Source organism: Streptomyces sp. NBC_00239, from assembly GCF_036194065.1.
Classification (GTDB): domain Bacteria; phylum Actinomycetota; class Actinomycetes; order Streptomycetales; family Streptomycetaceae; genus Streptomyces.
Genome location: NZ_CP108095.1, coordinates 2115799 through 2172562, shown reverse-complemented (window position 1 = coordinate 2172562; position 56764 = coordinate 2115799). Strand labels below are relative to the sequence as shown.

The following is a 56764-nucleotide window of genomic DNA, read 5'->3' as shown; positions in this document are numbered from 1 at the left end:
TCCGGGCCCCAGTCGGCGACGAGGAACTTCAGGCGGGCGCGGGTGCGCAGCCGCCGGTAGCCGTAGTCGCGGAAGATCGAGATGACGCCCGTGTAGAGGTCCGGGACCTCCTCCAGCGGCACCCAGGCGCCGAGCCGCACGCCCAGCTTGGGGTTGGTGGAGAGGCCGCCGCCGACCCAGATGTCGAAGCCGGGGCCGTGCTCGGGGTGGTTGACGCCCACGAAGGCCATGTCGTTGATCTCGTGCGCCACGTCGAGCAGCGGCGAGCCGGAGACGGCGGACTTGAACTTGCGGGGCAGGTTGGAGAAGTCCTTGTTGCCGACGATCCGGCGGTAGATCTCGTCGATGGCGGGGGTGCCGTCGATGATCTCGTCCTCGGCGATGCCGGCGACCGGGGAGCCGAGGATCACGCGCGGGGTGTCGCCGCAGGCCTCGGTGGTCGACAGGCCGACCGCCTCCAGGCGGTTCCAGATCTCCGGGACGTCCTCGATGCGGATCCAGTGGTACTGCACGTTCTGGCGGTCCGTGATGTCGGCGGTGCCGCGGGCGAACTCCTCGGAGATCTCGCCGATCACGCGCAGCTGCTCGGTGGTCAGCCGGCCGCCGTCGATGCGGACGCGGAGCATGAAGAACTCGTCGTCCAGCTCCTCCGGCTCCAGGATCGCGGTCTTGCCGCCGTCGATCCCGGGCTTGCGCTGCGTGTACAGGCCCCACCAGCGCATGCGTCCGCGCAGGTCGTTGGGGTCGATGGAGTCGAAACCGGCCTTGGAGTAGATCGTCTCAATGCGTGTCCGCACATTGAGACCGTCATCGTCCTTCTTGAACTGCTCGTTTCCGTTGAGGGGCGTGAAGTGGCCTACGGCCCACTGGCCTTCGCCGCGGTGACGCGTGGTCTTGCGGCGCGCTGCGGCGGCGGGCTTCTCGGGGGTGGCGGCCATGGCAATACGTCCTTCGGTGGCGGCTCAAGGCAAGGGGCAGGAAGCGGCGGCATGACCCCTGTACTGCGGTGACCTGCGGACATGTGCGGCAGGTGCGGCAAAGCGAGGCCCCCCGGCGGTGTGCGGGGCGGCTCGTGGACTCAGGGGATCGACGCGTCCGCGACGGCGGGGACGGCGAAGGTGCGGCGGGTGCTGGTTCCGTCAGCGCGCCGGACAGATGGCGCTGGCCATGCGGCCGAGGTCGACGTGCCGCCGACTCACCAAGGCAATTCCAGCTCCAGTCATGGCCGAAGCGTGGCATGAGCTTCTTGGAGGAGTCCACTAGTGTCCATTATCCGGACGAAAGCGTCTCGCTCCTTGGGATGGTGTGGTCTGGGTCACCTGCCGCGGCGGGGCCCCGGGGGCGTACGAACGCCCCGGGGCGGCCGGCCCGCGGGGCGGATCAGGCGCCCGGCCAGGGCCCCGGGGTCGCGGGCTGCGCCTTCGGCTCCGTCTCCGTCTTGAAGATCCGGAAGCCGCGCCGCAGGTAGTTGTCCATCGCCGTGGGCCCGTCCCAGCTGCACGTGTGCAGCCACACCCGCTTCGTCGGCTCGCGGTCGGGCCAGCGCTCGGCCAGGTCCCAGGCCCGCTCCACGCCGACCGACAGCAGGTGCCCGCCGATCCGCCGGCCCCGGAAGGCGGGCAGCAGGCCGAAGTACACGATCTCGACCGCACCCTCGGGCTGCGGGTCCAGCTCCACGTACCCCGCCGGGGTGCCCCGGTCGTACGCCACCCACGTCTCCACGCCCGGCCGCTCCAGCACCTCCCGCCACTGGGCGTACGTCAGCCCCAGCCGGTCCGTCCAGTGGATGTCACCGCCCACCGACGCGTACAGGAAGCGGCTGAATTCCGGCGAGGGGACCGCGGCCCGCTCGATGCGGATGTCGCCGTCCGGCACGGCGGCGGGCCGCAGGTCCGCCGGCGAGGTCTGCTCCAGCGACCAGGTGGTGAGATCGGTGTCCATACAGGTCAGGGAATCATGCCTGCCCGCCGCGCCCCAACCGGGCCCGTACGACCGTCGGCGCGTGCGAGTGCCCGAGCAGCGTGTGCGGGTCCCGCGGCCGCCGCACCTCCACCTCCACCCCGTCCGCGAACCGGTACGGGCGGTGCGCCAGCACCCCCGCCAGGTGCCGGCGCACCCGCGAGATCTCGGCCCGCACGGTCACCGTCCGGCTCGGGTCCCCGAACACCTCCTCGGCCAGCTCCGCCGCGCTCCGCCCGCCCGGGTGCTCCGCCAGCAGGAACAGCAGCTCGGCGTGGCGCGGGCTGAGCTCCTGCGTCCAGCTGCCGGCCGCCCCGTACACGGTCGCCGACCAGCCGCGCGGCTCGCCGAGGTCCAGCACCACCCGGCTCACCCCGGACCCGGTGCGCGCCGCGTCGACCCGTATCAGCCAGCCGCCCGGCAGCGGCTCCGCCACGCAGTGCCCCAGGCTCGGCAGCCACACCGGCCCGGCCCCGAACCCGCGGGGCAGCGCCACCCGCTCCACCGGGGCCATCCCGGTCACCGCCGCCGTCCAGCCCTGCGGGTCCACGGCCAGCGCCCGCCCGGACAGCCGGGCCAGCAGCGGCGCCGCCACCGTCCGCAGCCCCTCCAGGGAGGCCAGGTGCCGCAGCCGCAGCTCGCTCTCCGCGAGCCGGGCCACCGACGACACCCACGACAGCGTCGCCGGATGCATGGTGGCCAGCGGCCCGCTCACGTCGATCACCCCGATCAGCCGGCCGTCCCGCGGGTCGTGCACCGGAGCACCCGTGCACGTCCAGTCGTGATGGCTGCTGACGAAGTGCTCCGCCGAGAACACCTGCACCGGCCGCCGGGTCACCAGCGCCGTGCCCACCCCGTTGGTGCCCACCACCCCCTCGCCCCAGTCCGCGCCCACCTCGAAGCCCAGCCGGTCCGCCTTCCGCAGGATCGAGGCGTGCCCCTCCCGCCACAGCAGCCGCCCCTCGGCGTCCGCGACGACCATGATGTGCAGGGACTCGTCCAGGGTGGGCAGCAGCCCCTGGCGCAGCAGCGGCAGCAGCCCGCGCAGCGGCGAGTCCTGCCGGCGCTGCTCGGTCTCCGCCGCCGACAGGGTCCGCGCCCGGGTGTCCCGGTCCGGGTGCACACCGCCCGCCAGCATCCGCTGCCAGGACTCGGCGATCTCGGGGCGCGGCGCGGCCGGTGGCCGCCGGCCCGCCAGGGCCGCCTCCCGGACCCCCTTGAGCAGACGGGCCGCCTGCCGGGCGTCCATGGCCGAAAGCCGTGACAAACCCAGTGTCGTGCTGGTCACCGGAACCTCCCCGAACGAACCGGACGTGCGGTGCGGTGGAACCCCTCCCACCGGCGGGTGCCGCTTCCCGGGCACCCGCGGCGGGGCGGCTGCGCCCCCGGAGGTGCAACGGTATGCAACTCTCGCCAAGTCCCGGTCGCGCGACCGAAACTGTGCGCAACGCCGTTCGACGGCGTTGCGGCTCCTCCTCGGGGCTTCGCGGCGGTGGTGGTGCCGAGTCGGCGCGGCGCCACCACCGTCGGCTCAGGGCCCGGATCCGGGTGCGGCGGTTGGGGCCGTCGTCAGCCCGAGATCCGCGCCCGCTCCACCACGGCGGCCAGATCGAGCGTGTGCGGCAGCGTACCGAAAGCCGCACCCCCGTCACCGCCGAGCCGGGAGGCGCAGAACGCGTCCGCGACCGCCGGCGGGGCCCACCGCACCAGCAGCGAGCCCTGGAGCACCAGCGCCATCCGCTCCACCACCCGCCGGGCCCGCGCCTCGATGCCCTCCAGGTCCGCGAGGTCCGTCAGCAGGTCCTTGACCGCCCCGTCCAGCCGGTGGTCGGCGCCCCGCGCCCGCCCCACCTCCTGCAGGAACGCGTTGAAGGCCATCGGCTCGCGCTGCAGGGCCCGCAGCGCGTCGAGGGCCTGGACGTTGCCCGACCCCTCCCAGATGGAGTTCAGCGGGGACTCGCGCAGCAGCCGGGGCAGCCCGGACTCCTCCACGTAGCCGTTGCCGCCCAGGCACTCCAGCGCCTCCGCCACCATCGGGGTGCACCGCTTGGTCACCCAGTACTTCGCCACCGGCACCGCGAGCCGCAGGAACGCCCGCTCCTGCTCCGTACCGGCATCGTAGGCCGCCGCCAGCCGCAGCATCAGCGTCGTCGCCGCCTCCGACTCCAGCGCCAGGTCGGCCAGTACGTTGCGCATCAGCGGCTTGTCGATCAGTTTGCCGCCGAACGCGCTGCGGTACGAGGCGTGGTGCACGGCCTGCGTCAGCGCCTGCCGCATCAGCGCCGCCGACCCCGCCACGCAGTCCAGCCGGGTCGCGGCCACCATCTCGATGATGGTCCGCACCCCGCGGCCCTCCTCGCCGACCCGGCGCGCCCAGGTGCCGTCGAACTCGACCTCCGCCGACGCGTTCGACCGGTTGCCCAGCTTGTCCTTGAGGCGCTGGATCGCGAAGACGTTGCGGGTGCCGTCCGGCAGCACCCGCGGCACCAGGAAGCACGTCAGCCCGCCGCCGCCCGGGCCACCGTCCGTACCGCTGCCCGAACCGCCCCCGGGTGCCCGGGCCAGGACCAGGAAGCCGTCGGACATCGGCGCCGAGCAGAACCACTTGTGCCCCGTCAGCAGGTACTCGCCGTCGGCGTCCAACGGCGCCGCCGCCGTCGTGTTGGACCGGACGTCGCTGCCGCCCTGCTTCTCCGTCATCCCCATCCCGAACAGCACGCCGGCCTTCCCCGCGGCCGGGGCCAGGCCCGGCTCGTACGTGTGCGAGGTCAGCCGCGGCTCCCACTCCGCGGCCAGCTCCGGGTCGGCGCGCAGGGCCGGCACGGCCGCGTGCGTCATCGACACCGGGCAACCGTGCCCCGCCTCGGCCTGCGACCAGACGAAGAAGCCGGCGGCCCGCCGGACGTGCCCGTACTCGCGCCCCCAGGCGTCGGTGAGCCCCGCGGACACCGCCCGCCCGAGCAGCCGGTGCCAGGCCGGATGGAACTCCACCTCGTCGATCCGGTTCCCGTACCGGTCGTGCGTGCGCAGTTTCGGCGGATTCTCGTTGGCGAGCGCCCCCCACTCCTGCGCCTGCGCGGACCCGGCGGCCCGGCCGAGCTCGCCGAGCTCCAGGCCCGCCTGCGCGCGGAGTTCGGCCGACGCGCCGGAGAGGTGCCGCGCGACACCCTCCACGAGGGCGTGGTCGGAGCCGTAAACGTCGTGACCCGCCAGCGGCGGGGCCTGATTGCTCACTGTGTGGGTGGTGGCTGCCATGCCGATACGGTAAAGACGTGCAGCCAGCAAATGAAACACCCGAGCGTCCTCCGGGGATGCTCCACAGGGCCCGGGCCCTGTACCGCAACGTCTCCAAGCGCAAGATGGCCTGGCTGCTGCTCAAAGACACCGTCAACTCGTGCATCGAGTACCGGATCCTCGGGCTCGCCGCCGAGGCGGCGTTCTTCACCCTGCTGTCGCTGCCGCCGCTCTTCCTCGGCCTGCTCGGCCTGCTCGGCTACGTCGACAACTGGACCGACACCACAACCGTGCAGAGCATCGAGGAGAACATCCTGGGCGCGGTCGGCACGGTCCTGTCCGACCGGGGCGTCAACGACATCGCGCGGCCGCTGCTCGACGACGTGACCCGCCAGGGCCGCCCCGACATCATCTCGCTCGGCTTCGCCTTCGCCCTGTGGTCGGGCTCCCGCGCCGTCAACGTCTTCATCGACACCATCACCGTCATGTACGGACTCGACGGGCATCGCGGCATCGTCAAGACCCGGCTGCTCGCCTTCCTCCTGTACGTGGTCGCGCTGGTGATCGGGGCGGTGGTGCTGCCGCTGATGGTGGTCGGCCCGGACGCGGTGGTACAGATCGTCCCCTGGGGCACCGAAGTCATCGCGGTCCTGTACTGGCCGGTCGTCACCCTGCTGTCCATCGCCTTCCTCACCACCCTCTACCACGTGTCCGTACCGGTGCGTTCGCCGTGGATCGAGGACGTCCCCGGCGCGCTGGTCGCCCTCGGCATGTGGGTGCTGGGCAGCTTCCTGCTGCGCATCTACCTCACCAACACGGTGGAAGGGCCGACCATCTACGGCTCGCTGGCCGCGCCGGTCGCCGTGCTGCTGTGGATCGGCATCTCGGCCTTCGCGGTCCTGGTCGGGGCGGCCGTCAACGCGGCCATCGACCGGGTGTGGCCCTCCGTCGCCACCGCCGCCGCCCGCGAGGCCAACGAGCGCGTGCGCGAGGCCGAGGCCGCCCAGCTGGTCGCCCGGGCGGCCGCCTGGCGGGCCCTGGCCGAGGGCGAGTCGGAGGACGACGAGGACAGCGGCATGCCGTCGGAGTTCCCCGAGCGCTGGTCGAACTTCCTGCCGCCCGACGACTACCAGTCCCGCCTCCGCAAGCACACCGAGCGGCATCCGCACTAGGCGGTAGGGGCGGCGGACCGGGCGCCGGACGGGGCGCCGGACTGGGCGTCGACAGGCGCCGGACGGGGCGTGGACGGCTGTCCGGAAAAAGAAGTGGCACCCGCCCCACCCGCCCCGTAACCTCATCCCCGTACGTCGCCGCGAACGGATCGCGACGCGCTGCCGGAACCAGGAGGTGGACTTCGATGACTGTTGCCACGCAGGGCACTGCCCGCGCTCGAGCCTTCATCCCCACCCCCGTGGTCTCCGGCTGACACCGATCCAGCGACTCTCGCCGCCGGGGCCACCCTTCGAAGGGTCCCCCCTTGTCTTTCCAGACGTCTCCGTCCACCTCCATGTCTTCTTCCGCGACCCCGTTCGCGACTTCCTTCCCTTCCGCCGTCGATGCGGCGCTCGCCCCGTACGGCTGGGACGAGCAGTGGGCCGCCGAGTTCGCCCCGTACGCCGCGCAGGGCCTGGTGCCCGGCCGGGTGGTCCGCGTGGACCGCGGCCAGTGCGACGTGATCACGGCGGACGGCCCGGTGCGCGCCGACACCGCGTTCGTCACCCCGCACGACCCGCTGCGGGTCATCTGCACCGGTGACTGGGCCGCCGTCGAGCCCGCGGGCAACCCCCGCTACGTCAAGGCGTACCTGCCCCGCCGGACCGCCTTCGTACGGTCCACCTCCTCGCAGCGCTCCGAGGGCCAGATCCTCGCGGCGAACGTGGACCACGCGATCATCGCCGTCTCCCTGGCCCTCGAACTCGACCTCGGCCGGATCGAACGGTTCCTGGCCCTGGCCTGGGAATCCGGGGCCCAGCCGATCGTCGTCCTGACCAAGGCGGACCTGGTCCCCGACCCGACGGCGCTGTCCTACCTCGTCGAGGACGTCGAGGGCACCGCCCCCGGGGTCCAGGTGCTGTCCGTCTCCTCGCACACCGGCGAGGGCATGGACGTACTCGGCGCCGTGGTCGCCGACGGCACCACCGTGCTCCTCGGCATCTCGGGCGCCGGCAAATCCACCCTGGCGAACGCGCTGCTCGGCACCGAGACCATGGAGGTCCAGGCCACCCGCGACGTCGACGGCAAGGGCCGCCACACCACCACCACCCGCAACCTGCTGGTGCTGCCCGGCGGGGGAGTCCTCATCGACACCCCCGGCCTGCGCGGGGTCGGCCTGTGGGACGCGGAGGCCGGGGTCGGCCAGGTGTTCTCCGAGATCGAGGAGTACGCCGGCCGGTGCCGCTTCCACGACTGCGCGCACGAGAGCGAGCCCGGGTGCGCGGTGCTCGCCGCCCTCGACAGCGGTGAGCTGCCCGAACGCCGGCTGGAGAGCTACCGCAAGCTGCTGCGGGAGAACCAGCGCATCGTGGCCAAGACGGATGCCCGGCTGCGGGCCGAGATCCGCCGCGACTGGCGGATGAAATCCGCCGTGGGCCGAGCCAACCACGCCGCCAAGCGGGGCTCCCAGTCCTGACCCGCCCCCCGTCCCGCCGCCCTCACCCCGCCTCCGCACCGGCCGCTCCGGCGCGGAGGCGGGCGCGGCGCCGCACCCCCTCAGCCCCTCCGGCGCATACACCCACAGCCCCTCCGGCGCTTGAGGAGCGGGTCCGGGCCGAGCCCGGCAACCCCGCGCACCCTTCAGCCCCTCCGGCGCTTGAGGAGCGGGCTCGCGCGGAGCCCGGCAACCCCGCACACCCTTCAGCCCCTCCGGCGTTTGAGGAGCGGGCTCGCGCGGAGCCCGGCGACCCCGCGCACCCTTCAGCCCCTCCGGCGTTTGAGGAGCGGGTCCGGGCGGAGCCCGGTGCCCGGCGTCAGCCGGGTTGTCTTGGGGCTCCGCCCCAGGCCCCGCGCCTCAAACGCCGGCGAGGCTGGAATTGCCGCACGCAACGTCGGCGAGGCCGGGGGGTGTGGGCCTCAGGCCCACAGGACCGCACCCAGCCACGCCCCGGCCACCACGAGGCAGGCGAACAGTTCCACCAGCACGCTCGTGCCCACCGCCCGCATCACCGTCCGGGTAGAGGCCGCGGCCTCGCCACGGCTGCCCAGCCGCAGCCGCTCGCACAGGTAGATGCCGCCCACGAAACCGGGTACGGAGCCCAGCACCGGCACCAGGACGAAGCCCAGCAGCGCCCCGGCGCCCGCGAACACCACCATGCGGCGGGTCACGCCGGTCCCGCGCAGGCGGCGGGGCGGCAGGAGCCACTTCACCACCTGGACCACCAGCAGCAGGCCCGTCGCCGCCACGAGCAGCACCCAGGCCGTGCCGGTCTTCTCGTGCAGGGACCACCACAGGAGGGCTGCCCAGACCAGCCAGGTTCCCGGTACGCCGGGTACGAGGACGCCGACCACCCCGAGCAGCATGACCAGCCCCACCAGGAATTGCTGAGGCAGATCCATCTGCCCAGCCTGACCCAGCCCAAGGCCCCCCGCTAGCGGGCGCCCCACCCCCTGGCCGGCGCCGCGGGCGGGCCAGGGTCAGCCTCGCCGGCGTTCGAGGCGCGGGGTTCGGGGCGGAGCCCCAAGAGCAACCCGGCTCCGCCGGGCACCGGGCTCCGCCCGGACCCGCGCCTCAAACGCCGGAGAGGCTGAATGGGCGCCGGGCTTGTCAGCGGGCCACCCAGCCGCGTTCGTACGCGTGCCAGCCCAGCTGGAGCCGGGTCGTGACGCCGGTCAGTTCCATGAGGCCCTTCACGCGCCGCTGCACAGTCCGCAGCCCCAGATCCAAGTGCTTGGCCGCACTCGCGTCCGTCATCCCCGCCAGCAGCAGCGACAGGATCTCCAGATCCGTGGCGTCCGGCGTGGTCGGGTCCTCCGCGACCGACCCGCCCGCACCCAGCCGCAACGGCAGCGCCTCCCGCCACACCGCCTCGAACAGCCCCATCAGCGACTCCAGCAGACCACTCGCGTGCACCACCAGCGCCGCCGGCTCCGCGTGCGCGCCGCGCGCGGTCAGCGGCACCATCGCCAGGCTGCGGTCCGCGATCACCAGCTTGGTCGGCACCCGCCCGGTGACCCGTACCCGCTCACCCCGCGTCAGCGCCGTCGACGCCTCCGTGAGCCCGCTCGGCAGCGACAGCACCTCCCGCTCGATCACCACCCGGTACTCCACCCCCCGGTCCGCGGCCCGCTCCTCCGCCTCGTTGTCCATCCCGGACACCACCTGCGGCCGCCCGCTGACCAGCGCGCACACTTCCTCCGCCGCCCCCAGCTGGAGCTGCACGAACCGGTGCGCGACCGCGCTCGCCCCGGTCACCACCTCCACCAGGTCGTGCACAGCCGGCTCCGACGCCTCCGCCCGGTACTCCTCGGCCAGCAGCGCCGCGGCCAGCTCCGCCTGCTCCAGCTCGTGCCGCTGCTGGGTCAGCAGCGCCCCCAGCGCCACGCCCGGCGGCGCCGCCACCCACCGGCCCGGCCGCGCCGAGGACTGCGCGGCCAGCCCCTGCCGCTCCAGGTGCCGCAGCGCCCGCTCGGTCTGCGGCACCGGCAGCGTCAGCCGGTGCGCCAGATCGGGCACCTCCGCCGCGCCGAGCGCCACCAGCGCCCGGTAGGCGGATTCCTGCCCCTCGTCCAGCCCTATCGCACCCAACACCCGGCCCACCCCACTTCCCACGTCAGACCCGTTCCCCGGCGGACGCGCCACCCTTCCCTGGCGGGAAACGGCCACGGCGCAAACCCGCCTCGGGACATCATCACCGCACCCCCCGCCTCTCTGCCAAGGTCGTGCCACCGCAGCACCAACATCCGCCGGCCAGAGGCCATTTACGCGGCGGCTTTGCCGTGCAATGCAGCAGTTGGCCGGAATTCACCTGGGGAGAGCGATGCGCCCGATATCGCGTACGGCACTGGGAGCGGCGACAGCCGCCGTCCTCGCCGTCACCGCCGTAGCTCCGTCGGCGGCACAGCCGCACGACGGGGAGTCGGGGAAGAGACCACTCGTCGGCAGCGAGGCGGCCGGAAAGAGCCCCGCCGCCCCCGTCACCGTGACCCTCGTCACCGGTGACCGGATCCTGGTCTCCACCGACGCGGCGGGCCGCACCGCCGCCACCGCGATGCCCCGCGAGGACGGCTCCCAGCCGCTCGTGCAGACCCGCCGCTCCGGCAAGGACCTGTACGTGTACCCGCAGGGCGCCACCGAGGCCCTCGCCGCCGGAAAGGTCGACGAGGAGCTCTTCAACGTCACCGGCCTCATCCGGCAGGGCTACGACGACGCCCGCGCCAAGAAGCTGCCGCTGATCGCCGTCTACGAAGGCGCCGCCGACCTCGCCCGCAGCGCGCCCGCCGCCCCCCGCGGCTCCGAGCGCGCCCTGGTCCTGCCGTCCATCGGCGGCGTCGCCCTCGCCGCCGACAAGACCCGGGCCGCCGACTTCTGGTCCGACGTCACCCGCCCCCGCTCGCGGGCCGCCGGACAGCTGAAGAAGCTGTGGCTGGACGGCAAGGTGCAGGCCAGCCTGGAACGCTCCACCAAGCAGGTGAACGCCACCGCCGCCTGGGCCGCCGGCTACGACGGCAAGGGCACCAAGGTCGCCGTCCTCGACACCGGCAGCGACCTCGGCCACCCCGACCTCAAGGGCCGGATCGCCGCCGCCGAGAACTTCACCGACTCCGACACCGCCGAGGACCGCCAGGGCCACGGCACCCACACCATCTCCACCGTCGGCGGCTCCGGCGCCGCGAGCGGCGGCGCCAAGAAGGGCGTCGCCCCCGGCGCGCAGCTCCTCAGCGGCAAGGTGCTCAACGACTACGGCTACGGCCAGGACTCCTGGATCATCGCCGGCATGGAATGGGCCGTCGCCCAGCACGCCGACGTCGTCTCCATGAGCCTGGGCAACCCCTCCGAGACCGACTGCACCGACCCGATGAGCGCCGCCGCCGAGAAGCTCGCGAGCGGCAGCGGCACCCTCTTCGTCATCGCCGCCGGCAACTCCGGCCCCGGCCTGCGCACCGTCTCCTCGCCGGGCTGCGCCCCCAGCGTCCTGACCGTCGGCGCCGTCGACCGCGACGACTCCACCGCGAGCTTCTCCAGTCGCGGCCCCGCCGGCCTCGCCCACACCCTCAAGCCCGAGATCGCCGCGCCCGGCGTCGGCATCTCGGCCGCCGCCGCGGGCGGCCGGGGCGTCTACGCGTACCAGTCGATGTCCGGCACCTCGATGGCCGCCCCGCACGTCGCGGGCGCCGCCGCCGTCGTCAAGCAGCGCCACCCCGACTGGACGCCCGCCCGGGTCAAGGCGGCCCTCGTCGGCTCCGCGAAGACCACCGTCCCCGGTGACGTCCGCGAGACCGGCGGCGGCCGCCTCGACGTGAAGGCCGCGATCGACACCACCGTCACCGGCGCCCCCGCCGTCCAGGGCGGCACCCACCACTGGCCGCAGGACCGCAGCGACCGCACCACCGTCGAGGTCCCGTACACCAACCACGGCACCCGGCCGGTCACCCTGCGCCTCGCCGTCTCGAAGGTCACCGGCAACGACGGCTCGGCCGTCCGCAGCCAGGTCGCCCGCCTCGGCCGCGGCGCCGTGACCGTGCCGGCCGGCGCCACCGTCAAGGTGCCCCTCGCCCTCGACCCCGCCGCGCACCTGACCCGCGCCCAGTACGGCGACGTCACCGGCCGGGTGCTGGCCACCGCCGACGGCGTACGCGTCTCCACCCCGTTCGCCCTCTACGTCGAGCCCGAGACCGTCACCCTGCGCGTCAAGCTGATCGACCGCGCGGGCAAGCCGGCCTCCGGCCCCTCCTCCCTCGACGTCATCGGCACCGACGACGCCGGCGGCGAGCGCCGCTACAACGAGGGCCACGCCGACCAGCTCTACCGGGTCCGCCCCGGCGCGTACTTCCTGTCGGCCTTCGTCGCCACCCCCGACGCGGGCGAGGGCGCCGAACTCATCGACTCCCTCAGCTACCTCGGCCGCCCGCAGGTCGAGGTCCGCAAGGACACCACGGTCGTCCTCGACGCCCGCACGGCGGCCCGCCTGAAGATCGCCGCGGACCGCCCGACCGAGGCCCGCTCCACCACCCTCTCCTTCGCCCGCAGCTGGGACGACGCCTGGCTGCACGCCGGCACCGCCATGGGCGGCCGCACCATCCGCGGCTACTACGCCTCTGTCGAAGGCCGCCCCGCCGACGGCGACTTCGAGTTCGGCAGCTACTGGCGGGCCGGCGCGCCCCTGATCTCCGAACTGAAGCTGGCCGGCGGCCCCGTCCTGCACCCGATGACGGCCTCCCTCGGCAGCGACAACCTCGACGGCACCGGCAGCGCCCCGCTCGTCGACGCCAAGTCCGGCAGCCCCGAGGAGCTCGCCGCGGCCGGCGCCAAGGGCGCCGTGGTCCTCGTCAAGGCCGAGGACGGCTCGCTGTCGCAGGTGGCCCGCGACGCACAGGCCGCCGGCGCCAAGGCCGTCCTCGCGCACCGCGACGCCCCCGGCCGCTGGACCGGCTTCACCGGCTACGCGGGCGGCTCCCTGCCCGCCCTCACCATCGAGCGCACCGAGGCGCAGGCCGTCCTCGCCCGGCTCGCCGCAGGCAAGGCGACCATCGCCTGGAAGGCCACCGCGAACAGCCCGTACGTCTACAACCTCGCCCAGACCGAGCAGGGTTCCGTCCGCGGCGACCGCACCTACCGGGTCCGCGACCGCGACCTCGGCACGGTCCGCGCCGGATACGGCTCCATGGGCGTCACCGCCGACTTCATCGACCTGGTCGGCGCCTACCGCCCGCTCGGCAACGCGGTCTACTTCGGCAGCATCGAGACCGTTACCGCCCCGGGCAGGCGCACCGAGTACTACACCGCCGGTGACACCGCCTGGGACCACACCCTCTCCTCCAGCTTCCCCTGGGGCGAGTTCATGGTCGACCGGCAGCGCACCTACACCAAGGGGCAGCAACGATCCGAGCGCTGGTACGACGGGGTCGTCGCCCCGGTCGCCCCGCGCGACACCGCCGGCGAGCGGGTGCTCGCCGCCGAACGGCAGGGCAACCTCATCGGCTTCGCCTCCGCGATGTGGGGCGACAGCGGCCACTACGCCCAGCCGGGCAGCTTCGGCGACATCGGCAGCCTCGTCCTCAAGCGGGGCGGCGAGACGATCGGCGAGAGCTGGTACCCGTCCGGTGTCTTCGAGGTGCCCGCCGAACGCGGCACGTACGAACTCACCCAGAGCATCGAGAAGATCGGTGCCCCGGCCCGGGTCTGGCAGCGCTCCACCGCCGTGCAGACCTCGTGGACCTTCACCTCGCAGCTCGACGAGTCGGCGTACTCCACCCCGCTGCCGATCCTCTTCCCCGGCTACGCCCTTCCCGAGGACGGCCTCAAGACCCTCGCGGCCGCCGACGGACAGGTCATCGGACTGAGCGTCAGCGGACACGCGGGCTACACCCCCGGTTCGATCACGTCCGCCAGGCTTTCGTACTCGTACGACGGTGAGAACTGGACCGAGGCGAAGGTGGCCCGACGCGACGGCCGGTGGACCGCGGTCGTCGACCACGCGGGAGCCGCCGGCAAGCAGGTCTCGCTGAAGGCCGAACTGACCGACCGAAACGGCGCCTCCGTCACCCAGACGGTCCAGCGCGCGTACGACGTGCGCTAGGCATCACGCCGAGCGCACCATCCGACCGGTCCGCCGGGCGACCTTCCCGTGGGGGGTGGGGCCGCCCGGCGGATCTCTTTTTTCGCAATGACCCGTTTTCACCCGCCCCTCGCGGCCGACAATAAGGGCATGAGTCAGCAGGCGGACGCGGGCGACTGGTGGCAGCGCCTCTACGAGGAACCGGCGCCGGACGGACCCCGGGACCCGGGGCCCCCGAAGGCAGCAGAACCCGACACGGTGGACACCCGCTTCGCCGCGGCGGCCCGGCTCGTCACCCCGGCACCCCCGGCACCCCCGGCACCCCCGGACCCCCTCCCGGCGCCCCCCGGCTTCCCCGACCCGCTCCCGGTACCGCCGGACCCGCCCCCGGACCTCCCGGACCCGCCGACCCTCCCGGGCCCGGGCGCCCCCGTACCGCCCCCGCCGCCCGACACGGCTCCGCCGCCCCCGCCCGCGGCTCCGCCGCCCCCCGACCAGGCCGCCCCCGTCCCGGGCACGCCGGCGGGGAAGCCGTACCCGGCCCCGTACGCGGCGACCTCCCGTGATGCGGCGCCGCCCCGGGACGCGCTCGCGGCGTCGCCGTACGCGCCCCCGTACGCCGCCGCGCCGCCCCGGCCGCCGACCCCCTACCCGACCCTGCCGGACCAGCCCCCGGCCGCCCAGCCGGCCCGGCCCACCGCGGCCCGGGTCCCGGCCCCGGCCGTACCGCCCCGCCCCGCCACCGCACCCGCCGACGCGCCCACCCCCGCGCCGGACGCGACCGCGGTCCCCGGCCCGTTCCCCCAGGCCCCCGCGGGCCCCGCCCCGGGCGGGTCCCCGGCCTCAGGCCAGGCGTCCCGGCCCGGCCCGTCCTCCGAGGACGCTCCCGGACTCCCGGGCGCGGGAGCGGCGCCGGTGTCCGGAGCGGCGCCGGCGGCGGCGTCCGGGCCGGCCACCGCCACCTCCGCGGGCCCCGACGCGCAGCCGCTGATCCCCGCCCAGCAGGGCGGTCCGCAGGGCGGCGCGGGCGGGTCCGGCGTGGACGGCACGGGCTTCGCGTTCGGCGACGTCACCGTCCCGCCGCCACCGGCGGTCCCGGCCGCCCCCGCCCAGCCGCCCGCCGCGTTGCCCGCCCAGCGCGACCGGTACGCCGTACGGCACCTGGGGGAGCGCCCGCCCACCTACGAGGGCGTGCCGGGGGCGCTGCCCCACGCCGACGCCGCCGACCTCGGCGCCCTGGTCCCGGACACCGTCCTCGAAGGCGCCCGGCACGGGACGTACACGCTGCGCGCCGCGTCCGTACGCGGCGACTCCGCCCGCTACCGCGGCGAGCACCGCCGGGACTTCCTGCTCACCGCCCGGTTCGGCACCGGCGACGACGCGCTGGTGCTGGTCGCCGCGGCCGGCGGCGACCGGGCCGCCGAGGGCGCCCGTGAGGCCGACGCCGAACTGTGCCGCTGGATCGCCGGAGCCGTCGGCCGCAGCCAGGCGCGGCTGGGTGCGGACATCCGGGCCGGCCGCCGCGACGACCTGCGCTCCGGCCTCCAGCGCCTCACCGACCGCGGTTACGGGCGGCTGCGCGCCGACGCCGCCCCGCCGCCCGCCGGGCTGCGCTGCCTGCTGCTGCCCATCGACCCGGAGTGCCGGACCAGGGTCGCCTTCGGTACCGGCGAGGGCGGGCTGTTCCGGCTCCGGGACGGCGCCTGGCAGGACCTGGAGAGCCGGCCCGCGGGCGAGGGCGGCTTCCGCTTCCGCGCCTCGGTGGCCCGGCCCGGCGACGCCCTGCTGCTGTGCACCGGGGGACTGGCCGCGCCGATGCGCGAGGAGCCGGACCTCCCCGCCGAACTCGCCGCCCGCTGGGGCCCGGCCGCCCAGGTGCCGCCCGGCCTGGCCGCCTTCCTCGCGGACACCACCCTCCGGCTCAAGGGCTATGCCGACGACCGCACCGCGGCGGCCGTCTGGGAGGCGTAGCGCGGGCGCCGCCCGGCCGGGCCCCCGGGCGAGGCGACCCCGCCGCCCGCCGGGTCCAGGGCGCCGGGAGCCGCCGGCGCGCCCGCCGGACCCGCGGCCCCGGGAGGCGCGAGGGCGCGGACCGTGCGTGGATGGAAGGCGCATCCCGCGCGGGACCGCGCGGGCGACCGACCCGCACCGGAAGGGCGCCGTCCATGGCCAAGCAGAACGTGGCGGAGCAGTTCGTCGACATCCTCGTGCGCGCGGGCGTACGCAGGCTGTACGGGGTCGTCGGCGACAGCCTCAACCCCGTCGTCGACGCCATCCGCCGCACCGGCGGCATGGAGTGGATCCAGGTCCGGCACGAGGAGACGGCCGCCTTCGCGGCCGGCGCCGAAGCCCAGATCACCGGGAAGCTCGCGGCGTGCGCCGGCTCCTGCGGCCCCGGCAACCTGCACCTGATCAACGGGCTCTACGACGCGCACCGCTCGATGGCCCCCGTCCTCGCCCTGGCCTCCCACATCCCCTCCAGCGAGATCGGCCTCGGCTACTTCCAGGAGACCCACCCCGACCAGCTGTTCCGCGAGTGCAGCCACTACAGCGAGCTGATCTCCAACCCGCGCCAGATGCCCCGGCTGCTGCGGACCGCCGTCCAGCACGCCATCGGCCGCGGCGGGGTCGCCGTGGTCGCCCTGCCCGGCGACATCGCCTCCCAGCCCGCTCCGGAGAAGACGGAGGAGCACGCGCTCGTCACGGCGAGGCCCTCGGTGCGGCCCGGCGACGGCGAGATCGAGAAACTGGCCCGGATGATCGACGAGGCCGAGCGCGTCACCCTGTTCTGCGGCAGCGGCACGGCCGGTGCGCACGCCGAGGTGATGGAGTTCGCCGCGCGGGTCAAATCCCCGATCGGCCACGCCCTGCGCGGCAAGGAATGGATCCAGTACGACAACCCGTACTAGTGGCACCTGCGCATGTTACGCTCCCGCCCATGACCACGCGGGTACTGGGCGCAAGGCGCCTCAGTCGGGTGACCGACAACTCAACCTCGTTTGACCGTCAGGGTATTGCGATTGAGGCCGTCACAAGGGCGATCGGCGGAACCGTCGTTGACTGGGCAGACGACCCGGACGTCAGCGCCGCCAAGGTGGCTCCGGCGGACCGTCCGGAGCTTGGGAAGTGGCTGGAGAGGCCCGAGGAGTACGACGCAATTGCGTGGTGGCGTCTTGACCGTGCCGTGCGCTCCATGCGCGACATGGCGTGGCTCGCCGGCTGGGCACGGGACCACAAGAAGCGCCTGATCTTCGCAGAGGGCCCCGGAGGTGGGCGCCTGGAGCTGGACATGACGTCGCCCATGTCCGAGCTGATCCTGATGATTCTCGCTTTTGCTGCGCAGATGGAAGTACAGGCGATCCAGGAGCGGACGCAGGGCGCGAGCGAGTACCTGCGCACCGTCGGCAGGTGGAGCGGCGGCCGCATCCCGTTCGGACGCGTACCGGTCCCGCATCCGACAGAGGAAGACGGCTGGTGGCTCGGGGAGCACGACGAATCCGCCGAAATTGTGGAGGGCATGGTGCGCCTCGTCGTCGGCAAGAAGAGCTACGACACCGTTTCTGCGTGGCTGAACGCGGTGCACCCGGGGGCGACGCCGGCGAACCACCGCCGCAAGCTAGCTCATCCGCCCAAGCCCGTGAAGCCGGACGAACGGTGGAACCCGGGAATGGTGAGTGCCTTCCTGCGGCAGTTGTCACTACGCGGCTGGGGAACCCTGAATGGGGAGCCGGTCCGCGACGCAGACGGCGAGCCTGTCAAGATCGGGCCCCCGCTCATCGACGACGTCACGTGGCGTCGCCTACAGGCTGAAATGGACAGCCGCGTAAAGCCTGACGCGGAGCGAAACAAGAGCGACGCTCATCCGCTGCTTGGCATCATCTTCTGCGGCTCCTGCGGTGGAAAGCTGTACCAAGGGTGGATGGCTCCCGGCCCGAACCGAAAGGTCGCCAAACGGCAGTACCGATGTGCTGCGAAGGCGCATGGCCGTGTGTGCACCAAACCCGCGTATGTCTCAGCGGACCCAGTTGACAGGTATGTGGAGGAGAACTTCCTCGCGCGCTTCAACCGAGTAGAACTGGTCGAGGTGATCACCATCCCTGGCGTGGACCACCGTGACGAAATTGCGGAGCTGGAAGCCGACATCAACGTACTCGCCGGCCAGATGGCTAATCTTCGAGGACCGGCCGTCGCAGCGGTAGCCCGCCAAATTCAAGGGCGTTCAGACAAGCTGGAGAGGCTTCAGGCGCAGCCTGTGGTTCCTGCGCGAACGGAGGAGATCCGCACCGGCGTTACCTATGCAGACGCGTGGCTGCGGGCCAAGGAACGCGGTGCCGTCGAAGAGTGCCGCGAAATGCTCAAGGATGTGGGTGTACGTGTAGAGGTGGGGGAGACCTATCGAGGGGCTCGCGACGTCACACGAAGGCTCTCATTTGACCTCGTGACACCCGAACACATCGATCTTGAGCAAAACATGCTGGATGACGCCGAGTACCAAGCGAGACTGTAGGGTAACGAGTTGGTAACGACGCAAGCCTCCCTCGCCCCCTCCGCCGCGTCGAGGGCTTGCGTCCACAACCCTTTCCAGTCCCGTCGCACCCCCGCCTCCGCCCTCTGGGGTCTGGCGCGGGTGGCGTAGCGTCACAAAGGATGGCGTTCCGTCGCTCTGCGTAGCGCAGAACGTCGACCCGGTGCTCAAAGTGCGCTTCTAACCCCCACTTTCCTTTTCTCTCTAACGCGTATAGATAAAAAGGAAAGTGTGTGTTTGTTTGGCACTTCTGGCACCGGCCGCACACCCGCAGCGGGGTGGAGGCGTCAAGATCACCAAACCCTGATCGTGACCCCATAACAGTAGTAGAGGGCAGGACGGCGACCGTCGCGATTGGCGGACGGTCCACTCCCTCTGACGGCCGGCGTCGCTCCTGTGCTCCCCGCACTCTCCTCCGGGTAGAGCACGGTTGAAGCGACGCCGGCTGTTCCATGACTTCTGTCGCATGGCATCTGCGCCACACCGTCCGTGGAGGACGGTCACCGGTTGGAACCCGGGCGACGGAGGATCGCGACGAGACGGAGCGTGCGCACGCTTGCGCGGTAGCTCAGTCAGGAAGAGCAATCGCGGGGGACCTGCGGGTCGGCCCTGCGATGTGTCGCGGGTTCAAATCCCGTCCGCGACGTCTCGTCAATGGTTCCGTAGCTTGAACGGATAGAGCGCCGGGCTACGAACCCGGAGGGTGGAGGTTCGAGTCCTCCCGGGACCGCGCACCGACTTCTTCGATCGTGATTGGGGCGTCGTCCATCATGGACATGCTAGCGAACGTGAAGTGATACGGGCTGGTACAAGAATGGATGACGGTGCCTGTGGATGTAGTGATGCGGAATAGGCGCGAAGGAGCGCATTCCTCGCCATTTGCTACAGCCATATGGCATTTCTGACTCTTCACCCAGCGGACTTTATCACACGTGGTTAAATCGCACCTTTCGTAGCTCAGCGGTAGAGCGCCGCGTTGTGGTCGCGGTCATCCCGGTTCGACTCCGGGCGGAGGGACGGCTCCGACGCGTCCCGCCCTGGCGTACAGGGGTCTGCCGCGCTGGAGCTTCGGCTCCCGTAGCTCAGTGGTCAGAGCGTCCGCCTGTCGAGCGGAGGGCCGCCGGTTCGAGTCCGGTCGGGAGCGCTTCACGTGACGCCTGGATGGCCACGGTGTCGTTGACGACGTCCAACAGGGCGTTATGGGTCCGTGTGAGGAGTGCGTCAAGCGCCTCGTCTGTGAATTGCTCGCTCATGGAGTCCCCCTTGGCCGTGTCTGTGTGGGCGTCCACCGTACCGGCCGGAGTCGCAGAAAGGGCCGTCCCGAAGTGTATTCAGGACGGCCCTGGAGCCTCCGTGCTGCAACACGTGGTGAGGCTCCGGCGACGCGGTCACCATGAGGGGGTCGTGCCTTCAGCATGCTGGAGCCGGCCGACGTAGAGCAAGCCGCAGCGTCGTGCTTGGACGCCGATGAACGAATGCCTCCGTAGCTCAGCGGAAGAGCGCCGCTCTCGTAAAGCGGACGTCGCAGGTTCGAATCCTGCCGGGGGCTCTCTCCTCAGTTTTGAGGATCCTCATTTTGAGAATTCTCACTATTTGTAACCTCATGGCCACGCGTTGTAGCGTCGAGCCATGGAAGCGACCGCAACGTACGCGGCGGCCCTGACGGCACTTGCTGCCCTCGTAACCGCCCTTGCTCTCACGGCTGTTCTCTCCGGGGATGAGGAGATGCGCCGCCGTGCCCTCGACGTCCTGCGCGCGATGTGCGGAGGTGGCTGGGGGAGCTGATCGGCTGACGTACTCGGGGACCGGGTGTCAGAGGCTGGGGCTTCGGTGCTGGCACCGTGGCGCGACGGCCAACACCCGGGCTTCACGGTCCGGACGAGGGCGCGTGACCGTTACGGGGTCAGGTAGCTGCTCCGGTTCGATGCCGGGCGCGTCCCCAATTCAGCAGTGAGCCCGGCCGAATAATGGACGGCCGGGCTCAGTAGCGAGCATACCGCGGGACGTGGCGCAGAGGTAGCGCACCCGGTTTGGGACCGGGTGGCCGCAGGTTCGAATCCTGCCGTCCCGACAACAGAACGAGGGGGCTGAGTGAGTCGCACCCGCGCACACCGCCCGTGGCGGGAGATCCGCGATGAGGCGCAGCGTACAGGCGACTACACCGGCCCTGAATGGCGCTGGCACACGAGCAACGGCGGCAGGTGGCGCACGCGTTACTGGCGCCGGCTCTACTGGGGTTCGGTGCGGGCCTACGAGCGCACGGCGCTTGCCCACGACATCGAGCCGGAGCCGACGAGGACGCGCCACAGTGTCCAGTGGGAACTCTGGTGATCTGACACCGACGAGGACCCGATGACGACTCCTGCCCTGTCCTTCCTCAGACCCGACGACTTCCGCAGCCCCACCGACCGTGACGACACCAACGCCTTCCGCGGTCTCTTCGCTGAGGTCGACCGCCGGCTACGGCGCGACGAGGGCGGAGGCGTTCCCGTCGCGACGGTGAGCGTCCTCCTGACGCGCTCGTACACGGTCAGCGGCACCATCTTGCAGCCGGCGCCAGGACGCGCGCAGGGACTGACGGTGCGCGGGCTGGGCAAGCGGGCGAGCGAGATCGTCATGACCGGCGCGGAGCCGCTGCTCGTGAACAACGATCGTTGGATGGGCGTGCGCTTCCGTGACTGCTCGTTCCGCTCGACGAACTCGCAGGCCTCATACCTCCGCTCGCTCAGTACCGGCGGTGCGCAGGACTGGGGCTGGGACAACGTCGAGTGGCGCGGCTCGTGGGCGTACGGCGTCGGCCTGGACGGGCCGGAGACGAGCAACTGCAACTCGGAGATGTGGTGGAACAACTGCCACATCAACGGCAGTTACGGGACGGCCTTCCTCGACATCGGGCAGACGCCAGCGACCAAGAGCCAGGACCAGTTCCTCAACTACAGCTTCCGTGACTGCAAGGTCGAGTACGACCACGGTGATTTCGTGCGGGCCCAGCGCGGCGGTTTCATTACCGTCGACGGCGGGTCGGCCATCATCAAGGGGCAGAAGCCGGACGGGACGACGAGCCGGTTCTTCCACATGCCGACCGCCGGCCACGCCGACGCGGTGCAGCACCTGAACGTGCGAGGGACTCGCTTCGAACTGAGGCACCCCACGAGCCAGGTCATCAAGAGCGCGTGGAACGGCGGACACATCGTCTTCGACGGAGTCAGCGACACGGCGAACGGCTTCAAGGCCTTCTCCACGCTACTCGTTGCCCACGAGTACACGAATCCCGGCGGCGTGAGCTACCGGAGCTGCGATCTCGTCGGCCGGCATGCCTACCGCCAGACGGCACCAACCCCGCGTCAGCGCGTCGTCTACGACGGATGCACGCGGGAGAACAACCGGACCCGTGAGCGCTTCCTCGTCGTCGACGGAGCGAACGCCCTCGGGGCGCCGCCCATCGTCCACGTGAACGACGGAGACGGAATCAAGTAGGACTTCAGCCCCGCCGCGGAGGAACGCTCCCGCGTGTGGGGCTGAGCTACGTCAGGGACGCGTGAAGGTGAGGGTGACGTGCCGGCTCAGTCCGGCGCCTTCCCAGTCCGACGCCCGCAGATCCCACCCGATGGCAGTGACCCGCTGGACAGCTTCGGCTATGTCCCGGTCCTGCTTCGTCGGGCTGGGGTGTGCCTTCCGGATGAACACGGTGTCCCCACGGTCCCACGCCGCCTGAGCGGCCTCGTGGATGGGTGGGACGGCGAGCTTCCCCAACAGCTTCTTCAACATGGCGCGAGCGTACGCCAGTGCTACCCCACAGGGAGGGCGTATGGCGTGGGAGGGAAGTACACGCAGGCGCCGCCTGCCGGCCGACTGGCCGCGCATCAGGCGCAGGATCATCCGACGTGACGGTGGTGTGTGCGTGGCGCGGTACAGCGACGGTCGACGGTGTGCCCTACCAGGCACGGACGTGGACCACATAGAGCCTGGTGACGACCACAGTGACGAGAACCTTCAGCTGCTGTGTCCATGGCACCACACGCACAAGAGCAGCACAGAGGGCGGCACAGCAGCCGCTCTCACACGCGTGCGCACACAGCGCCCACGTCCTACACACCCGGCACTGGAGGACTGATGGCAGGCTCACACGTGGTGCTGCTGGAGGACGACGACACGGGCGAGGAAGGCGTGACCATCACGCGCGTACTGGTGAACGGCGTCGACGTCGGCAGACTCGCAGGAGCGCCGAAGGTGAGGGCGAGGAGCGGTGGAAGCGTGACCACAGTGACGCTGACGCTCGTCCCGAGCCGCCTGGAGATACGCGGAGCACTGGCCGACGGTGACCGTCGAGAGCCCCGCGCCGGCTTCGCAGCCAAGATCGAGAGCGGCACCCCAGGGGGGTGACCCCCGACCGGAAATCTTGAAGACCGTACAGGTGCTGGTCTTCGCTGTCTGTACGGGTCTGGGGGATCTGGAGCGAGCCGTTTCGGGCCGCCCTTTGGGAGGTCGGGAGGTGGCTGCGTGTGCCCTTCCCGGGGCATTCAAGCACCGACCCTGCCGCGAAAGCGTGACCGGCCGCCATGGTCGACGGCATTATCGGTGCAGGTGAGAGGCTTGAAAGTGTGACGCGCCCCCACTACGATGAACCCATGAAGCGGACGTGTGTGATGTGCCCGGCGGAGATGCCGATCATGGCTCGCTCGCACGCGCGCACTTGCTCCCCTCGTTGCCGCAAGGCGCTCTCACGCTCGCGAGTAACAACGCTCCCCGTTGAGCTGACGACCCTCGACAGGTGGATCCGACGCTCCGCGGACAAGGTCCCGCTGACCGTGGCCGGCAAGGCCGCATCGTCGACTAACCCGCGGACCTGGAGCAGCTACACCGACGCCGCCGCTTCGACGGTCGGCGCTGGTCTGGGCTTCGTGCTCAATGAGGACGACGACATCGTCTGTATCGACCTGGACCACTGTCTCAACTCCCTCACGGGCCGTCTGGCGCCGTGGGCCGCAGCCATCGTCCGCGACGCGGGGACCACCTACGTAGAGGTCTCCCCGTCCGGAGATGGGCTGCACATCTGGGGCCGTGCTGACGTCCGACAGGGACGACGCATCCGACGCCCCGACGGCACGGCCGTAGAGATCTACGGGACGGGCCGATACATCGCAATGACGGGCCGCCGACACGGCTCTTGCCCGTCCATCCTCGCGGACCTCTCCGCGGTGATCACCACGCTGACGCAGTAGTCCCCGGCATGGGCGGCTCTGTCGTCCGACCCCGGGAGGATCATCCATGGCACGCCTTCAAGTGCTGCGCTTGCCCGCAACACCCGCCGACCCTGCGCCGTTCATGCTCGTGCTCGACGAGGTGAACGAGTTGGAACTCGACTTCACGTCCTCGGAGCACGCTGACGTGATGCGGGGTCTGAAGGATGGTGTCGGCGCTCGATTCGTGCTGGCTACCACGGCGACCGTGGACGTGGCGTGATGTGCGGTGGGTCCGACGTCAAGTTGACGTCCCACCCAAACTTCGTCATGGAGTCCGACGGCGAGATTCACGTCTGGACTGCTGAAGACACAGCCCGGGTTGAAGAGGCGGTTCGACGGGCGGCGTGGAGTACCACGACGGCGCAGCGGGCCCACGCGCACGTCATGTGGATTTCGAACGTGGGTGACTCCTAGGCGCCGTAGCCGGCTTCCCGGTAGTGCATCCACACGTCCTGTGGAGCGACATCCAGGAGTGTGGATAGCTCCTCCGCCGCGTCGTCTGTCAGACCCTCGTCGACGGCCTTGACGCCAGCAACTGAGATGTACGGGCGTCCTGCTTCGTTGTTGATCCCTACGGCGTCCGCGCGCTCTAGAAGCCACGCAATAAAGGGATCACGGAAACGGGGCCTGATGGGCTCACGTGCTGTCACCCGCCGCAACTTACCCGCTATACGCATCCAGGGAGGTGCACTTTTGGCCGGACGAGGCCCCGCTCCGAAGGATCCCACCCGTCGCCGCCGACGCAACGCCGCGGACCCAGAGACCGTCATCACCCCCGACGACGAGATGCGCGGTCCGGAGCTGCCCGCGGGCGTGCTCGGGGACGAGGACGGCGAGCCTGTCGACTGGCACCCGATGACGAAGCTCTGGTGGGACTCATGGCGTACGAGCGCGCAGGCGCAGACGTTTGTGATGACGGACTGGCTATTCCTCATCGACACCGCCCTCATGCACCACACGATGTGGGCGAAAGGCCGCTGGGAGTTCGCCTCCGAAGTGCGTCTCCGCGCCGCGAAATTCGGCGCTACGCCGGAGGACAGAGCCCGCCTGAAGCTCAAGGTCGACGACCCCATGAATGCCCCGCAGAGAGCCACGCAGCGCCCCGACAACGTGGCGGATATCAACTCACGTCGAGCCCGTCTCACGGGTACTGACGGATAGGAGACCGCGTGCCGCGCGCAATTGTGCGCGCCCCCGGTCATGACCGCGCCCGCTCTCTGGGGTGGATGGCGGTCGCATGGATGGAGTACTTCGTAGTGCACGGCCCTGGCGACGTCCAGGGCGAGCCAGTGCGCCACGGAGACGAGTACACGGGCTTCGTAGTCGACTGCTACGCGGTCGATGATGACGAGGGTCGACTCCTCTACGACAGCGCCTTTTTCTCGCGCCCAAAGGGCTGTGACAAGTCCGGACTAGGCGCCCGAATAGGCCTTTTCGAAGCTTTCGGCCCCGCGCGCTTCGCCGGCTGGGCGGAGGGCGGAGAGGTCTACCGCGATCCGTGGGGGCTGGGTTTCGAGTACGTCTACGAAGCCGGCGAGCCTATGGGCCGTCCGGTCAAAGTGCCGTATCTCCGCATCATGGCGACGGAGGAAGGCCAGACCGGAAACGTGTTCGACACCATCCATTTCAACTTGACCGACGAGGCGTCGCCACTAAGTCAAATCCCCAACGTCGACGTTGGGTTGACCCGGATCATTCTCCCTGACGGCGGAGAGATCATGCCGTCAACCGCCTCATCCTCGTCGAAGGACGGCGGTAAAGAGACGTGGGTCTGCTTTGACGAGACTCATCTCTACAACACCCCAGAACTCCGGCGCATGTACGCCACCGTCACGCGAAATCTCCGGAAGAGGAAGCGCGGTGCGCAAACGTGGTACCTCGAAACCACGACGATGTTCGCCCCGGGTCAAGACTCCGTTGCAGAGCGCACGTACGAGGAAGCGGAAGCGATCCGAGACGGCCGTAAGAAACGCGGTCGCGCCCGCCTCATGTACGACCACCGCTGGGGCGAGTGCAAGAACCTGAAGGACGAGGACGAACTCCGAGCCGCTCTCCTGGACGCCTATGGCGATGCCATGGAGTGGATGGATCTGGAGTCCCTTGTCGATGACTTCTACGACCTCCGGAATGACTCCGCAGACGGCAAGCGGTACTTTCTCAACAGCCGGACGATGTCCTCCGATGCGTGGATGGATCCGGATGCGTGGGCACTTTGCCGACGTGCGGAAGAGATAGCCGCCGGCGACCTGATCACGCTCGGCTTCGACGGCTCCATTCGCGACGACGCCACGGCGCTGACGGCCTGTCGCGTTTCTGACGGGCACGTCATGCTGCTCGGCTGCTGGGAAAAGCCAGAAGGGCCCGAAGGCGAAGGCTGGCAGGTCGACCGCGAGAGCGTCGACAACGCCGTCAACCGCGCCTTCGACCGATACGAGGTCTGCGGCTTCTACGCCGATCCGCCGCACTGGCAGGACTACGTGGACAGGTGGACATCGGAGCATGGCGAGCAGCTCCAGGTGCGTGCGACGCAAGCGCGACCGCTGGAGTGGTGGACGAACCGTCCGACCGCGATGGAGTCAGCTCTCGATCGCTTCATGGAAGCCGTCGACGACAAAGCGCTGTCGCACGCCGAATCCCTAGACCCCGACGAGGAGTCGGAGGCTCTGACGCGTGGAGCCACGCTGACTCGCCACGTGCGGAACGCTCGTCGCCGGCCGATGGGCCGAAATCACATGGGCATCGGCAAGGAACACGCGAAGAGCCCCAAGAAAATCGACGCCGCCATGAGCGCCGTCCTTGCCTATGAATGTCGCGCCGATGCAGTGGCGCTCGGAATCACGAAGCGCAGGAAGCGCTCGAACCGTCTCGTCGCCTTCTGAGGGAGGTCCGTAAGTGCCTATCGAAGCTACGAGGGTTGAATCTCCCGGATGGTGGCTGAAGCGGCTAGGTAAGAAGATCCTTGACGAGCGGGACGACCGCCATGAGGACGGCGAGACCGAACCGGGGCTTACGACACTCCGGAAATTCGCCGAAGGGCGCCCGCCGTTGCCCGCCGTTCAAGGCGTTGACCCCAAAGAGGCCCGCGAGTGGATGCGCGACGCGCGTACCAACTGGACGTCGCTGGTCATCGACGCTACCGCAGAGCGAATGCGTGTGGACGGCTTCCGGTTCGGTGAGGCAACGCGTGGGAGCAAGTCCTCCCAACAGGCTGACGACGAAGCGAACCGGATTTGGCAGGAGAACAGCCTCGACGCTGACTCCGGGCTTGTCCACTACGGGGCCCTGTCTCAGCGACGAGCTTTCATGCTGGTGGAGCGCGGGAGCGACGGGCGGCCGGTACTGACCCACGAGACGCCTACACAGGTAGCCGTGGAGTACGAGAGGGGCAGCAGGCGCAAGGTTGCCGCAGGACTGAAGCTTTGGCGCGACGACTGGACAGGAACCACGCGCGCAACACTGTGGCTGCCTGACCAGATCCACTACTTCGCTACGCGCAGGGCAACCCCCGTGTTTGCCACGTCAACTGCGGAGCTACGTGCGTGGGATGCGTGGGCGACTCCTGACGTGCCTGACGGCGTGGAGGCGAACACCCTTGGGGTTGTGCCTCTCGTTCCGTTCGTCAACCGGCGCAACCGCCGGCCCGAGGGGTTCGCGGAGCACGAAGACGTCCTAAGCGTGCAAAACCGGATCAATCTGTCACTGATCAACTTGATTGCTGCCATGAAGTATGGGGCGTTCCGCCAGCGTTTTGCGGCAGGTTTGGAGGTCGACGAGGACCCGATCACGGGCCAGAAGATCCAGCCGTACAAGCTGGACATTAAGAGCCTGTGGACGAGCGGCGACCCTGAGACGAAGTTCGGCGAGTTCGCGGCGACCGACCTCGTCCCGTACGTGCGGGCGGTCGAGGCCGGCGTTCAGGATCTTGCAGCGCTCACCCGCACGCCGCCCCACTACCTCATCGGCGCCGTGGTGAACGTTTCAGGCGACGCCCTCTCGGCCGCAGAAACCGGCCTGGTCTCGAAGGTGCGCGACAGGAATCGAAACTTCGGTGAGTCGTGGGAGCAGACGATGCGGCTCGCCTTCCGAGTCCTCGACGACAAGCAGCGCGCAGAGGCCTGGAGCGCAGAGACGCTCTGGGCGGACCCCGAATTCCGCAGCGTCTCCGAGATGGCCGACGCTGCTGTGAAAAAGGGCGCCGCGGGCGTCCCGTGGCGTCAGCGCATGGTCGACATGCGGTACACCCCGGGCGAGATCGCGCGCATGGAGGTGGATCGTGCGGCCGACGCTCTTAATGCGACGCCGGCGGACAGTCCGCAGCCACCACAGCTCCAGGACCGCAGAGCTGCGAAGGAACGGGACTCTCGGACGGTGATCACGCGTGAGCCTGACGCGGCTTGATCGTCAGTACGGTACGGCTATCCGCGGCGTATGGACGACGACCTTGTGGCGCGTCAACCGCTCGTGGCTGGGGCTTGGCTCCTGGCGCGGGGAGGACGTTGACCGCTTTCAGCGGAGCGCCCTCCCCGTCATCCTGGCTGGGCAGCGCCAGATAGCCACGCTGACGACTTCCTACCTGGAGCGGCTGTATCGCGAGATCGACGAGGAGTCGCGCACGGAGCTGGACCTAGACCGAGTCACCGGCCGCGCACTACGCGGCGTGGATCCGGAAGAGGTCTACCGGCGCCCGTTCATCGACGTCTGGACGGCGCTCTCCAAGGGTGAATCCTTCGACGTCGCTCTTGACCGTGGATCTCATCGGCTGGAGACGCTCACACAGACGGATCTTCAGCTAGCCCGTACGCACACCGTGCGCGAGGTGGGCGACGACATGCCCCGCTTCGAGTACACCGTGCGCGTGCTGGAAGGGGAGTACGACTGTGCGCTTTGCATGATCGCCTCGACACAGCGCTACCGAAAGCGCGACCTAGCTCCGATCCACCCCGGCTGTGACTGCACGATCAAGCTCATTAAAGCCGACGAGGACCCGGGCCAGATCATCGATGAGGAGCGGCTAGAGCGCATTCACGACCTCGTCGAAGAGGCGCTAGGCACCTTCGACCGTGGAGGCCGCGCCATGGACTACCGAAAGATCATCATCGCTCGCGAGCACGGAGAGATCGGTCCCGTACTCGGCTACCGGGGACAGCGCTTCACCGGCCCCGACGACATCAAACTTCCGACCTGACGCCCGCCACGGGCTGACGACTCCCGACAGGGGACACCACCATGCCTCGACGCACCCTTGCCCGTCGCAACCTTCTGACCTTTGCCGCGGAGCCCTGGACGCTCTGCGACGACGACCCCGGCGCCGGCGGAGGCGGAGGCGGCGGAGCACAGATCAACGCGCATGGCTTCCCCGACGGCACTCCGTGGCGCGAGATGACCCCTGAGCATCAGTCCGCCTACTGGCGCCACCACTCGCAGACATGGGAAACCCGTGCGAAGGCAGCTCCGGACGCCGCAGAGCTGGAGCGTCTGCGCGCTGCTGAGACAGAACTCGCCACCCGCAAGGCGGCTGACCTCTCTGAGACGGAGCGGCTCCAGAAGGAGCGCGACGACGCAAAGGCGGAAGCTGACGCCGAACGGGCCAAGGCTGCGTCTGCGACGGCGGAACTCCTGCGCACGCAGGTCGCTGCATCGAAGACCCTCACGCCGGCACAGGCCGCATGGCTCCGCGGATCCACGCGGGAGGAGCTGGAAGCGTCTGCGGATCAGATCCTCACCGACTTCGGCACGCCGCAGGGCGGCGGAGGTGGCGGGGGCGGCTCGCGATCCGGCGGGCACCGTGGGTCCGACGTCGGGGGCGGCGCCAAGACCGTGGACGCGGGCGCGGAGCTGTACCGCCTGCGCAACGGCAAGAACTGACAACCCCTCACCGGAGGACACATGAATCTCGGCCTCATCACCGAATCGTTCACCCAGGACAAGCGAGACTGGCTTGCCGGCGCGCACGGGACCGACATCGTCCTGAGCGTCACCCTCGACACCTCGACGTTTACGGCGGGCACGCACTACCCCGACGGATACATCAAGAGCGGTATTCCGCTTGGCAAGATCACGGCCTCCGGCAAGTACGGCCCCTACGCCGACGGTGCGTCGGATGGTCGACAGGTCTGCGTCGGCTTCCTTTACACCGGCGTTGAGGTCGTAACGCGACGGGGCGCGACGCTCTCGTCTGCGGTCGGCTCGATGCTCGTCCACTGCGCGGTGAAGGAGAGCAAGCTTCCCGTCGCCGTCGACGCCGCGGGTAAGACCGATCTCGGCGCCCGCGTCATCTTCGTCTGAGAGGTAACCCCAAACTATGCAGCTCATTGACGAGTTCGCGACCCCCGCGGAACTCACGGGCTATGCCCGAGCGGCGCTGGCCGACCGGGACGAGAATCAGTTCTCGCTTGATCGCTGGCTCCCCAACCGAACGATCAACGATCTCAGCTACAGGTTTACGCGCGGCGGAGGCGGGCTGACGGAGGCTGCGACCTTCCGAGCCTACGACGCGTCGTCGCCCGTCGGCACCCGTCCTGGTGGCGCGCGCGTCAGCGGGGAACTGCCTCCGATCTCCCGAAAGATCGCTATGGGCGAGTACGAGCGTATCCGGCGTCGGAACATCGACACGCAGAACGCGGAGATCCGTGATGCCATGCTCGACGATGGCGTTCGCCAGGCGCGCGCAATCGAGGCCAGGATGGAACTCGCCCGCGGTGAGGCTCTGTTCACTGCTGGTGTGAACCTGAACGAAGAGGGTGTTCAGGCCGCCGTGGACTTTGGACGGACCGCCGGTCACAGCGTCTCGGCAGCGACTCCGTGGAGCACCTTTGCCACGGCTGATGCGTACGGTGACCTGTCGAGCTGGCTTGACACCTACAACACCACGAACGGACGCCTTCCGGCCTACACCCTCATGTCGCGGAAGATCTACAACTTCCTGCGGCGGAACGTCGGCCTGACGAAGCTGGCTAACACGCAGAACCCGCCCACGGTGCTCACGCGCGACGCCCTGAACACCGTTCTTGGGGACTTCGACATTCCTCCCGTTGTGATCTACGACGCGCAGGTGTCGGTAGGTGGGGTAGCTACGCGGATTACTCCTGAAGACAAGATCCTCTTTCTCCCGGAGTTCGGCGACGCTCTCGGACAGACCCTCTGGGGAGTGCCTGTGGAGGCGGATGACCCCCGCTACGGCCTGGCCGGCTCGGAGGCGGGTATTGCGGTCGGCGCGTACAAGTCCGAGGACCCTCAGACCATCTGGACGCGGGCAACCGCCATTGCGCTGCCCGTTGTTGCCGCTCCGGACCTCAGCTTCGTCGCCGACGTCCTCTGATCAGAAACGCGAGTCACTTACGCATGGCACGTCTTGCAGCGTACGTCCACGTGACGGACGAAGAGGGCCGGAGTCACATCTTCAGCCCCGCCGACGAGGTCCCTGCGTGGGCCGCGTCGAAGATCACGAACCCAAAGGCGTGGGTAGAGGCGCCGGTTAGCTCCGTGAGTCGACTCACGGAGCTGGTACCGCCGAAGCCACCTGCCAAGCGCGCAGCCGCGCGACGAAAGGCGCCTGATGCTGCTCTTCACGAGGAGTGAACTCCTCGCTCTGACGCGCGAGCCGCTTCCGCAGGAGTCCACTGACCTTGCCCATGAGCTGACGCTCGACGCCATCCGCGGCGAAGTTGGTGATCGTCTCACCACTCCCCTTCAGCCTGGTGTGAAATCCGCTGCTCTGGCGGTTGCAGCCCGGATCCTGACGAACCCTGCCGGCCGTCGGTCGGAGCAAGCGGGCGGCATGCTCGTAACGTACGAGGACGCGCAGACCGGTGTAGTCCTCTCGCAGGACGAGCGGCGCCGGCTGCGGCGTGCGGTCGGTATGCCGACGGGTGCAGCGATGCTCGACATCAGCCCGGAGGACGTGGCGCCGGCGACGTCGGTATGGCAGGCGTCGTGAGTCTGATCGCCGCTCTGATGTCAGAGACTTGCTATATCCGACGCCCTGGTGCTCCGGTACGCGACTCGACTGGGTCATACGTGCCAGGCCCTCCCATCAGCATCCGTGTCGACAACTGCGCGGTGATGAGCCCCTACGGCGTGACCGTCGGATCCTCGTCGGAGACGAGCGAGGCATCGGCGACCGTGACGACGAGGCGGGTTTTCGCCGCTCCTCTCGGTACCGACGTGCGCCCCGCAGATCGCATCATTCGGGGCGACGAGGTGTGGGAGGTGGTGGGCCGGCCGCTCGTGTTCCCGTTCACATCCCTTGCCCGTGTGGAAGTCGCCGTCCAGGAGGTGACCGGCTGATGGCATACCGATCTCGCTACACCGGCCGGTACTCCGGCATCGGCGCGATGTTGTCACGCCCGTGGCTCCAGGCTCCGTGTCTGGCAGCCGCGGAGAAGCTGAAGACGGAGGCGGAGGCGACGGCGCCTGTCGGTGATCCGACGGAGGACCGCCATCCCGGCATGTACACGGCTAGTTTCACAGTGACGCCGATCTACAAGAACGTGCCGTTCCGCGGTCGTCCTCGGCAGCGCGCTGGAGCCCGCGTGATGAACAGCGCTCCGCATGCGTGGCGTGTTGAGTTCGGCGACGGCCGCGTCCCGGAGTATGCCCCCCTGCGCCGGGCCATCGAGGCTCTGAAGGGGAGGCACAGTGCCTGACGTAGAAGCCGTGCTTGCCCCTTGGCTGGAGGCCACCCTCGACGTTACCGCCGGCGCAGAGACTCCCGCGGACCTGGAGCAACGACTCCCCTTTATCCGCGTGCAGCGGACAGGCGGGGAGGACGGCAGATTCGGCCGCAACCCGCGGGTAGAGGTTGACGTCTTCGCGGCCTCCGCCGACGAGGTGCGGGAGCTGTCCGCCGACGTCCGTGACGCGCTGCTCTTCCTGACCGGCGTGGTACCCGGCGCCGTCATCCGCGGCGTGACGTGTCCGTCCGGCCCGTCCCGCCGGCCGTGGGCGAACCCGGCCGTTCACCGTCGCGGCGCCACGTATTCCGTGAGCCTCCGGAACGCCTAACCCCTAACATTTCGACCCGGATTGCCGACGGCATTCGGGTCTTTCGCATGCCCTGGAGGGCTGATGGCGGATACCCGCAATGCCGATCTGACTTTCGGCGGAACCGACTACATCGTGTATTACGCAGCTCGGGGTACGGCCGCCCCAGCGGCTTTTGCTGACCCGGCTACAGGCTGGACGAACTTGGGTTGGGTGACAACCGAAGGCGGCCTTTTCAAGCTGGAGGAAGAGCAGAAGGACGTAGAGGCGGCTGGCAGCCTGGACCCGATTCGCACGCTCCTGGTCAAGTCGAATAAGACGACGCAGGTCACTTTCCTGGAGATGCTGAATCCCGCTGTGCGATCCCTGTACGACAACGTACCGATTGCATCGCTGGAGCCGACTACCGACGTGGCGACGTATGACCTTCCTGACAAGCCGAACGACCTGCGCTACGCGTTTATTTTCGACTCGATGGACGGCACCAAGCGACTTCGGTACTACATGCCGAATGGAAAGGTGTCGGAGCGGGGTGACGAGCAGTCGCAGACCACTGACGTTGTACCGGTCCAGATGACCTTTAAGTTCTTCAAGAACGGTTCGGCGGCGGCTGTCAAGAAGTCGATCAAGTACGGCGGCGTCGACGTTTCCGCGTTCTTCCCGGAGTAATCCGACCTATTCCAGCGGGGCCCGTATCTGCGCGGGTCCGGGTCCCGCTAGCTCCGCAATTCAGCTCCACAAGACCCGCGCAACCACAACGACTTAGGAGACCCGCGCATGTCTGCTACCACCCCCGCTGAGGCTCAGGAGAACGAGGCGACGGAGGTGTACGGCGCTGCCGACCTCTGTGGCTCTGAGCTGCGGATCAAGCCCGTTACCCTGTGGCGTCCGTCCTACCTTCGAGCACTGCGCGAAGGCGACTATGACGGTTGGGCGGCTGGCCCCCTCGACAAGGACGGTACGCGTAAGGGCGGGGCCCTCCACCCGGAGGACGTGGCGACGTTCATTGAGATCGACGCCACCTTTGAGGAGATCAACGAGTTCACCACCGCCGCAATGGAGGCCGCCGGGGAGGCTCCGGGAAAGTCTTCGCGACCCTCGCGATCCTCGAAGAGCACGCGGAGGCGCTAGAGGCGGATATCCCGCGGTACTACCCCGGCGCGCGAGTGCTCGACGTCTACCGTGGGACGACGTCAATCCGCACCCTCCGGATATGGATTGAGCACCTCCCTCCGGAGTCTGCGACAAAGACGGCCATCCGCAATTCAGTCGATCCTGGCGAGCTTGCTGAGGCGTCGCAAGCTGCACGCCCGGACCTCGGGCAATGGAGCACGCTGGAAATGCTTCTCGCCGCGATTCGCGACGAGCTGGTAATGAGTCGACTCGTCGCCATCTCAGCGGCCGGGGGGAAGCCGCCCGAGTTTTCCCCCATGCCGAGACCCGGCGTCCCACCGAAGTCCGCGCGCCAGGCGCCGCGGATGACGGATGAAATGCGCCGCGTACTTGACCCGCGGCTGAGAGACCAGCCGACGGAGGCATAATGCCGGACCTGGATGTCGTAGGCGGTGCAGCCGTCGATGTCGTGCCCATTGTCCCCAATTTCCACAGCCGTCTGAAGGCGCAAGTCCTGCCTATCGCTGACAGGGTGGGCCGGGAGGCCGGCGAGCGCATGGGCCGGGAGATGGCCCGTCATATCGCCATTGCGATTCCGTCGGCGGTAACGTCGGGAGGACGAGCTGCAACCCGAAGCGCAGGATCTGCGGGTGACGACGCCGGCGGTGCATTCGCACGATCGCTGCGGCGGAAGCTCGAAATCGCCTACCGCTCGATGCCCCGCCTCGACGTCCGTCTCTCCGACACGGGCGTCGACGCGCAGCTCGCGCGCATCCGCGCCCGCCTGGAGACGCTGAGCAGCCGACGCATCGGCATCGACGTCTCGGCGGAGGCGGCTGTAGCTGAGGTTACTCGGCTGGAGGAGCAGCTTCGCCGGCTGGGCGCCACGCACCCGAACGTGGCCGTGCGGGCGGACACCGCGACGGCCCGCGCGGCTCTGGCGGAGATCCGGGCGGAGATTGCAGCCGTAGACGCCGCAGATCCGCGGGTCAAGGTGGACGTCGATACGGCGGCTGCAAGCTCGGCGCTTCTCCACCTGACGGCTCAAGTCGCCGTGCTGGCGGCTCTTCCTGCTGCTCCTGCGCTGCTTGCTGGTCTCGGCGGTATCGCCGCCATGGCGACGGCAGGTGCGGCCGGTCTCGGCGCCCTGGCGCTCGTTGCGGTTCCTGCGATCAAGGGCATCACGGAAGCGCTCCAGGCGAAGCGCGCAGCCGACGAGGACGCGTCGAAGGCGAGCACGAATGGCGCTGCCGTCGCTGTCCAGGCGGCGCAACGAGCACTCCAGATGGCCGGCGCACAGGACACTCTCGCCGCCGCTCACCGCAACGCCGCCCGCACTATTGCGCAGGCCAACCGCGCCGTGGAGGACGCCGAACGTGCGCTCGCGCAGGCATCCCAGCGTGCTGCCGACCAGCGCCGCCAGGCGGCAGAGAACGTAGCCCGCGCAGAGCGCTCCCTCGTCGACGCCAAGCGCAACGCGCAGCGGGCAGAGGAAGACCTGACGCAGGCCCGGGAGGCTGCCGCCCAGCAGCTCCGAGACTTGAATGATCAGGTCGTCGAAGGTGCGCTCACCGAGCGTGGCGCCGTCCTCCGCGTCCAGCGCGCCCGCGAGGAGCTGGCCCGGGTCATGAAGGACCCGACGGCCACGGACCTCCAGCGGGCGGAAGCGCAGCTTGCCTACGACGAGGCAGTTGAACAGGCACGTCAGCAGAAGCGCGACCTTGCCGAACTCCGCAAGGAGCGGGACAAGGCAGCGAAGGAAGGCGTCGACGGGTCGGAGCGCGTCAAGACTGCACAGGAGCGGCTTCGGGACGCCCAACAGGCCGTGATCGACGAGACGAAGGCCGTCGCTGACGCGCAGACGGCGGCTGCCCGTGCGCAGGTCGAAGCCGCCCAGACGGTTGCCGACGCCCAGCGTCGCGTAGCGGACGCCGTGGAGAACGCGGCGAACGCGTCTGTGCAGGCTGCGGAGTCCGTGGAGGCCGCGGAACGTGGCGTGGAGTCGGCTCGCCTCTCGGGCATCGACACGACCACGCAGGCCATCACGAAGTCGGACGAGTACCGCAAGGCACTTGCGAAGCTGACGCCGGAGGGCCGAAAGCTCTTCGACGCCATCGCGGGGCCGTCTGGCCTGTCGGCCGCGTTCAAGGCGTGGCATAAGGACTTGCAGCCTGCCGTCCTGCCGCTCTTCACACGCGGCGTAAACGGTGCGAAGGCGGCCCTCCCCGGTCTGACGCCGCTCGTCCTGGCGGCTGCCAGGGGCATTGACACCCTGATGGACAAGGCGTCAACGCAGCTCAAGAACCCCTTCTGGACCCGCTTCAAGCAGGGGATCAAGGACGAGGCCGAGACGGCGATCGTCGGGCTCGGCGTGGCGATCGGCAACGTCCTGAAGGGCGCGGCCGGCATCGTCGACGCATTCCTTCCGCACATGGACGGCATTGCAGCTGCGTCCGACCGAATCACAGCACGCTTTGCTAAGTGGGGGACGAGCCTTCGAGGAAGCCCGGATTTTGAGCGCTTTCTCGCCTACGTGAAGGAGACGAGCCCAGGACTTGCGGCGTTTATCGGTGACCTGCTGCGGGCTGCACTCGACGTCGCTAAAGCTCTGGCGCCGCTGTCAGTGACCATGTTCGCCGTCATGACGCCACTAATCAACGGCCTTTCGTGGCTCGCGACGAACGCACCCGGCGTAATTCAGGTTCTCTGGGGTCTCTATTTCGCACAAAAGGCAATAGCGCTCGGCATGGTGGCCTTCGAGGCGGCCATGTTCATCTATTCCGTAGCCGTAGCCGGCGCAACGCTGGTGACGGCAGGATGGGCGGCCGCGCTAGCGGCGACGGGGATTGTTCCGCTGATAGCCGCGATCGTCATTGCGGTTGCGCTCTTCGCTGCCGGCATCATCTGGGCGTACAAAAATGTCGACTGGTTCCGGGACCTTGTCGACGCGTCGTGGGCGTTCATCAAGGCCACAACGTTGGCCCTGTGGAACGGCGCCCTGAAGCCCACTTTCACCGGAATTTGGTGGCTCCTGAAGCGGGTCGGCGATATCGCAGTGTGGGTCTGGCAGAACGCGCTTGGTCCTTCCTTCCGGTTCATCTGGGAGGCGGCGAAGATGCTCTTCCAGATCTTGGCCGTCGCGGTGCTCACACCGATCTACCTGCTACTCAAGACCCTCGGAGCCACGGCCATGTGGCTATGGGAGGCGGCAATCAGGCCGACGTTCCGGTTCTTCGCGGACATCGCAGTGTGGCTGTGGGAGAAGCATCTCCAGCCAGTCTTTCGCGATATCCAGGCGAAATTCGAGATCGTCGGAAAGGTCGCCAAGAGCGTCTACGACACATACATCAAGCCGGCGTTCACCGCTATCGGTGACCTGGCAGGGTGGCTGTATCGAGTAGCCCTGAAGCCGCAGTTCGACATGATCGAAACGATCCTCGGACTCATGGGGAAGGCTTTCGACGGAGTTCGGGACCACATCGGCAAGGCTTGGGCGGGTCTGAAGGATCTCGCAAAGGGTCCCGTCGAATTCATAGCCAAGGTGGTATACAACGGCGGCGTCGTCCCTGTGTGGAATGCCGTAGCGAAGATCACCGGCGCTGGAAAGCTCGACGAATTCAAGGGCTTCCACACCGGCGGCATCATGTCCGGCTACTCCCCGGGACGCGACGACCGAGTAATTGCGGTCGGTGGCGGTGAAGCCGTCATGCGACCGGAATGGACGCGTGTGATTGGCGCCGACAGGATCAACTCTTGGAACGCCGCTGCCCGTACTGGCGGAATCTCCGGCGTCCAGCGTGCAATAGCGGGCGGCATGCCTGCATACGCGGACGGCGGCATCGTCGGATGGCTGAAGGGTGCAGGATCATCCATCGGCGACGTTCTGAAGGGCGGATGGGATGCCCTGACGAACCCCGGCAAGATCTTCGACGAGCTTGCGTCGGGCGTGAAGAACCAAGTCTCCTCCCTCGGTAGGAACCCGTGGGCTACGTCCATGGCGGACATACCGGCGCGCATGATCGTCGGGCTGAAGCGCAAGGTCATGGAATGGTTCGACTTCAGCGGGGGCGGAGCGGGCGGAATTTGGGGTCAGCCCGTCAACGCGAAGTACGGCACCAAATTCGGTGTCGCAGGATCCATGTGGGCGTCCGGCCATCACACCGGTCTGGACTTCCCCGCCGCGATCGGCACCCTGATCCGTGCCGTGGCTGCTGGTCGCGTGACTATGGCGACGGGCGGAGGCCCGTACGGCAACCACGTGATGATCAACCACGGTTCCGGTCTCTCGTCCCTGTACGCGCACATGTCGTCCATCGGCACGGCGCTGGGGAAGTCGGTTGCGCGTGGCGACGTCATCGGGCGCGTGGGCGACACGGGCAACACCACAGGCCCGCACCTCCACCTGGAGGCGCGCGTCAATAACCGCCCCGTCGACCCGATGCAGTACCTGACGGCCGGCGGAGCCCGCGGAAGCGGCGGACGAGGTGTTCAGCGCTGGCGCGGCACTGTGGCGGAGGCCCTCAACCTCGTCGGCCAGCCGGCGGGGCTCGTCGACACGACGCTTCGACGGATGCACCAGGAATCGGGCGGTGACCCGCTTGCGGTGAACCGGACTGACATCAACTGGCGGAACGGCACCCCGAGCGTGGGTCTCCTTCAGGTCATTAAGCCAACCTTCGACGCCTACGCGGGCGCATACCGGAACGTCGGGCCGAAGTTGTACGGCGTCTCGACGAATCCCTTGGCGAACATCTACGCCTCGATGCGGTACGCCCTCTCGCGCTACGGATCCCTCCCTGCTGCCTACGACCGCCCCGGCGGCTACGGCAACGGGGGCTTCCCCGGCATCGGCGAGACGGCGTGGGTGGGCGAGCACGGGCCGGAGCTGGTCCGCTTCCTCTCCCCGGCGCAGGTCTACAGCTCAACAGACTCGCAGGCCATGGTGCGCCAGGCTGCGAGCCTGCGCAGGATGACGCCAGCGACGGGCGGAGCACAGGTGCACGCTGACGTGCGCGTATTCGTCGGCGACCGAGAAATTACCGACATCGTGCGGACCGAGGTGGACGCCTACGACGCAGCCACGGCAGCAGCTATCGACACAGGAGTGTGGACGTGACGCAGACCGAGACGACCACGGATCCGGCGCAGACGGAGAGGGACGACGTCCCTGTCTACGATGCGCCGGCCGTGGACGCCCCGGCCAACCCGTACGCCCGCCCCGCGCGGGGTGAGCCGATGGTGAGGGGCGAATGAGCGTAGAGACCAACCTTCTGCCCGCGTCCGTGTCGGGCATCTCCGACGCGGACGGATGGGTGGCGGGGGCAAACACAAGCATCATCCGCACGACGGCGCGCGCATACAACGGGGAGGGCAGCCTCCAACTGACGGCGACGGCCGCAGGAACCGTGTCGGCAACGACCCGTTCGTACGTCCCGGTGACTCCGGGCGTGATCTACACGGCGTATGCCTACGCTGCGAACGCCTCGTCCGCGTCCGGGCGTCAGGTCACCGTGTCTATCGTGTGGTCGCGGAGCTTCCCGCCCACGGACATCATCATCGGCACGTCGACGAGCGCGCCCCTGACGCTCCCGTCGACGGGGTGGACGACGCCTCCGCCGATTGTGATCGCTAAGGCCATTGACGGGGAGCCTGACGCCATCGCGGCGAAGGTGACTGTCACCGTCACAGGTATGGCGGCCGGCTCATCGGTGTCCATCGACGCCATTGCACTCGGGCCCGTGGCACAGATCCCGGGGAACCTGCTCTCGTACGCGGTGCAGGGGTCCGAGGTGGATGCGTCCGGTTGGCAGCCTGTTTGGAACGGGAGTGTCGGGCGGACGAGCACGACGTCGTATGAGGGCTGGTACTCCCTTCAGCTCACGGCAACGGCCATCGACGTGGCGCGCTGCCAGACGGTCACGCCGGTACCGATGTCCGTCGGAGTTGAGTACGTCGCCGACGTGTGGGCCTATCTGCCGGCGGGGGCGTCGGAGCTACGCGTTCAGATCCGGTGGCAGAATGCGGCCGGCGCGCTCCTCTCGACAAGTTCCCGCCCGTGGACCGGCCTGAGTCCAAGCACATGGACGCGCTGCGCCGTCATTGCGACGGCACCCCCGGAGGCCACCCACGCCCGCGTGGTCCTGGAGGCCGTGGCGACGGCTACAAACCAGGTGTGGACGTTCGATCAGATCACACTCCGACGCGCCCCGTCTCCGGCGGGGAACTTGATCGGCTACTCGCCCGCTTCCTTTGAGGTCACGTCCCTGGAGTGGACGCCGGTCGCGAACTGTTCCAGGGCCCGATCGACAACGCGAGCCTTCGAGGGCGTCGCTTCCCTGCGCGTGACGGCGGACGGAGGCGGAGACGCAACCGTCGCCCTGAACTCCCAGCCGATCTCCGTCGTCGGCCGACAGGCCTACCACCTGTCGCCGATGATCTACCACGCCGACGAGGGCGCGCCGGTCCTCGTGGATCTCCAGTTCACTTGGCGTCGCCCGGACGGCTCGACGATCTCGACGACGTCCGTGCGCTGGTCGATGGGTGCTTCCGCCGGCTGGTATGCCCCGACGGGTAGCGCCGTTGCGCCGTCCGACGCGGACACGGCGATCATCGGGATTCGTTTCGTCAACCCTGACGCCGACACCCTGTTCTACGTCGACCGCGTGGAGGTAGCGCCCGGCGGTATGGGCGTCCTGGCGGAGGAGATACCTGGCGCCTACGGTGCTCGGCTCACCCTCCGCGGCCTGACGACCGGAAGTCACACGCACTGGGGACTCTGGCGCATGGATCCGTCCGGCACGCTCGTCCCCGTCCGCGGCTCCGACGGCGACCTGACGGCAGTGCCGATCACGGGCGACGTCGGCGTGGCGGAGGACTACGAGGCGCCGCTAGGCATCGCGGTCCGCTATTACCTGAAGCTCTTCACTGGTTCCGCGTACACGGCCGCCACCTCCGACCCACTGACGCTGACCGACGTAGCGGACACGGAGATCGTCCTGAAGGACCCAGGCTTGCCCGCGAGGCAGACGCGCGCTGTCGTCGAGGGTCTCCCCTCCTGGCAGCGTTCCGCGCGGCAAGGGGTGCACCCCGTCCGCGGAAGATCGCGCCCGGTCGTCATCACCGACGTCCGCGTCTCGCGTACCGGCTCGATGACCCTCGTCACTGAGACTCAGCAGGAAATCGACGCTATGTGGTGGCTGCTGGACACCGGAGCGACTCTGCTTGTCCAGTGGCCCCGCACGTGGGGCGAGCGCGACGTGTACGTCCAGGTGGGCGACGTCACGGAAGAGCGGCTCGCCCGGATCGCCGACTACGCCGACCGTAGGTGGTCGCTCGCGCTGACAGAGGTAGACCGCCCCATCGGCGGCACCGCCGGCAGCGCGGACCGGACTTGGTCGGACGTGGCCGCGGAGCACCTGGATTGGCTCAGTGTTATGCAGGTAGCCGCGACGTGGACTGACGTCTATGTGGGGGCGCCCTGATGCACCCCGTGAGCGCGAAGTTCTTGACGACGCTTGCTACTTCACACCGCATGGTCGTCGAGGTGGACGCCTACTACGACGGAGCCCTGACGGCCGCCGGAATTCCGGTGGCGGACGGCTCCGTCACGGTGGACCGCGGATCAAAAACACGGCGGACGCTCAGTCTCACCGTGGCGGATCCGTCCTACCTCCCGTGGGACGCCTCCGACATGCTGGCGTCCTACGGTCAATACCTTGTCGTCCGACGCGGAATTCGCTACAGCGACGGCTCGACGGAGATGGTTCCGCTCGGGCGATTCCGCATCAGCGAGCCCTCCGGCGACACCCTCTACGGTCCGGTGACGCTGTCGGGGCATTCGAGCGAGTGCCTCATCATCGATGACGCTCTGACGGTTCCGACTTCAACACGTGGCTACACAGGTTGCGTTGATGCGATCACTGCGCTCATCCGTTCAACGCTGCCTGACTCGACAATCATCAACGCAACGGCAGACGAGCGGAATCCACCCTGCGGCGTCGCAGTCTGGGACGTCGGAACTGATCGTTGGGAGTGTGTCCAGAAAGTCGCAACGGCTATGCAGGCGGAGGTTTACGTCGACGCACTGGACCGTTTCGTAGTCGCCGACACTCCCGACGTCTCCACGGCTCCGGTTGCATGGAACATCGCAGAGGGAGAAGGCGGAGCGCTCATGGCGTCGGCCCGAACGATGTCGAGAACGGCGGTGTTCAACGCCGTTGTGGCTAGCGGTGAGGGTGGATCCGGCTCTACGACAATCAGCGCAATGGCCAAGGATCTTGATCCGTCGAGCCCGACGAGGTGGGGCGGTCCTTTCGGCAAGGTGACGAAGTCTATCTCTTCGTCCCTCTGGACTTCCGAAGGGGCCTGCCAGAGCGCAGCCGACGCGGCTCTTGCTGAGGGACTCGCCGCGAACATCCAAATAGCCATCGACAGCGTTCCAAATCCGGCATTGGAGGGGAATGACGTCCTGCGAATTGCCTACTCAGGGCACGCGGAACGTTTCCTTCTCCAGTCGGCGCAGATCCCGCTGACAGCCGACGGAGATTTCAGTGTCACCCTGCGGAGCGGGAAGGATGACGCCTAATGCCCAGCCGCGTAGCAGCAGCCGTGCACCGCGCGTCCTCCCGTGCTGTGGCACAGGAGTCCGCCGGCTGGCTTCTGGCGACGGTCACGGCGGTACATGCTGACGGCACGCTGGATATCAGCACGTCGACGGGCCCAGTCGCCCACGTCAGGCGCCTGTCGCACTGTGCCGCCGACGTGGGCGACACGGTCAAGGTCGACCGCGCCCCGGGCGGCTCTTGGCTCGTCGTCGGAGTGGTTTCGACGGGCCCACGAGGCTCTGTGTCCCTTGCCCGTGCTGCCACTTGGAACTTGTCGGCTTCGACATACACCGGAATTGAGTGGGACACGGTCCTGGACGGCGTCGCAGGAATGGCGCCGAGTGGAGGAAGTCCCGCGCGAATCCCGCTGGATGCCGGGAGCTGGAGGGTCTCCTTCCAGCAGACGTGGCCCAGTGGTGCAACTGCCGCCCGAGTAAAGCTGGTCACGCCGACCCGCGAATATCACGGTGCCTATATGGCTTCGTCGACGGGCGGGCAGGGCGTATCCGGGACGGTCCCCATATTTCTGAGTTCGGCGGGATGGGTTGAGGTGCAGCTCTTTTCAACGGCTGCTATCTCCCTGCCCGTGGACTACTCCGTTGTCCTCGTTGAGCGGGTCAACGGCTGACGCTGAGAGGTAAACGCAAGTGCCGCAGACCGACGAGTACGGACAGCACATTGAATCCCCGGTGCTCGGGGACGTTCCCAACATCGAAACAGCGTTCAAGAAGGTTGTTTCCGGGCTGCTTTCCCGGGCTGTCCTCCGTTTCGCTAACGCCTCGTCACGTGCCGCATCACTTATCGGTGGAGCGGCGCCCGTTGCGGGGATGATTACCTACCTGAAGGCAGAGGACCGCTACGACGCCAGGATGAACGACGGGACATGGCAGGCGATTACGCCGACGCCGTGGATCCCAATTTCGTTCCGCCCGGGGTATGAAGCCAACTCGGGCTCGCCGGCCTACCGCGTCACCAACGGATCCGTCGAACTGCGGGGGACGGTGAAGCGGACGAACGACGATCCCTTCGCCAAGAACAGCGGGCTGGTCGTCGCCATCCTCCCTGAGGCTGTATGGCCAACTCACTACCGAATGTTTTCGGTCGCAACTGAGCACGCCGCCACTATGCACGCCCGCTTGGAGGTGAGTCCGGTGACCGGAGCCCTGACGCTGATCGTCCCGCCGTCGACCGCCACCGGCGCCAAGTGGGCTGCTCTCGACGGGATCCGCTACAGCCTCACGTAGTACCTGCGCACCACGACGACGCCCCGCATCGACGGGGCTTTTTTCATGCCCTTAGACAGGAGATGCCCTCATGGGTGAGATTTGGATCAAGGAAGCAGAGCGCCTCGGAGACGGCAAGGTCGGCGGAGAGATGGACACCCCCGACGCTCCTCCGCGCGCGGTGTGGCACACGACAGAGAGTGGTGCGGGGGACGACGCGTTCACGAACGTGGGTGCATACCTGATCGCCGTCAGCTCGGAGCCGCACATTCTGTACGACCCGCTGACCGACAGGCTCGGGCAGTACGGTCCGCTGAACGAGAGCGCACGTGCTCTGAAGAACGCGCCGGGCCTGCGGACCAACCGAACCGGCAAGGTGTGTGTTCAGATCGAAGTACTCGCCCGTGCTGCGAAGCCCTTCACGGCGTACTTCAAGCCCGGCAAGAACTTCAAGGCCCTCATTCGTGCGCTCCGTTCGTGGGGTATCCCCGACGTCTGGCCGGCGGGCGCCCTGGCGAAGGCGTACAACGACGACACCGCTTCGCGGAGCGCGAAGACGTGGATGGCGCAGGGTGGCCACTACGGGCACTGCAACATTCCGGGCAATGATCACTGGGATCCGGGGAACATCGATCAGGGCGCGATCTTCCGCGCGGCCCCCGTCGAGACGAAGCCGCCCACGAAGCCACCGACCACGCCTGTCGTCGACCTCTCCAACCTGATCGCCGCTGCCCACCGCGACCCGGGCCTTCCTCAGGGCGGAACGACGCACCCGACGGACGTCCGCATCGTCGAAGCGGCGCTGAAGGCGGAAGGGCTGCTTGGCGCGCGATATGCGGCTGACGGCTCGTTCGGCACCCTGACGCGTGAGGCGTACACGCGGTGGCAGCTCAAGCTCTACCCGGGCGCGAGCACGGCTCCTGGCGGAGCAGCTGACGGCATCCCCGGGAGGGCGTCGCTCGAAAAGCTGGGCGCCAAGCGTGGCTTCACCGTGAAGGCGTGATGCGTACGTGGAAATCATCGTCGCACTTATTACGGCCCTCGGCGTCGTCGCAGCAGCGTCAATCCCAGTCATGCGCGGCGCACGTGGCGCCGTACGGCAGGACGGAAACGCCACCCGCGCGGCCGTGACCGTCGCGGTAGCCGGCGCCGTGGAGTCCCTCACCGCGCGCATGGATGCCCGCATTGACGACGTGCGCGACGACCTCGACGAGGTCCGTGAATCCGTCGCCAGGGTGCGCGAGTGGCAAGCCGGTCATGACGCCGAACACCTCATCATTCCGCGCCCCACCACTGGAGGAGACGCCTAAATGCCCATGCCCCCAGGTATCGCGACCGTCACCCTGACCGGCCGCTACATCCACCCCGACGGAACGCCTCTCCAGGGGACCGTGCGCATCTCGGCGCCAACTCTGATCACTCTGTCCGGCGCCGACAGCTTCACGGCAGGGTCGGCGCTGGTGACGCTGAACTCCTCCGGATCCTTCTCCGTCACGCTCGTCGCAACCGACAACGCCGCAATGCAGCCCACGGGTTGGGTGTACACGGTGACGGAGGAGATGCTCGGCTTCTCTCCCCGCACGTACGGCATCCTGCTTCCGCAGGCGACGCCCCTCGTCGACCTAGCGGACATCGCGCCGGCCAACCCCGACGATGGTGAATACGTCGTCATCGCAGGTCCGGCGGGACGGACGCTGCTGAACGGCACGTCGGCGCCAGGTGCGGGCGTTGGCGCCAACGGTGACTTCTACATCAACACCGCCACGTGGACGATTTATGGGCCGAAGGCCTCCGGCGCGTGGGGGAGCGGGACCCCGCTCGCCGGTGGTGGTGGCGGCGCCGTGGCGTCCGTGAACGGGCACACTGGGACGGTCGTCCTGGTGGCTTCGGACGTCGGGGCGGACGCAGCAGGAACGGCGGCCACGGCTGCTTCCGCGGCACAGAGCGCGGCCATCTCGTCCGCCTCCGCCTACACGGATTCCGCGGTGGACAACGTCATCGCGCTCCTGGAGGCGGACTACATCACCGACACGGATCCGCGTCTCAGCGACGACCGCACGCCGGCACTGCACAAGAGCAGCCACGCTGCTGGAGGGACGGACGAGCTGCTTCCCGCGGACATCGGTGCGGCCGTAGCAACGGACGTGACGGCTCTGACGTCGCGTGTGACTACCGCTGAGGCGGCCATTACGGCCCGTCAGCGTCAGGCAGTGCGACGAGGATCCATCCCCGAGCAGTCGCTGACGGACTCGCTGTACTCCGGGGCGGCGCCGACGATCACGACAGCGATGACGACCACGCCCAGTGTCGCAAGCCCGATCAAGCACGCGCCGCCGCTGGTGACGCTCGCGGGCTCTGACGTCCGCGGAGATTTCCTCTTCCTGGGCGCCACGGATTTTGCGATCGGTGCTAGCTCCCCGGATACCAACTACGCCTTGCCGACGTCGCGGTACCCCCACGCCTACACCACACCGCAGAACTCCTACGCGGTCGAGATCACCACCAACGCGGCGGAGATCGAGCTACGGTTCAAGTACATGAGCGCAACCACTAGCGCCTACACACTCAGCATCGACGGGCGCCCGCTGACGAACACTCCTCAGCTCGTGGGCGGAACGACCGTGGGCAGCGGCCACATGCTGAAGGTGGCGTTCGGCTCGTCGGTGTTCCGGCGGATCCGCTTTGACCTGTACAACGTCCCCTTCGGCGGCCTCTACATCCCGTCGACCGCAACCACCTGGCGCCCCATCACTGCCCGCGGGCGGATGATGGTTCTGGGCGACTCGATCACCGATGGCTCGACGTACAACTCGGGTATGGGCATTGGCACTTGGCTCTACCGCGCGGCACGAATGCTCGGCATCACCGACGCGTGGGAGCAGGGACGAGGGTCGACGGGCTATATCAGCGCGGGCACGAGCGCGACCTTTGGAAACCGTCTCGCGGCCGATGTCGTGGCCTATCCTCCGGACCTGCTGATCATCAAGGGCGGGTACAACGATGCCTCGGGGTCTCAGTCCGCCATTCAGGCAGCTGCTGCGGCCCTCTACTCCGCGGCGAAGACAGGTCTTCCGTCGACGCAGATCGTCATCGTCGGTCCACTCTCCCCGACGGCTTCGCCGGCGACCAGCATCACGAACACGGACACGACGCTACGCACGGAGGCTGCAACGGCTGGCCTTCCGTACATCTCGCTCGTCACGGGCGAGACGAGGAATGGGGCGGGGGCCGTAGTCAGCACGCAGAGCCCCTACGTCACGGCCGCCAACGTCGCGACTGTCATCGGTGGCGACGGCGTGCACCCGACGGACGCAGGACACGAACACCTGGCCCGCTGGATGGTGCGGGCTCTGGCGCCGATCCTGCCGCTCTGAGATTTTACCGTCCGCCCCCTGATAGTCCTTGATCGTTCCCCCATAACTCCCCTGTCGCACACATCGGCAGGGAGAGGGACGCTCATGAACATCGGACTCATCGGCCGCGCGCGTAGCGGCAAGGACACCGTCGGCCGAATCCTGCTGGATCACGGCGGCTACGAGCGCGTTGCGTTCGCGGACCCGCTGAAGGCGGCAGCGCTGAAGCTGGATCCGCTGATCCACACCGATCACCCCTCCGGCGTGGAGCGGCTCTCGGAGATCTTGGCTACGCCGAACGCGCTCACTTGGGAAGACGCGAAGGACATGTTCCCCGAGGTCCGCCGCATCCTTCAGGAGCTGGGCGCCGCCATGCGCGCCATCGATCCGGAGTTCTGGCTCCGCGCCGGGCTGGCTCGCGCCGAAGAGGTCAACCGTCAGACCGGCCGCCCCGCCGTCGTCACTGACGTCCGGTACCCAAACGAGGCGGACTCCCTCAAGCGCGCCGGCTTCCACCTCATCTATGTCGACCGCCCCGGCATCCCCCACCTGACTCACGAGTCGGAAGGGGCGCTCGGGCCGGTGGACGCGGACTTCGTGATCGAGAACGACGGATCGCTCGACGACCTGAAGGAACGCGTCCGCACCGTCTACCACCAGATCCACACCGACGAGTCCCGCCGTCACTACGCGCGGGCCCACTCCTGAAGGACCGCCGCATGAGAAGCATCCTCACTCGACTCAAGGCTGCGGCGCATGGCGCTGCACTCCGCGCGTATGTCCGACTCCAGATCTACGCCGCACAGGAGCCGACCCGGCTGCGTGCGTCACTCACGTCACTCATCCTCGCCGCTGGTCTCTGGCTCGGCGTCGACGTCAGCGGATTCGCCGAGACGGTCGCCACGGTGGGGGTCATTGCACTGCCGATCCTCGTCGGAGAGGTGAGGCGGAAGAACAAGACAGCAGGTCAGTAGGACGCGAGCCCCCGTTTTCCCGCTCATGGGAGGACGGGGGCTTTTTGCGTTTACTGGCATGAGCGTCCATACGTCAGACGCATGACATTGCGATCACTAAGCTTTTGTGATCTGCGCCACAGTGACGGACTTGCGGTGCTGGCAGGCGAGTCAGCGACCGGAGCTAGTCCCTACGTCGCTCCGTAAGTCGACTCACGGAGGACGCCTTACACAAATTGCGGGCGTACCCTCGTGATCATGCCGACCTCACCCGGCGCTCTGGTAGACATCCTGACGGCAATCTGGGACACCATCCGCAGCGATCTTCCACGACTACCAGCAGCGCACATCACAGTCACACCCACAGCGCCCCCCGCTGATCACGGGCCGGAGCGATGGAGCATCCTCGACGGCCGCCTGCAAGGGCTCGTCATCAGTCGCGAAACTCTTGCCGAGGGATCCGACAGCGTTGTCACGATGCTGCGCCACGAGGCCGCGCACGTGATGTGCTGGCTCGATGACGTGCGGGACACGGCACGCCAGGGCGCCTACCACAACAGGTCTTTCCTTGACTCTGCGGTCCGAGCGGGCCTTGTCTGGCCCGAGGGAGAAGGGGCCGGCGCAAGGGGATTCGCGGACCCCCGTCTCTCCGCCGCTACACGCGACAGGCATCCAGGAACGCTGTTGGAGCTGGACCAAGTCATTCCGGCTGTCCTCACCGACCTTCAGCCGGCGCGACAAGGGCCAAAGCGGGCGCAGCGACCCAGCTTCCAATGCGGTTGCAATCCTCCCCGACGAATCTGGGCCGCGCAGTCGACGGCTGACGCTGGAGAGATTGTTTGCGGCATCTGCGGGAAGACGTTTACTTAGTCCAGACCATGGGCGCCCTAGACAGGGCGCCCTAACCTGGCGCTACAGTGGTCGCACACCTTCATGAGGAGCTTACGCATGCCCGGATCGTCAGCCCCCGCCAAGCGGAGGAAGGGCCGGCCTGTCACGTCGGCCGCTCCGTCCCCCGGTCTGTCGCCGGATGACCTGCGGAACGACTCGACGGAAAGCCTCATCGCGCGTGGCGCCGCGTACGCCAGGGCGTACGACCGGATCAAGTCGGATGAGACGACACTTCTCAGAAACATCGCTGCCGTCCTGGTCTGCATCCGCGAGCGCTGCCTCACAGAGGATGGTCGGCCAGACTGGACGGGCCGGACAAACGAGTACCGCGTCGAAGCGGGAAGGGTCTACGCCGAAGCGGGGATTCCGCGTGACTCTGCGGACAGTATTCAGGCGGCCGTCAGGTATCACGTGGGAAAGATCATCCGTGAGTATGTATCGGCTGAGGAGCTGAGCGACTACGGTCTGAAGGCGCTGAGCCCGATGGATTCCCATAGGGAGTACGCGCGGACGCAAAGTGCGCTGGCACTTGCAGCTCGGATCGAGGCTGACGCAGCGCCGACCACGGTGACGGCCTCCGTGCCGGCCAGCAAGAAGGCTCCAGCCGTCAAGGCAGGCAAAGCCGCGAAGGAAGCGCTGGCCACACCGGCACCGGAGGTGCCCGCACGTGCCGTCGCCGATCACATCCGCCTCACCACCGGCGCAGCCAAGCTGCTTCAGCAACTGTCCGCCGAGGTCATCGCTTCCATGACCGACGGGCAGCGCGCACGGCTGCATGACGAGCTAGGTGTGATTCAGACACTCGCGGCCAGTCTGCGGCGCGAGACGAAAAAGCACAGGTCAGAGGACTAGCGTCGGCTCCTCGTCGCACGCCCTCCGCCTCCCCTGGCGTCAGAAGTGCCGTACTAGACCCCCTTTTACTTTTTCTCTTGACGCGTCTTAGAGAAAAGGAAAAAGGGGGTCTGGTGCGGCACTTTGGCGTCGGTTCGACGCTCGGAGGGGAAGGCCGAAAGAATCTTGGTCACGACCCTGATAGTTCATGATCGTTCCCCCATAACAAGGGTGTCAGAGAGAAGCAGACACCGGAGGACGCATGGCAGGGGTAAGTACGATCAAGCGCGGGGGATCCCGCTTCTACGTAGACCCGGACGACGGACGCATAAAGGTCCCGGGCGTGACCTCGATCGTCGGCCAACTCCCTAAGGATTACCTGACTTTCTGGGCGGCCCTGGAATCGGCGAAGGCGGCTGTCGAGAACTGGGACATCGTCAGCAAGCTGTGCGAGCGGGACCCGGCCGGCGCGATTGACTACCTGAAGAATGCGCACCGAAGGAAGTCGAAGGCGGCGAGCGACCTCGGCAGCGACGCGCACGACGTCTTCGAGCGGATGGCACGCGGGGAGACGCTGAACATGCGTCACGTCCACGTGGACTTGAAGCCTTTCGTCCGATGGTTCGCCGAGTTCCTGGAGCAGATGCAGCCCCGCTTCCTCTACCTCGAAGAGACGGTGTGGAGTGACGAGCACGGGTACGCCGGCAGCTTCGACGCCGTCGCCGAGATTGACGGCGAAGTGGTCGGCCTGGACTGGAAGACGAGTAAGGCCGTTTACGAGAGTGTCGCCCTCCAGCTCTCCGCCTACCGCCACGCCGATCGCATCATCCTCGCCGAGACCGGCGAGTCCGTGCCGATGCCGACGTGGACCGGCGGTGCAGTCCTCCACGTTCGCGCGGAGGGCTGGGCGCTGGTGAAGGTGGAGTGCGGCTCGGAGGTCTTCGAGCACTTCAAGGCCCTGCGGCGGACTTTCGATTGGGAGTCGGAGGTCAAGAAGGGTGTCGTCGGCAAGCGTCCGGTGGCGTCCGGTGGCGAGCTGGTGACGGGTACGCAGAGGCGGGCGGCATGACCGGTATCAGTCTTCTACGCGGCGCGCTCCAGGATCTTGAGCGGCACGTCGTGTATGAGAGCGACGCGGATATCCACGCTGAGCTGTACGAGCTGCTGAAGATGCTCGTGAACTCTACTGAAGCTCATCACGGACTACTTCGCGCAGACGCGTTGCCTGCCGCCATGTCCCGCGCTGACGCCCTCAAGGCCGCGCGGGACCACGTCGAGTCCATGAGCACCAACTCCCGCGGCTACCAGGATGGCGTCAAGTTCGGCGACAAGGTCGCGGCCATCGAGGGCTTCGCGCGATTTCTACTCGGGGAGAGCGAATGACTGAGCCGTTCAAGACCGCATCCGACCTGCGCGCCGCTCGGAGCAAGACGCCAAGCGCCGAATCGCACCGTGCGGCGATGGGGGCGGTGGGGTGGCTCATTATCTTCACCGTCCTGTCGCCGCTGGAGGCGTGGATCCTCATGCTCGCCCTTGGGTCGCTGCACATTGCCGGCGCACCTTGGGCCGCCGTGGGCTACGGCACGGCGCTGCTGACGGTGCTCCTCGTCGACCTGGTCGGCTTCATGGCGGGCCGTTTCCGACGTCAGAAGTAACGCAAGTCGTTTACGCAACGGGGGGCGTCCACCCGGGCGCCCCTCTTCGACGCATGCCCGTGGAGGAGAGACCGTGGAGAACATCTACTACAGCCCGGAGAAGTTCGGACTGAAGGAGCTTGGGGAGGTGGACACGGGAGGCTCGTACGAGTTCAACAAGTTCGTGGCGTGGAGCCGTCCCGACGATGGCGCCGTGTTTTGGTCCACGGACAGCGGCTGTTCGTGTCCGTCGCCGTTCGAGGACCTGGAGAGCGTTGACAGCCTGGAGCGAGTCCGCGATGTCGCGGAGTTCGCCCGTGTAGCCCGTGCGTGGGTCCGCGATGCCTCCGACGCGTCGGCGTCGGACCGCGACGCCATGGAGCTGATCATTCGCAGGGTCCAGCGGCGGATGAAGACGAAGGCGGTGGCGGCGTGAGTCTCCACGAACTGGCGGAGCGACGTGACCGGCGTGAGCTGCTCGACGGCTTCACGTTCACGCCCTGGCCCACGACGGCTCGCTTGTTCCGCACTGTCGTCATCACGGAAAAGCTCGACGGCACCAACGCCGCCATCCACGTCGACGAAGCCGGCCGGGTGGCCGCTCAGTCTCGGAACCGGCTGATCACGCCGTCGGACGACAACTTCGGCTTTGCCGGGTGGGTCCACGACCACGCTGCGGACCTGGCCTACATCCTTGGCCCCGGTCTCCACTTCGGGGAGTGGTGGGGGAAGGGGATCCAGCGGGGGTACGGGAGGGAGACGAGGCGTTTCAGCCTCTTTAACACCGACCGCTGGTTCAAGACTGGCCCCGACGGGCTCGACTCCATGTCGACGCGGGCGGGAGACACCTTGCTTGGGATCGACGGCTTGATCGGCGCTGTGCCTGTGCTGTTTCAGGGAGAGTTCTCTGAGGCGCGCATCCGTCACGCGCTGATGAGCCTGGAGCTTCACGGATCCCGCGCCGCTCCCGGTTTCATGACCCCCGAAGGCGTCTGCGTCTACCACACGCAGACGAAGTCCGTTTTCAAGGTGACCTTGGACCATCAGGACGCCGGCAAGTGGGAGGCCGCGTGAGTGACCAGCGCTCCCCCGACTGGTGCTGGATGCACAACTGCCACCGGTCCGCCTGCCCAACTCCGCAGCACTGAAGGAGCGCTATGGAACTCGTCTTCTACGTCATGTGGTTCATCTTCTGGTACACGGTCGGGGGCGTCCTCGGCGGACTGTTCTTCGACTGGATGAACTCCTGCGGACGGAGTCGCCGATGACCCTCGAAGAGCATGCTCGCGCCATCGAGGCAGCGATTCAGGCTGCTGCGGATGACGGCTTTCACCTCGACAACGGCAACGGCACCGCCCCCGCCCGACTGGAGTTGAACGAGGTTGATCGGATCGGCGACCCCGTGACGTGGATGCGTCTGGATCTGCCAGACAATCCGATCTAGAACCGCCAGTCACACACGCAATACCTCAGCCCCCGGTTGCTTCGGCGCCGGGGGCTTTCGGCGTGTACCCACTCAGCAGAGGAGAGCCCCATGAAGCTTCCCAAGCTCGTCGGTTCCGGCCCCATCGAGGCGCGACTCCTGACGACGCCCACCACCATTCACACGGCCGACGGTTCGACCGTCACCGTCCGCCGGCACGGCATCGGCTACGACCTGGAGACGAAGAACGCGAAGGGCGAGACGATCTCCACTGTCAGCATGAACCGGGCTGACGTGAGCCGGCTCTTCGGGGAGCTGGACTCGATGCTCTGGAGCGACGCCGCATGAGCGCGTGGGCGCGTCTGGTAGCGAAGGCTGGACCTGACGACCTGAGGGAACTGAGCGCCGCACTACTTGAGGTGCAGCGCGAGACGTCGCGGCGCAATGCCGCGCGCATCCGCGGCAGTCACCCTGACAGGTGCCCGGATTTTGCCGACGGAGCGGAGTGGGCAGCCGACTTCATCGACCCGGAGGTGACGACGTGATCACCGCTGAGCAGCTCCTCATCCGCCGACTAGCTCACCTTCTCCTGAAGCAGCGCGGCGGGACGTACAAGAGCAACGAGCGCGATGCACGGGCCATGGTCGAGCGCGCCAAGGACGAGTGGAGGGGGCAGCAGTGAGCGGCCGTGTCACTGGATACCCCGGTCACTTCATCCTCGACGGCGACGAGTCCACCTGCCCATGTCCTGAGCACCGTAGCGGCTCCCCTCGGGAGGAGCTGGAGAGGCAAGCGGAGCGAGTTGGCAGCCCTGAGTACGACGTGTGGTTCGGGCTGCTCCTCGACGCGTACGTCACGGACGTTCTGCACGAGGCTGCTCGACGGATGGAGACGGCCCGCATGGACGACGACGCTGTGGCCTTCCTCGACAACCTTGCGCGGGGCGGGTGGGTGACGTGAGCCTGCGCACGTACCGATGGCTGCTGGCTAACAAGCCTGACGAGGCTGACGCCTATCGGGCAGTACGGATCACGGAGGACAGCAACTGATGGCACGAATCAAGAGCCCCACCACTTTCGACGTTGAGGTGACCCGATCTGAGGTGGCACTCCTGCGTCGCGCGCTTCGCCTCGTCAACGTATACGGCGACGACCAGGACGCGGATCCCGCACTCGAACTGCTTGACGTTCTCTCGGAGGTGGACGAATGAGCATGTCTGAACTCGTCGCTGCTGGCGCGCCGGAGCTGCCGGAGGGCTGGTTCTACCGCGTGGCGTCGAATGGTTTCTGCCTTGAAGTGTAGGTGCGCGAGCGACGCAAGCGCTTCGGCTCCCGTCAGTTCGGTCACGCCTTCGTACGCGAGCAGGAGGTATCTGGACTTGCCGCCATCGTCGCGGCTTGCCGACATGCGGTGTCGCAAATGGAGGCCGAGGACGAGCGGCGTAGGCGCTACCGCGAGACAGGCCAGTACGTCGGCGACCACGACCCGAAGGGTTCGAAGTGAAGTACGGAGAAAGGCAGCAGACACCGGAGGAGATCCGGCAGCAACTTACCCCCGGGATGCTCGACATGGCTGGAGGTGGTGCTCGATGAGCCGACGAAACATCGACAAGTGGTTCATCGCGCGTGACCGGCGCTTTGACGGCCGTTGGGTGGTCATGGCGCCGGGGAACTGGCTTCGTGCGTCGTATGTCGGCGCGTCCTTTGAGGACGCACGCCGGGAGTTCATCCGCCGCAGTGCCGCGGGGCAGGAGGCGCGGTGACCGTCGCCAACCCCGACCGCTCCAGATGGCTCGACGCTGCCCGTGCCGAGTACGAGACCCGCTACCGTCCCGGCCCTGGCCGGCTGAAGTGCGCCGGCTGTAAGGCCGTTCGTCCTTCCGTCGACTTCCGTGAGATGCCCTGGCATGGCCGCTCTGAGAGCTGCAAGCGATGCGAAGGCGGATACCGCTGGGACCTCCGCATCATGGCCAAGAGCCGGTATATCCGGGCGTTGCGGATCCGATTGCTACTGGCGTCCGGTCCGACGTCGGCCGACGCTCTGACGACCCTGGAGCGGCCGTACCACGACGCCCTGACGCGGGCAGTGGCATGGCAGACGTGGGCTGCCGTGCCTATTCGCTACGCCACTGGGACGGAGAACCATGACTGGCACTGAGCGCACGCGTGACGAGCGCATCGAGACGTGCTATCAGGAGAGCGCGTGGGACCTGGCGGAGAGGCTCGTCGATGCAGAGGACGCGGTAGCGCGCATGCAAGGTGCATGGCGCGCAGCGCACTACCAGGTGGACTTTTGGCGCCGGATGTTCCGGCGCGAATGCGAGCTGACGCGTGAACTGGTTGTTCAGCTAGGAGCGCGGTCGCAGGAGTGTACCCGGTACCGGGACGCCTGGACGTCCGCTCGTCGACGAGCGAAGAGGGCTCGGCAAGGCAACGACGCCGAAGTCCGGTGGGCGAACGGGATGTGGGCGGACGCCCTCCGCGACCTCCACCGCTACCGCTGTGCCTGGCTCTCCGCCCGCCGGCGTGCAGCCGATGCCTTCATCTTTGGCGCGGAGGCCCTGGCGCTCCGTGACGCAGAGATTGAGCGGCTGAAGGCGCAGCTCCGTGAGTCGACTCACGGAGCCTGCCCGAGCACGAGAACGTCAAAAGATCTTCCGCCCCAGCCCTGATAATCCGTGATCCTTCCCCCATAACAAGGGTGTGGGCGAGGGAAACGAAGCCCGCAATCACACAGGATACTCACGGAGGCTTACACCTTGGGCACGAACAATCTGCGCAGGATCTGGGACGCCGACCCGGACGCCGCTCCGAAGGAACGGCCGAACTTCAGTGATGACACAGTCGGCCGCTTCCGGTCCGGCCGCCTCGTGAAGACGGGCAAGACCGAGTCTCCTGAGGCACTCTCCGAGTGGAGGGTGACGACCGGGGATCCAATCGTGGCGGCGCGTATCGCGGAGCTGCTCGGCGGGGAGGTGGAGTCGTGGGAGACGGACAACGAGGACAACCTCCAGGTGCTCACCGACTCTGCGTCGGTGCACATCGTCATCGAGCCGGACACGCTTGACGCGAGCTTCAAGCACTTCATGCCCGGCGCCGGTCTGATCCACCACTGTGACGGATTTGAGTACCTCTCGCCGGAAGAGGACAAGGGCATGGCGTGTGGCTGCCCCACGGTCGTGGCGGAGAGGAAGCTCCGGGCGACGCAGAAGCGCGGTCCCGCTCCGTCCATCGAGCTGACATTCCGCCTCGCTGATCACATGGATCTCGGCAAGTGGCGCTTCAACAGCGGCTCTTGGAAGCTGGTCGACGCGCTCGGGCCGCTCTTTGCGGAGCTGGACCGGTACCCCGGTCAGCAGGTGCGCGCGACGCTGACGATCGAGAACGTCAGCTACGTCCCGCAGAAGGGACCGCGCGCCGGCCAGACCGTCAGCTACAACAAGCCGGTGATCAAGATCCTGGGCGCGTACGAGGCTGCTGCGGCTCTCGCCGACGCTGCCTGATCGTCGCCACGAACTACGCCCGCCCCTCCCGAATTGCGGTCGGGAGGGGCGGGCGTATCCACGATTCTACGCACACTGAGGAGAGGAAATGTCGATCTTCAAGGTTGGCCGGACGGACGGTCACGACTACGACGAGTACGACGCCGTGATCGTGCGCGCGGGCAATGAGACGGGCGCTCTGGAACTCGTCCTGACGTCGCCAGGTCACTGGCTTTACGACGGTAAGCCGATGCGCGGATTTAAGGCGGACGGGTCGAACGCCACCGTGACGCGGGTCGTCGAAGACGGTCCGGCGGAGATCGTTCTCAGCTCGTACAACGCGGGGTGACGCGATGCCGATCCTCGAACTCTGCGCCGGATATGGCGGTCTGGGACGGGCAGTAGAGGCGCTGACGGGTGACAAGGTCACCGTAGTAGCTGAGGTACACGGAGCAGCCTGTCGAGTCATGGCACACCGATTCCCTGACGCTCCGAACATTGGAGACGTTCGCACGCAGAACTGGGGCGCCCTGATGGGCGAGGGAATCGACACCATCACGGCGGGATTCCCCTGCCAGGACATCAGCAACGCAGGACGCCGAGAG

General features: G+C 68.2%; 60 protein-coding genes, 6 tRNA genes and 1 pseudogene (2 of these 67 running past the window's edge). 58 read left to right on the top strand and 9 right to left on the bottom strand.

Annotated elements, in window-relative coordinates:
* The 5 genes from OG764_RS09610 to OG764_RS09590 form a co-directional block, all read right to left on the bottom strand.
* Nucleotides 1–938 carry the 5' portion of a nitrite/sulfite reductase gene (locus OG764_RS09610; protein WP_328967990.1) on the bottom strand. 757 nt of this gene lie to the left of the window's left edge, so the window shows 938 of its 1695 coding nt (coding positions 1–938); the start codon lies at nt 936–938; its stop codon lies beyond the left edge, outside the window.
* Between the two features lie 201 nt (nt 939–1139).
* Nucleotides 1140–1223 (bottom strand): putative leader peptide, encoded by an 84-nt coding sequence (locus tag OG764_RS09605; RefSeq protein WP_328972928.1) that lies wholly within the window; start codon nt 1221–1223, stop codon nt 1140–1142.
* Nucleotides 1224–1380: 157 nt separating this feature from the next.
* Entirely contained in the window at nt 1381–1941 is a 561-nt protein-coding gene (locus OG764_RS09600) for a GNAT family N-acetyltransferase (RefSeq protein ID WP_328967989.1), read from the bottom strand.
* Between the two features lie 13 nt (nt 1942–1954).
* Nucleotides 1955–3247: a GAF domain-containing protein gene (locus OG764_RS09595; RefSeq protein WP_328967988.1), complete on the bottom strand. Its 1293-nt coding sequence runs from the start codon at nt 3245–3247 to the stop codon at nt 1955–1957.
* A 281-nt stretch (nt 3248–3528) separates the two neighbouring features.
* Nucleotides 3529–5214, bottom strand: coding sequence for an acyl-CoA dehydrogenase family protein (locus tag OG764_RS09590; protein WP_328967987.1), 1686 nt, complete (start codon nt 5212–5214; stop codon nt 3529–3531).
* Between the two features lie 17 nt (nt 5215–5231).
* Between OG764_RS09590 and OG764_RS09585 the strand changes: the two genes are divergently transcribed.
* Together OG764_RS09585 and rsgA are read left to right on the top strand one after the other, a co-directional pair.
* Nucleotides 5232–6365: a YihY/virulence factor BrkB family protein gene (locus tag OG764_RS09585; RefSeq protein WP_328967986.1), complete on the top strand. Its 1134-nt coding sequence runs from the start codon at nt 5232–5234 to the stop codon at nt 6363–6365.
* A gap of 335 nt (nt 6366–6700) precedes the next feature.
* On the top strand, nt 6701–7822 hold the full coding sequence (gene rsgA, locus OG764_RS09580) for a ribosome small subunit-dependent GTPase A (RefSeq protein ID WP_328967985.1): 1122 nt from the start codon (nt 6701–6703) through the stop codon (nt 7820–7822).
* A gap of 440 nt (nt 7823–8262) precedes the next feature.
* On the opposite strand, the gene OG764_RS09575 is transcribed toward rsgA, so the two are convergent.
* Entirely contained in the window at nt 8263–8745 is a 483-nt protein-coding gene (locus OG764_RS09575; RefSeq protein ID WP_328967984.1) for a DUF456 domain-containing protein, read from the bottom strand.
* Between the two features lie 208 nt (nt 8746–8953).
* Nucleotides 8954–9937 carry a helix-turn-helix domain-containing protein gene (locus OG764_RS09570; RefSeq protein WP_328967983.1) on the bottom strand — a complete coding sequence of 328 codons (984 nt, stop codon included), beginning with the start codon at nt 9935–9937 and terminating at the stop codon, nt 8954–8956.
* A gap of 229 nt (nt 9938–10166) precedes the next feature.
* Here OG764_RS09570 and OG764_RS09565 point away from each other — a divergent pair, with 229 nt between their 5' ends.
* The 12 genes and pseudogenes from OG764_RS09565 to OG764_RS09510 all read left to right on the top strand — a co-directional run bounded on the left by OG764_RS09565 (nt 10167) and on the right by OG764_RS09510 (nt 21906).
* Nucleotides 10167–13925, top strand: coding sequence for a S8 family serine peptidase (locus OG764_RS09565; RefSeq protein ID WP_328967982.1), 3759 nt, complete (start codon nt 10167–10169; stop codon nt 13923–13925).
* 129 nt (nt 13926–14054) lie between these two features.
* A complete protein-coding gene (locus tag OG764_RS09560) occupies nt 14055–15875 on the top strand; it encodes a cell division protein (RefSeq protein WP_328967981.1) in 1821 nt (606 codons plus the stop codon).
* Between the two features lie 194 nt (nt 15876–16069).
* Nucleotides 16070–16810: pseudogene (locus OG764_RS09555) on the top strand (thiamine pyrophosphate-binding protein); the annotation flags it as partial.
* Between the two features lie 32 nt (nt 16811–16842).
* Complete coding sequence (locus OG764_RS09550) at nt 16843–18411, top strand: recombinase family protein (RefSeq protein ID WP_328967980.1); 1569 nt, start codon at nt 16843–16845, stop codon at nt 18409–18411.
* 577 nt (nt 18412–18988) lie between these two features.
* A tRNA-OTHER gene (locus OG764_RS09545) sits at nt 18989–19075 on the top strand.
* Between the two features lie 10 nt (nt 19076–19085).
* Nucleotides 19086–19159: transfer RNA gene (locus OG764_RS09540), tRNA-Arg, on the top strand.
* Between the two features lie 216 nt (nt 19160–19375).
* A tRNA-His gene (locus tag OG764_RS09535) sits at nt 19376–19446 on the top strand.
* Between the two features lie 54 nt (nt 19447–19500).
* Nucleotides 19501–19573, top strand: a tRNA-Asp gene (locus tag OG764_RS09530).
* A 333-nt stretch (nt 19574–19906) separates the two neighbouring features.
* Nucleotides 19907–19978 (top strand) — tRNA-Thr (locus OG764_RS09525).
* Between the two features lie 80 nt (nt 19979–20058).
* Complete coding sequence (locus OG764_RS09520) at nt 20059–20214, top strand: hypothetical protein (RefSeq protein WP_328967979.1); 156 nt, start codon at nt 20059–20061, stop codon at nt 20212–20214.
* Between the two features lie 214 nt (nt 20215–20428).
* Nucleotides 20429–20500: transfer RNA gene (locus OG764_RS09515), tRNA-Pro, on the top strand.
* A 281-nt stretch (nt 20501–20781) separates the two neighbouring features.
* On the top strand, nt 20782–21906 hold the full coding sequence (locus OG764_RS09510; RefSeq protein ID WP_328967978.1) for a hypothetical protein: 1125 nt from the start codon (nt 20782–20784) through the stop codon (nt 21904–21906).
* 51 nt (nt 21907–21957) lie between these two features.
* Here OG764_RS09510 and OG764_RS09505 read toward each other — a convergent pair whose 3' ends face one another.
* A complete protein-coding gene (locus OG764_RS09505) occupies nt 21958–22197 on the bottom strand; it encodes a hypothetical protein (protein WP_328967977.1) in 240 nt (79 codons plus the stop codon).
* Between the two features lie 345 nt (nt 22198–22542).
* Between OG764_RS09505 and OG764_RS09500 the strand changes: the two genes are divergently transcribed.
* The 3 genes from OG764_RS09500 (at nt 22543) to OG764_RS09490 (ending at nt 23892) form a co-directional block, all read left to right on the top strand.
* Nucleotides 22543–22812, top strand: a complete 270-nt coding sequence (locus OG764_RS09500; protein WP_328967976.1) for a hypothetical protein — start codon at nt 22543–22545, stop codon at nt 22810–22812.
* Between the two features lie 245 nt (nt 22813–23057).
* On the top strand, nt 23058–23651 hold the full coding sequence (locus tag OG764_RS09495) for a DNA primase (RefSeq protein WP_328967975.1): 594 nt from the start codon (nt 23058–23060) through the stop codon (nt 23649–23651).
* A gap of 46 nt (nt 23652–23697) precedes the next feature.
* Entirely contained in the window at nt 23698–23892 is a 195-nt protein-coding gene (locus OG764_RS09490; RefSeq protein WP_328967974.1) for a hypothetical protein, read from the top strand.
* Nucleotides 23893–24082: 190 nt separating this feature from the next.
* Here the strand turns inward: OG764_RS09490 and OG764_RS09485 are convergent, their stop codons facing one another.
* Nucleotides 24083–24322: a hypothetical protein gene (locus OG764_RS09485; protein ID WP_328967973.1), complete on the bottom strand. Its 240-nt coding sequence runs from the start codon at nt 24320–24322 to the stop codon at nt 24083–24085.
* Nucleotides 24323–24365: 43 nt separating this feature from the next.
* Here OG764_RS09485 and OG764_RS09480 point away from each other — a divergent pair, with 43 nt between their 5' ends.
* From OG764_RS09480 to OG764_RS09280, 41 genes are all read left to right on the top strand, one after another.
* Nucleotides 24366–24833, top strand: coding sequence for a phage terminase small subunit (locus tag OG764_RS09480; protein ID WP_328967972.1), 468 nt, complete (start codon nt 24366–24368; stop codon nt 24831–24833).
* An 80-nt stretch (nt 24834–24913) separates the two neighbouring features.
* Entirely contained in the window at nt 24914–26551 is a 1638-nt protein-coding gene (locus OG764_RS09475; protein ID WP_328967971.1) for a terminase, read from the top strand.
* A gap of 13 nt (nt 26552–26564) precedes the next feature.
* Entirely contained in the window at nt 26565–28070 is a 1506-nt protein-coding gene (locus OG764_RS09470) for a phage portal protein (RefSeq protein WP_328967970.1), read from the top strand.
* Nucleotides 28051–28857, top strand: a complete 807-nt coding sequence (locus OG764_RS09465) for a hypothetical protein (RefSeq protein ID WP_328967969.1) — start codon at nt 28051–28053, stop codon at nt 28855–28857. Before OG764_RS09470 ends, OG764_RS09465 begins: the two co-directional genes overlap by 20 nt.
* A 41-nt stretch (nt 28858–28898) precedes the next feature.
* Complete coding sequence (locus OG764_RS09460; RefSeq protein WP_328967968.1) at nt 28899–29537, top strand: hypothetical protein; 639 nt, start codon at nt 28899–28901, stop codon at nt 29535–29537.
* 21 nt (nt 29538–29558) lie between these two features.
* Nucleotides 29559–29957: a head decoration protein gene (locus OG764_RS09455; protein ID WP_328967967.1), complete on the top strand. Its 399-nt coding sequence runs from the start codon at nt 29559–29561 to the stop codon at nt 29955–29957.
* A 16-nt stretch (nt 29958–29973) separates the two neighbouring features.
* Nucleotides 29974–30990 (top strand): major capsid protein, encoded by a 1017-nt coding sequence (locus OG764_RS09450; RefSeq protein WP_328967966.1) that lies wholly within the window; start codon nt 29974–29976, stop codon nt 30988–30990.
* Between the two features lie 237 nt (nt 30991–31227).
* Nucleotides 31228–31608, top strand: coding sequence for a hypothetical protein (locus OG764_RS09445; RefSeq protein WP_328967965.1), 381 nt, complete (start codon nt 31228–31230; stop codon nt 31606–31608).
* A gap of 140 nt (nt 31609–31748) precedes the next feature.
* A complete protein-coding gene (locus OG764_RS09440; protein ID WP_328967964.1) occupies nt 31749–31958 on the top strand; it encodes a hypothetical protein in 210 nt (69 codons plus the stop codon).
* Nucleotides 31958–32317 carry a hypothetical protein gene (locus tag OG764_RS09435; RefSeq protein WP_328967963.1) on the top strand — a complete coding sequence of 120 codons (360 nt, stop codon included), beginning with the start codon at nt 31958–31960 and terminating at the stop codon, nt 32315–32317. Before OG764_RS09440 ends, OG764_RS09435 begins: the two co-directional genes overlap by 1 nt.
* Complete coding sequence (locus tag OG764_RS09430; protein ID WP_328967962.1) at nt 32310–32675, top strand: hypothetical protein; 366 nt, start codon at nt 32310–32312, stop codon at nt 32673–32675. The genes OG764_RS09435 and OG764_RS09430 overlap by 8 nt, the downstream gene beginning before the upstream one ends.
* 63 nt (nt 32676–32738) lie before the next feature.
* On the top strand, nt 32739–33323 hold the full coding sequence (locus OG764_RS09425; RefSeq protein WP_328967961.1) for a phage tail tube protein: 585 nt from the start codon (nt 32739–32741) through the stop codon (nt 33321–33323).
* Nucleotides 33324–33431: 108 nt separating this feature from the next.
* Nucleotides 33432–33785, top strand: a complete 354-nt coding sequence (locus OG764_RS09420) for a hypothetical protein (RefSeq protein ID WP_328967960.1) — start codon at nt 33432–33434, stop codon at nt 33783–33785.
* 409 nt (nt 33786–34194) lie between these two features.
* The gene (locus OG764_RS09415) at nt 34195–38883 is read left to right on the top strand and encodes a peptidoglycan DD-metalloendopeptidase family protein (RefSeq protein WP_328967959.1); all 4689 of its coding nucleotides are present in this window, start codon (nt 34195–34197) and stop codon (nt 38881–38883) included.
* Entirely contained in the window at nt 38880–39020 is a 141-nt protein-coding gene (locus tag OG764_RS09410; protein WP_328967958.1) for a hypothetical protein, read from the top strand. Before OG764_RS09415 ends, OG764_RS09410 begins: the two co-directional genes overlap by 4 nt.
* Complete coding sequence (locus tag OG764_RS09405) at nt 39017–41248, top strand: hypothetical protein (protein WP_328967957.1); 2232 nt, start codon at nt 39017–39019, stop codon at nt 41246–41248. Before OG764_RS09410 ends, OG764_RS09405 begins: the two co-directional genes overlap by 4 nt.
* Entirely contained in the window at nt 41248–42351 is a 1104-nt protein-coding gene (locus OG764_RS09400; RefSeq protein WP_328967956.1) for a DUF5047 domain-containing protein, read from the top strand. The genes OG764_RS09405 and OG764_RS09400 overlap by 1 nt, the downstream gene beginning before the upstream one ends.
* Nucleotides 42351–42998 carry a hypothetical protein gene (locus tag OG764_RS09395; RefSeq protein WP_328967955.1) on the top strand — a complete coding sequence of 216 codons (648 nt, stop codon included), beginning with the start codon at nt 42351–42353 and terminating at the stop codon, nt 42996–42998. The genes OG764_RS09400 and OG764_RS09395 overlap by 1 nt, the downstream gene beginning before the upstream one ends.
* A gap of 19 nt (nt 42999–43017) precedes the next feature.
* A complete protein-coding gene (locus OG764_RS09390) occupies nt 43018–43614 on the top strand; it encodes a hypothetical protein (protein ID WP_328967954.1) in 597 nt (198 codons plus the stop codon).
* Between the two features lie 70 nt (nt 43615–43684).
* Nucleotides 43685–44596, top strand: coding sequence for a peptidoglycan-binding domain-containing protein (locus tag OG764_RS09385; RefSeq protein WP_328967953.1), 912 nt, complete (start codon nt 43685–43687; stop codon nt 44594–44596).
* A gap of 70 nt (nt 44597–44666) precedes the next feature.
* Nucleotides 44667–44903, top strand: a complete 237-nt coding sequence (locus OG764_RS09380; RefSeq protein WP_328967952.1) for a hypothetical protein — start codon at nt 44667–44669, stop codon at nt 44901–44903.
* Entirely contained in the window at nt 44904–46967 is a 2064-nt protein-coding gene (locus tag OG764_RS09375; RefSeq protein WP_328967951.1) for an SGNH/GDSL hydrolase family protein, read from the top strand. It begins immediately after the preceding gene.
* Between the two features lie 84 nt (nt 46968–47051).
* On the top strand, nt 47052–47654 hold the full coding sequence (locus tag OG764_RS09370) for a deoxynucleotide monophosphate kinase family protein (RefSeq protein ID WP_328967950.1): 603 nt from the start codon (nt 47052–47054) through the stop codon (nt 47652–47654).
* 11 nt (nt 47655–47665) lie between these two features.
* Nucleotides 47666–47920 carry a hypothetical protein gene (locus tag OG764_RS09365; protein WP_328967949.1) on the top strand — a complete coding sequence of 85 codons (255 nt, stop codon included), beginning with the start codon at nt 47666–47668 and terminating at the stop codon, nt 47918–47920.
* 927 nt (nt 47921–48847) lie between these two features.
* Complete coding sequence (locus OG764_RS09360) at nt 48848–49642, top strand: hypothetical protein (RefSeq protein WP_328967948.1); 795 nt, start codon at nt 48848–48850, stop codon at nt 49640–49642.
* A 322-nt stretch (nt 49643–49964) separates the two neighbouring features.
* Nucleotides 49965–50690, top strand: coding sequence for a hypothetical protein (locus OG764_RS09355; protein WP_328967947.1), 726 nt, complete (start codon nt 49965–49967; stop codon nt 50688–50690).
* Between the two features lie 164 nt (nt 50691–50854).
* Nucleotides 50855–51004, top strand: a complete 150-nt coding sequence (locus tag OG764_RS09350; RefSeq protein ID WP_328967946.1) for a hypothetical protein — start codon at nt 50855–50857, stop codon at nt 51002–51004.
* Nucleotides 51001–51276 carry a hypothetical protein gene (locus OG764_RS09345; RefSeq protein ID WP_328967945.1) on the top strand — a complete coding sequence of 92 codons (276 nt, stop codon included), beginning with the start codon at nt 51001–51003 and terminating at the stop codon, nt 51274–51276. Before OG764_RS09350 ends, OG764_RS09345 begins: the two co-directional genes overlap by 4 nt.
* 73 nt (nt 51277–51349) lie before the next feature.
* Nucleotides 51350–51691, top strand: coding sequence for a DUF7574 domain-containing protein (locus OG764_RS09340; protein ID WP_328967944.1), 342 nt, complete (start codon nt 51350–51352; stop codon nt 51689–51691).
* A complete protein-coding gene (locus OG764_RS09335) occupies nt 51688–52329 on the top strand; it encodes an RNA ligase family protein (protein WP_328967943.1) in 642 nt (213 codons plus the stop codon). The genes OG764_RS09340 and OG764_RS09335 overlap by 4 nt, the downstream gene beginning before the upstream one ends.
* A gap of 190 nt (nt 52330–52519) precedes the next feature.
* Nucleotides 52520–52699, top strand: a complete 180-nt coding sequence (locus OG764_RS09330) for a hypothetical protein (protein WP_328967942.1) — start codon at nt 52520–52522, stop codon at nt 52697–52699.
* A gap of 90 nt (nt 52700–52789) precedes the next feature.
* Entirely contained in the window at nt 52790–53026 is a 237-nt protein-coding gene (locus tag OG764_RS09325) for a hypothetical protein (RefSeq protein WP_328967941.1), read from the top strand.
* Nucleotides 53023–53223, top strand: coding sequence for a hypothetical protein (locus OG764_RS09320; RefSeq protein ID WP_328967940.1), 201 nt, complete (start codon nt 53023–53025; stop codon nt 53221–53223). The genes OG764_RS09325 and OG764_RS09320 overlap by 4 nt, the downstream gene beginning before the upstream one ends.
* Nucleotides 53220–53360: a hypothetical protein gene (locus tag OG764_RS09315; RefSeq protein ID WP_328967939.1), complete on the top strand. Its 141-nt coding sequence runs from the start codon at nt 53220–53222 to the stop codon at nt 53358–53360. Before OG764_RS09320 ends, OG764_RS09315 begins: the two co-directional genes overlap by 4 nt.
* Nucleotides 53357–53638 carry a hypothetical protein gene (locus tag OG764_RS09310; protein ID WP_328967938.1) on the top strand — a complete coding sequence of 94 codons (282 nt, stop codon included), beginning with the start codon at nt 53357–53359 and terminating at the stop codon, nt 53636–53638. Before OG764_RS09315 ends, OG764_RS09310 begins: the two co-directional genes overlap by 4 nt.
* A gap of 88 nt (nt 53639–53726) precedes the next feature.
* Nucleotides 53727–53888 carry a hypothetical protein gene (locus tag OG764_RS09305; RefSeq protein WP_328967937.1) on the top strand — a complete coding sequence of 54 codons (162 nt, stop codon included), beginning with the start codon at nt 53727–53729 and terminating at the stop codon, nt 53886–53888.
* 92 nt (nt 53889–53980) lie between these two features.
* Nucleotides 53981–54181, top strand: a complete 201-nt coding sequence (locus OG764_RS09300) for a hypothetical protein (RefSeq protein ID WP_328967936.1) — start codon at nt 53981–53983, stop codon at nt 54179–54181.
* An 85-nt stretch (nt 54182–54266) separates the two neighbouring features.
* A complete protein-coding gene (locus tag OG764_RS09295; protein ID WP_328967935.1) occupies nt 54267–54440 on the top strand; it encodes a hypothetical protein in 174 nt (57 codons plus the stop codon).
* 996 nt (nt 54441–55436) lie between these two features.
* Nucleotides 55437–56180, top strand: a complete 744-nt coding sequence (locus tag OG764_RS09290; RefSeq protein WP_328967934.1) for a recombination directionality factor — start codon at nt 55437–55439, stop codon at nt 56178–56180.
* Nucleotides 56181–56268: 88 nt separating this feature from the next.
* Nucleotides 56269–56508: a hypothetical protein gene (locus OG764_RS09285; RefSeq protein ID WP_328967933.1), complete on the top strand. Its 240-nt coding sequence runs from the start codon at nt 56269–56271 to the stop codon at nt 56506–56508.
* 4 nt (nt 56509–56512) lie between these two features.
* Nucleotides 56513–56764, top strand: the beginning of a protein-coding gene (locus OG764_RS09280; RefSeq protein ID WP_328967932.1) for a DNA cytosine methyltransferase. 252 nt of this gene lie beyond the right edge of the window; the window shows 252 of its 504 coding nt (coding positions 1–252); the start codon lies at nt 56513–56515; its stop codon lies beyond the right edge, outside the window.

Bases quoted from the DNA above. Each gene is read 5' to 3' on its own strand.
- OG764_RS09505 (WP_328967977.1), bottom strand. From the start codon at position 22,197: ATGTTGAAGAAGCTGTTGGGGAAGCTCGCCGTCCCACCCATCCACGAG.
- OG764_RS09550 (WP_328967980.1), top strand. From the start codon at position 16,843: ATGACCACGCGGGTACTGGGCGCAAGGCGCCTCAGTCGGGTGACCGAC.
- OG764_RS09495 (WP_328967975.1), top strand. From the start codon at position 23,058: ATGAAGCGGACGTGTGTGATGTGCCCGGCGGAGATGCCGATCATGGCT.
- OG764_RS09375 (WP_328967951.1), top strand. From the start codon at position 44,904: ATGCCCATGCCCCCAGGTATCGCGACCGTCACCCTGACCGGCCGCTAC.
- OG764_RS09490 (WP_328967974.1), top strand. From the start codon at position 23,698: ATGGCACGCCTTCAAGTGCTGCGCTTGCCCGCAACACCCGCCGACCCT.
- OG764_RS09285 (WP_328967933.1), top strand. From the start codon at position 56,269: ATGTCGATCTTCAAGGTTGGCCGGACGGACGGTCACGACTACGACGAG.
- OG764_RS09435 (WP_328967963.1), top strand. From the start codon at position 31,958: ATGGCATACCGATCTCGCTACACCGGCCGGTACTCCGGCATCGGCGCG.
- OG764_RS09425 (WP_328967961.1), top strand. From the start codon at position 32,739: ATGGCGGATACCCGCAATGCCGATCTGACTTTCGGCGGAACCGACTAC.
- OG764_RS09460 (WP_328967968.1), top strand. From the start codon at position 28,899: ATGCCTCGACGCACCCTTGCCCGTCGCAACCTTCTGACCTTTGCCGCG.
- OG764_RS09565 (WP_328967982.1), top strand. From the start codon at position 10,167: ATGCGCCCGATATCGCGTACGGCACTGGGAGCGGCGACAGCCGCCGTC.
- OG764_RS09445 (WP_328967965.1), top strand. From the start codon at position 31,228: ATGCTGCTCTTCACGAGGAGTGAACTCCTCGCTCTGACGCGCGAGCCG.
- OG764_RS09510 (WP_328967978.1), top strand. From the start codon at position 20,782: ATGACGACTCCTGCCCTGTCCTTCCTCAGACCCGACGACTTCCGCAGC.
- OG764_RS09405 (WP_328967957.1), top strand. From the start codon at position 39,017: ATGAGCGTAGAGACCAACCTTCTGCCCGCGTCCGTGTCGGGCATCTCC.
- OG764_RS09600 (WP_328967989.1), bottom strand. From the start codon at position 1,941: ATGGACACCGATCTCACCACCTGGTCGCTGGAGCAGACCTCGCCGGCG.
- rsgA (WP_328967985.1), top strand. From the start codon at position 6,701: ATGTCTTCTTCCGCGACCCCGTTCGCGACTTCCTTCCCTTCCGCCGTC.
- OG764_RS09385 (WP_328967953.1), top strand. From the start codon at position 43,685: ATGGGTGAGATTTGGATCAAGGAAGCAGAGCGCCTCGGAGACGGCAAG.
- OG764_RS09295 (WP_328967935.1), top strand. From the start codon at position 54,267: ATGAGCCGACGAAACATCGACAAGTGGTTCATCGCGCGTGACCGGCGC.
- OG764_RS09400 (WP_328967956.1), top strand. From the start codon at position 41,248: ATGCACCCCGTGAGCGCGAAGTTCTTGACGACGCTTGCTACTTCACAC.
- OG764_RS09605 (WP_328972928.1), bottom strand. From the start codon at position 1,223: ATGACTGGAGCTGGAATTGCCTTGGTGAGTCGGCGGCACGTCGACCTC.
- OG764_RS09500 (WP_328967976.1), top strand. From the start codon at position 22,543: ATGGCAGGCTCACACGTGGTGCTGCTGGAGGACGACGACACGGGCGAG.
- OG764_RS09455 (WP_328967967.1), top strand. From the start codon at position 29,559: ATGAATCTCGGCCTCATCACCGAATCGTTCACCCAGGACAAGCGAGAC.
- OG764_RS09575 (WP_328967984.1), bottom strand. From the start codon at position 8,745: ATGGATCTGCCTCAGCAATTCCTGGTGGGGCTGGTCATGCTGCTCGGG.
- OG764_RS09350 (WP_328967946.1), top strand. From the start codon at position 50,855: ATGTCCCGCGCTGACGCCCTCAAGGCCGCGCGGGACCACGTCGAGTCC.
- OG764_RS09360 (WP_328967948.1), top strand. From the start codon at position 48,848: ATGCCCGGATCGTCAGCCCCCGCCAAGCGGAGGAAGGGCCGGCCTGTC.
- OG764_RS09365 (WP_328967949.1), top strand. From the start codon at position 47,666: ATGAGAAGCATCCTCACTCGACTCAAGGCTGCGGCGCATGGCGCTGCA.
- OG764_RS09320 (WP_328967940.1), top strand. From the start codon at position 53,023: ATGAGCGCGTGGGCGCGTCTGGTAGCGAAGGCTGGACCTGACGACCTG.
- OG764_RS09370 (WP_328967950.1), top strand. From the start codon at position 47,052: ATGAACATCGGACTCATCGGCCGCGCGCGTAGCGGCAAGGACACCGTC.
- OG764_RS09380 (WP_328967952.1), top strand. From the start codon at position 44,667: ATGCGCGGCGCACGTGGCGCCGTACGGCAGGACGGAAACGCCACCCGC.
- OG764_RS09420 (WP_328967960.1), top strand. From the start codon at position 33,432: ATGTCTGCTACCACCCCCGCTGAGGCTCAGGAGAACGAGGCGACGGAG.
- OG764_RS09395 (WP_328967955.1), top strand. From the start codon at position 42,351: ATGCCCAGCCGCGTAGCAGCAGCCGTGCACCGCGCGTCCTCCCGTGCT.
- OG764_RS09450 (WP_328967966.1), top strand. From the start codon at position 29,974: ATGCAGCTCATTGACGAGTTCGCGACCCCCGCGGAACTCACGGGCTAT.
- OG764_RS09325 (WP_328967941.1), top strand. From the start codon at position 52,790: ATGAAGCTTCCCAAGCTCGTCGGTTCCGGCCCCATCGAGGCGCGACTC.
- OG764_RS09475 (WP_328967971.1), top strand. From the start codon at position 24,914: ATGGAGTACTTCGTAGTGCACGGCCCTGGCGACGTCCAGGGCGAGCCA.
- OG764_RS09590 (WP_328967987.1), bottom strand. From the start codon at position 5,214: ATGGCAGCCACCACCCACACAGTGAGCAATCAGGCCCCGCCGCTGGCG.
- OG764_RS09520 (WP_328967979.1), top strand. From the start codon at position 20,059: ATGGAAGCGACCGCAACGTACGCGGCGGCCCTGACGGCACTTGCTGCC.
- OG764_RS09330 (WP_328967942.1), top strand. From the start codon at position 52,520: ATGACCCTCGAAGAGCATGCTCGCGCCATCGAGGCAGCGATTCAGGCT.
- OG764_RS09345 (WP_328967945.1), top strand. From the start codon at position 51,001: ATGACTGAGCCGTTCAAGACCGCATCCGACCTGCGCGCCGCTCGGAGC.
- OG764_RS09560 (WP_328967981.1), top strand. From the start codon at position 14,055: ATGAGTCAGCAGGCGGACGCGGGCGACTGGTGGCAGCGCCTCTACGAG.
- OG764_RS09415 (WP_328967959.1), top strand. From the start codon at position 34,195: ATGCCGGACCTGGATGTCGTAGGCGGTGCAGCCGTCGATGTCGTGCCC.
- OG764_RS09305 (WP_328967937.1), top strand. From the start codon at position 53,727: ATGGCACGAATCAAGAGCCCCACCACTTTCGACGTTGAGGTGACCCGA.